The sequence below is a fragment of the Pedobacter sp. genome, assembly GCF_031119335.1.
GTDB lineage: Bacteria > Bacteroidota > Bacteroidia > Sphingobacteriales > Sphingobacteriaceae > Pedobacter.
Genome location: NZ_JAVHXT010000002.1, coordinates 173,015 through 230,685 on the forward strand (window position 1 = coordinate 173,015; position 57,671 = coordinate 230,685).

Sequence of the window (57,671 nt, forward strand, 5' to 3'; positions counted from 1 at the left end):
AGCTCCAGCAGTAGGAATGTTTGGCTTCGCTTTAGCTTTAGCGCTACCTTTTACCTTGTCGGCAATTTTCCCTGGCTTCTTAAACAGCATGCCAAAATCTGGCGGATGGCTAAACAGCGTAAAAGTATGTTTAGGTTTCCTAGAATTAGCTTTGGCGCTGAAATTTTTATCATCGGCAGATCTGGTTTGGCATTGGGAATGGTTCGATAGAGAAATTTTCTTAGTGCTATGGATCGTAATTTTTGCGATGATGGGTTTCTACTTGTTAGGCAAACTCAAATTTTCGCACGATAGCGACCTGGCTTACATCAGCGTGCCACGACTAATGTTGGCTATTCTCTCGCTGTCATTCGCGGTTTATATGGTACCGGGTTTATGGGGAGCCCCATTAAAGGTTTTAAGTGGTTTAGCTCCGCCTATGCACACCCAAGATTTCATTCTACGTGAGCACAAAGGTGCAGCGGCATCAACGGCATCACTTGATTTTCCTAAACAAGTAAAGCACGGCGATGTATTGCCAGCACCACATGGATTTAACGTATTTTTCGATTTAGATGAAGGTGTTGCCTACGCAAAATCTGTTGGCAAGCCTATTATGTTAGACTTCACCGGGTGGACCTGCGTAAATTGTAGAAAAATGGAAGATGATATTTGGATTGATGAAACAGTTGGGAAAATCATCAGAGATGAATATGTTTTAATCCAACTCTATGTTGATGAGAGAAAGGTTAAAATGCCTGCTGATAAGGTGCATTATTCAAAATATTTAAAAGGAGAAACAAACGACTTAGGCAGGTGGAACCAAGATTTTCAAGCTACTAAATATGGTGCAAATTCGCAACCATATTATGTATTGGTAGATCATCAATTAAATCCTTTAGTTCCCGCTCAAGGTGCTATCTTTGATGCGAAAAAATACACCGCATTTTTACAAAGTGGCGTAGATAAGTTTAAAACAATAAATGAGTAAGATACAAAATATAGGCGTGCTTACATCTGGGGGCGATTCTCCGGGAATGAACGCAGCTATTAGAGCCGTTGTTAGAGGTAGTTTATACTACAAATTGAAAGTTACTGGTATTTTAAGAGGCTACGATGGCTTAATCAATGCCGATTTTATCCCAATGGATGGCAAATCTGTAGCGAATATTATTCAACGTGGTGGCACTATTTTAAAAACCGCCCGCTGTGATGATTTTAGGACGCCAGAAGGAAGAGCAAAAGCACATCAAAATTTATTGGATAGTGGAATTGATGCCTTAGTAGTGATTGGTGGTGACGGAACCTTTACTGGTGCTGATGTTTTCTCTCGCGAATACGATTTCCCAATTATTGGGCTTCCGGGTACGATAGACAACGATTTAGAAGGCACTGATTTAACCATTGGTTACGATACTGCCATTAATACTGTAGTTAGCGCCGTTGACAAGATTAGAGACACTGCAGAATCTCACGATAGGTTGTTTATTGTAGAAGTAATGGGCCGCGACTCTGGCTTAATTGCGCTGAGAAGCGGAATTGGTGTTGGTGCAGAAGCAATTTTGATACCCGAAGCAAAAATGACTACCGAAGATTTAGTTGAGAGAGTAGAACACGGTCGTAAAGACAAAGCGTCTAAAATTATTGTAGTTGCCGAAGGTGATGAAGCAGGCGGTGCCTATAATGTTGGCGAAGTACTAAAAGAGAGGTTCCCTCATCACGATATTAGGGTTTCTGTTTTAGGGCATATCCAGCGTGGCGGCAGCCCATCTTGCGCCGACCGCGTATTGGCTAGTCGTTTAGGTCTTGCAGCGGTAGAAGGTTTGTTAGAAGGAAAATCGAAAGTGATGGTGGGGCAAGTGAACAAAGAGATTGTATTCACTCCTTTTTCTAAAGCCATTAAGCATATTGATGCTACTCAAGTTACACCAGCTTGGTTAAAACTGGCAGAAATTTTATCACTATAATGTAACAGAAAATATAAAGCGAAGCCAGTGTTTAAGAACACTGGCTTTTTTTGTTTTTCGGAAAATTTCCTAAATTGAAACTGAAAAACATCTATCTACCTATGTTAGTAAAAACCTATGGCAGCGCTGTATACGGCGTAGACGCAATTACCATTACCATCGAAGTAAATATTGGCGCTGGCAGCAGCTATTACATGGTAGGCCTGCCAGACAATGCCGTTAAGGAAAGTCAGCACAGAGTGGAAAGCGCTGTACGCGTTGTTGGCTATCACATGCCCCGTCAAAAAATTTTAGTGAATTTGGCTCCCGCCGATATTAGAAAAGAAGGTTCTGCATACGATTTGACTATCGCCATTGGCATTTTAGCGGCCTCTGGGCAAATTGATGCAGATAAGCTGGCCGACTATGTGATTATGGGAGAGCTATCGCTCGATGGCGGCCTGCAAAGTATCAAAGGTGCACTCCCCATTGCCATACAAGCAAGAAAAGAGGGATTTAAAGGTCTCATCCTTCCCAAAGCAAATGCAAATGAAGCTGGCATTGTAAATGATTTAGACGTTTACGGAATGGATACACTGTTAGATGTCATCAACTTTTTTGCAGGGAAAGATGTTCCACAGCCTTTACAAATAGATACTAGAAAGGAGTTTTACAAGCAGATCAGCAGTTATGAGCAAGATTTTTCAGACGTAAAAGGTCAGGAAAATATTAAGCGGGCTTTAGAAATTGCCGCTGCCGGTGGGCACAACGTGATATTGATTGGGCCACCAGGTGCAGGAAAGACCATGCTGGCCAAAAGACTACCTACTATTTTACCCCCGTTAAATCTGCTTGAAGCCTTGGAGAGTACCAAGATTTATTCGGTAGCGGGACGTTTGCCAGCATCAAATGCATTGATGACAGAAAGACCATACCGTGACCCGCACCATACCATTAGCGATGTTGCTTTGGTTGGTGGCGGCATGCATCCACAACCGGGAGAAATATCATTGGCACATAATGGGGTATTGTTTTTGGACGAACTTCCCGAATTTAAACGTACAGTTCTAGAAGTAATGCGCCAGCCTTTGGAAGATCGAAAGGTGAGTATTTCTAGGGCTAAGTTTTCGGTAGAATATCCCGCCAGTTTTATGCTGGTGGCTTCGATGAACCCCTGCCCTTGTGGTTTTTTCAATCACCCAGAAAAGGATTGTGTTTGCGCACCCGGAGTAGTACAGAAATATCTCAGCAAAATATCGGGACCTTTGTTAGACCGTATAGACTTGCATGTAGAAGTTACGCCTGTTAATTTTTCAGAACTGTCATCATCTCGCCCTGCGGAAAAAAGCAGTTTGATTAGGGAACGGGTAATTAAGGCAAGAGAAATACAAGACAAACGCTTTACAGAAATGGAAGGCGTACACGCCAACGCACAGATGAGCGCCAACATGGTGCGGAAAATTTGTGTGATAGACGAGGTTGGCAGAGGTTTAATTAAACAAGCGATGGAGAAACTCGGCTTATCTGCCCGTGCCTATGATAGGATTTTGAAGGTAGCTCGTACCATTGCCGATTTAGCGGACAGTGATGACATTGATATGGAGCATTTGGCAGAGGCGATACACTACCGCAGTTTGGATAGAGAAAGCTGGACGGGTTAGCAGCTTTAAAGGCAATGTGAGTAATTAACACTTAAATATGTTCATCAAACCCGATTGAACGGAAAGCCCGCAAGCGAGTGTAACGAGTGCGGACTTGAAGTGAAAGCGGGACTGATGTAACCGAAGAACTTCTGTAATTTCTTTTCAAAAAAATTGAGTCGAATATGTTATCCACCGACTCTCTTCAAACCCTGTTTAGCCTCGTTTTCGATGCTATTTTTGTATTCGTGATCTTTCATGCCTGCCGCTAGGTTAAAGTAGGCTTTTGCCTTCGGGTAGTTCTTCTTCTTTTCGTAAATATTTCCCATTAATACTGCGGCTTTTGGCGCATAATAATACTTTGTGCCCTTGCCCAAGTTGATAGCCGTTTGATAATTGGAAAGCGCAGCATCGTCTCTGCCCAAATCGTCGTTTACACGCCCCAGCCGGTAAGCAAACTCTGCTTTGTCTTTGGCAGATTTAAAATCATCAATTTTGTGGTTATTTAGCGCTTCCAAGGCACGGCTGAGGTAACCGCCATCGTACAACAACCTTGCTTTTAACAAAACGAGATGAGGCGTGGGTGCGTTTGCTTCGTTTAGTGCCTGCTTGTCTTTATCTGCAAAAGTAGCGCCTGCATTTTTTGTTTTACTAATGAAGGAATTGTAACCAGAACTATCGCCACTTAGCAAAGAAGCCCAAGCCAAGTGCAGATAAGTATCTTTGATGTAGTTTACGCCCTTATTCACTTGCAAAAAATGCTCGAAATTTGCAGTAGCTTTTAGATCGAGCTTATTTAAACGCACTACGCCCAAAAGGTAATCGAGATAAGCAAAAGGCTGATAAACATTTCCTTTAGGGCGACTTTCTAATATTTCTATAGCTTGATCGTTTTTCCCATTACGGGCACAAACGTAAGCTTGCATATAACTTTTCAGCAAGCTGCTGTCTGCTATGCGGGCAGTATATTTCATGGTTTTAGCATAAGCCTGCGGATGTTTGGCCACATCAGAAAGGATATAAGCGTAGTAAAAAATCACTTCTTCGTAAAAAGGTTCGTAGGTTGATTTTGGCAAGTTCTCTGCCAATTTATCTAGTTGACTTAAGCCTGTTTGTACATCGCCTTTCACCCCAAAGGTAGAAAGTGCGGATTTCATGAAACCATCGGGCAGTGCGCCAATTACCACATTGATTAAACCTAAACCTTTAGTATTTAAATGAAAACTTGGAAATTTCTTCTGGTTGTCTTTTAACAAACTATTGGCCCTATTTATTTCTCTCGAAGCAGCAAAATAAGCTCCGTAACGAGATCGGATCAAAGCCCATTGCAGATTGATTTCGGCCTGGGCATATAAATAGTAGGGCGAACTTTTATCGTCTTTACTAATTTGGTCTAGCCTTGCAGATTTATTGGCTTCCAGTCTGTCGAATTCCGTTTTACTTTCGTTGGTAAGCAAATAAAAATAATCTACATAATTTTCTAGCAAGGGCACGATAGAATTTTGCGGACGTGCTTTTTTCTCTGCTGCTATTAATGCTTTGGCAGTATTTAATTTTAACTCAAAGATATTTTGATAAGCTTTTAGACAATTGGCGTTAAAATCGAAATTGGCTGATGCTGCAAAGGGCAGTAAGGTAACGAGAATTATGAATGGTAGGCGAAGTATTTTCAATGGCATTCTGACAATTTAGCAAAGGCAAAGCTATATAACGTAATTATTTCCGACTTGTTTTAGAGTTGGCTACATTTCTGGCGCTATCCAATTCCACTTAACCAACACCTTGGTTGCCAAAGCAATAAATCACCTGCAAAATTCGTCTTATTAAAACAAAAGTAGTGTTTTACACTTTACTATTAAATTGGATGCTTTTAATTAAACCTTTAATCGGAAGAATATGCAGATACAACAGTTTAAGAAACCTTTGTTAATGTTATTGGTCGCAGCAATTACCTCACTAGTTTTCACTGGTTGCAGTAAAGATAATGACGACAACAATAACGAAAGTGGTGTACACTTGAAAGCTAAAATTGGTTCAAAGGATCATAGTTTTAACAATGTTAGAGCCAGATGGATGGAAGGTGGTGCCTTCTTAGAAATTACTGGCATAACGGCAAGTGGTGAAGCACTTAGCATTACCGTAATGAATGAAGAAGGTAATAGAGTGCCTGTTGGCAAATATACGTTAGACGACAATACCCGCTTCTCTATTTTAAGTATTTACCACTTTATGGAAGGCAACGTTCAAAAAAATTTCTCGGCGTCTGAACAAACCGTTTGGAACGATGCTTTTGAATTAGAAATTACCAAGCAGAACAACACTCATGTAGAAGGTAAATTCTCTGGAGTTTTGGTGATTGGCTCGGGATTAACCACACTGCAAACAATAACCGTAGAAAACGGTTCATTTAGTGCTCCAATAGGTAACGAGTAAATTTTGCCATAAAAAAACCCCGAAATGCTTCGGGGTTTTTCAATTTTATATTTGGTTGGTTGTAATCTAAGCTTCTGCCAATTCTTGTGTTAGAGCCTCATCAACCAAGATACGTCCGCAGTGCTCGCAAACAATTACTTTTTTACGCTGACGGATATCTAACTGACGTTGAGGTGGGATTTTGTTGAAGCAACCTGAACAAGAATCTCTCTCGATAGTTACAACAGCTAAACCATTTACCGCATTTTTTCTCAATCTGTTGTAAGCAAATAACAAACGCTCTTCGATATTCTCTTGTGCTTTTTCTGCTTTTTTAACCAATTCTTGCTCTTCTTTTTCAGTCTCAGCAGTAATGGTTTCTAATTCAGTTTTCTTAGCTTCTAAATCGCCTTTTCTTAAGTCGATATTAGTTTGTGCTTTTTCGAAGATTTCAGTTTTGTTATTGATTTCAAACCCAAATTCTTTGATTTTTTTCTCGCTTACCTGAATATCTAAGTTTTGAATTTCAATTTCTTTATTCAACGCATCGTACTCACGGTTGTTCTTTACATCTTTAAGTTGCGTATCATATTTTTTAATCAAAGTTTGAGCCTCTTTGATCATGTTTTTACGGTTTACAATTGCATCTTCCGTATCATCCAACTCTGCTTTTATCTTTTGTATACGGGTCTCCAAACCAGCTACCTCATCTTCTAAATCGGCAACCTCAATTGGCAACTCACCTCTAATTTGGCGTATTTTATCAATTTTGGTATGTAAGTTTTGTAATTCGTATAAAGCCTTTAGCTTTTGCTCTACTGTTTGTTCCATTAAATGAAATAATTTATGGGGTTTGTGTTATGCTCCGTTAAACGGATTGCAAAGTTAGGAAATTTTTCTTGAATATTATCTATCAACAAATTAGATGTAAATTGTTCACTTTCAAAATGTCCGATGTCTACAATCATAATTTTATCCTCGGCGTCGAAAAATTCGTGGTACTTAAAATCAGCGGTTACAAAGGCATCGGTCCCTGCCGCAATAGCATTTTTTAATAAAAAGCTTCCAGAGCCACCACAAACGGCTACTTTTTTTATTTTTTTAGGGAGGATGTTTGTATGTCTCAACACTTTCGCCTGCATATTATCCTTTACTAAACGAAGAAAATCTTCACCTGCTAAACCTTCCGCAAGTTCACCAACCATTCCAGAGCCTACACTTTGCAATTTATTTTCTAAAGCATAAATATCATAAGCCACTTCTTCGTATGGGTGGTTTTGGAACAAAGCTGTTAAAATGCTACGCTCATCTTGTGCTTTAAAAATTACTTCTATGCGGGTTTCGTGTGCGTGTTCCCTCACACCCGCCTTGCCCAAAGTTGGGTTAGATTGCTCGTTACCTTTAAATGTACCTACGCCTTCTAGGTTAAAACTGCAATCGCTGTAGTTACTGATATTCCCTGCGCCTGCATTAAATAAAGCTTGACGTAGATTCTCTGCATCTTTATGTTCGCAAAAGGTAACCAGTTTCTTCAGAATGCCAGATTTTGGAACTAAGGTTCTTGTATTTATTACCCCTAGTCGTTTACAGATTTCGGCGTTTACTCCATTGTGCACACTATCTAAATTGGTATGAATAGCATATAATGCGATGTTATTTTTGATAGCTTTTAAAACCGTTCTCTCCACATAATTTTTCCCGTTCAGTTTTTTCAAGCCCTTAAACACGATGGGATGGTGGGAGATAATCAGATTGCAATTCTTCTCGATGGCTTCGTCAACAATTTGTTCCGTACAATCTAGAGACACTAGAGCAGCATGAATTTCATCGTTCGGATGACCTACAATTAAACCTGCATTGTCATAGTCTTCCTGATAATTGAGCGGAGCCAAGACTTCGAGGAAGTTGGTAATTTCGGATAGCTTCATGAGGTAAAAATAAGGTTAATTGTTGAAATTGGTTAACTGGTTAATTGATCTGCAATTATAAACCATTAAGGAATTAAGAAATTTTAAGTTTTCTCGCTTTTTAAAGAACTAAAATGAACTTAGATGTCTAAGGTGGTTTAATTGTTTTGAATTTATTTTTCACCACCTAAGACATCTTAGAAAACCTTAGTTACTAATACATAATTATAAAAACATTAAGGAATTAAGTTCTAATTGTCCCTAACTTCTTAATATTTACCAAATCAAACAACTAAAATGAACTTAGGTGCCTAAGGTGGTTTAAATGTTTTGAATTTATTTTTTAACCACCTAAGACATCTTAGAAAACCTTAGCTACTAATACATAATTATAAAAACATTAAGGAATTAAGCTTAATTAAGTTCTTATTACAGAATAACAACTAAAATGAACTTAGATGTCTAAGATGGTTTAAAAAATTGTCGATTTAATTTCACCACCTAAGACACCTTAGAAAACCTTAGTTATGGTTTCCTTAATGTTTGAAAACAAAAAAATCCCTACAGGTTTTTAACCGATAGGGATTTGATCTTTGTGTGTTACAATATATTCTCCCCTTTAGGGATTGGGGTTAAAAGTTGCTCATTCTCACCATTTGCATACTTTCAAAAACCATTTTCTGGTTATACTCAAAAGCCAATTGTTTGTGGTTCACGATATCGACAATTGAACCGATGAAACATAAACCTATGGTGAAGAAATATAAGATACCCATTCCTATTTGGCCAACAATGAAACGTTGCAAGCCTGGCACCAAGAACAAACCTATGATACAGAACAACAGCATATCGCTTGGGTTTTTACGCTTTCCAGAGTAAATCATTAAGAAAGTGCGCAACTGTTGCTCATTTAATCCTTGAGTTGCAGATTGTAAGTAAGAATATTCTTGAGGGGTAATCCCTGGCAATGACATAAAATTTTGATCGAACATGACTAAATCTCCTTATATTTTAAATAATTTCTTTGTTTAATAGTTAATTGTTTACCTAACTGATAAATACGATAAAGGATAATTAACAAGGCTGGAATGCCAAACCAATGTTGCTTAAAACTTCCATAAAAATCAGCATTAAAGATGGCCGTTATTGATCTACCTAAACCACATCCCGGACACCAATCGAAACCCAGATTTGCTAGTGGACATAAGGTGAAATGATGCTCGTGAGGATTAGCGGTGGCCAATAACGTTAGCGCCAAAACCCAAAAAACAATTTCTACATATTTTCCAACTTTGCTTATCACCGTTTCTTTGTTGTTTATTAATTAGAAACAATGATAAGGCTATTGTTACTTGTTTTAAAGCGTATTCGACCAACGGGAAATAAAAACCGACGAAAAGGAGATTATCGTATAGAATTTTGAATGATTAGATGAGAGAATGATTGAATTTGAGCATAATGCCCAATTTTGGAACATCTCAAAATCTGGCAGAAACAAAAGAGCGAGTATTTCTCTCGCCCTTTCATTGTTATTTTAGTGTTTTTAAAGTTTCACAATCTAAATCATCTACCTTTTTGCCTTTATACAATAAGAAAAATTCTGTACGTCTGTTTAACTGCTGTTCTTCTTCGGTACAGTTTACGCCATCGGCACAGTGGTTTACCAAGTTTTCTTCTCCATAAAAGCTGATACTAATTCTGCCTGCTGCTATACCCTTGTTAATGAGGTAATTTTTAACCGAATTAGAGCGCCTTTGCGATAACCTGATATTGTACTCTTTAGATGCCCTGCTATCGCAATAACTTGCTGCAGCTATTTCAAACTGCGGATTTGCCTTTAAGAAAACTGCTAATTTATCCGCAACTTCGGCAGCATCTTTCCTGATATTAGATTTATCCAAATCATAGTACAGCACAAATTGGCTTATTAGCTTCTTTAGTGTATCACAAGGGTTGCCTGCAATATCATTTTGCTGTTGGTTAGGCACACCAAGTTTTTTTAGGGCGATATTTTTGTTGATGACAGTATCTGTTAATAGCTCTTCGGTACTTAAACTAAACTGCTTAGGCTCGTATTGTGGAACCACAAAACCAAGTTTGGTAACTGCATTTTTTGGCAATTCGTATTCATAATTGCCCTGCGCATCTGTATTGATATTTAGTTTTTCGCCATTATGTTCTACCGCAATATTGATGCTAGCCAAAGCATTGCCAGTACTTTGCTCAGTCAATTTTCCTTTTAAGATGATTTTATAGTCGTTGTAATCGAACATATAAATATCATCGTTACCTCTTCTATTCGAGCTAAAGAAACCATGACTTCCACTACCATCTCTTACTAATGAAAAATCATCTACCGAAGAATTTACTGGAGCTCCTAAGTTTTTCGGTTTACCTTGTGGTGTAAATCCATCTATGTTTAACTCGAAAATATCTAAACCTCCTAAGCCAGCGTGACCTGTAGAAGAAAAGAAAAGCTGCTTGTCTTGATACAAAGTTGGGAACATTTCATCGCCTTCGGTATTAACCGTTTTGCCCATATTTATAGGCTTGCTCCATTCTTCATTTACGGAAGTTCTGGTGCTGTAATACAAATCGGTGCCGCCAAAACCACCCGGCATATCCGAAGTAAATATCAACAAGGTACCTGCTTGGTTCAACGCTGGATGGCCAACCGAATATTCGTCGCTATTATATGCAAAAGGCTTCAGGTTATCCATCGAAGCACTGTTGGCGGTAAACATCTTCAACTTAATTACGCCATCGGTACTTTTCCCAGTTTTGCCATTGTAGTAGTTGTTTCGGGTAAACATTATGGCGCCATCAGGTAATAAAGCCACCGGACCTTCGTGATACTTAGAATTAATGGATTTACTTAAACGCATCGCCAGTTCTTCGCTGCCCGTCGCCCTTGCCAAGGTATCATTGATGGTTGCGTAACCATCTGCAAATGTTTTACTGTCGTTACTAGTTTTGCGGGTATCATCATTGTTCACCACATAAAATTTCTTCCGTAAATTCTTATCAGTTTTTGCAGCTAGCATTACGCTGTCAATATTTATCGGTTTTACCTTTTCTAATTTATCTACCAAATACAAATCTGAAAAAGGTGATTGGTCCCAAGCAAAAACATTTTTGCTAAAGCCACTCGTTTTTCTGTTACTTACGAAAAGTAAACCATTGCCATAGTAAATAGGTGCATATTCAGATTGGTTGGTATTGATGTTTGCAAAACCGACTTTCCATCTGGCTTTATTTGCCATAAAACTAGAAACGTTGGGGTAGATATTTAAGAAATCGGCTGCCCTGGCATCTCCATTTTTTAATGTTACATATTTATTATACCAAACTTTGGATGTTTGATAATCTTCGAGATTGGCCAATACCTCCGCATAGCTTAAAGCCCATTCTGCCTTCACAGGATTTTGTTGCGCCAATTTTGCGTACCAAGCCGCAGCATTTTGATAGTCTTTAGTTTTGAGATAAGACTGCGCCAACAAAGCCATGGCATCTACGTTGGTAGGCTGTTGCTTTAAGGCACGCTCTAACAAAGGGATGGCATAAGCGTATTTCAATGCGTTATATTCTTTGGTTGCGGCTTTTAAAACAGCATCCGATTGATTTTTTTGGGCAAAAGATTGGGTTATAAACAATGAAACCCCTACAAATACCACAATTTTTTTGATGTATTTTCTCATTTTGCTCATAGGTTAAAAGTATCTAGGGGAGATGGTTTTGCCCTTCTCAAATCCGAATTCGTAGCGTAGCATAATTTCGTGGCTGCCCGAGTTAAACTGCACCAAGTTTGTGGTACTTCTATCATAAGAATACCCCAAACGGAATTGTGGTGATGCCTGAACTTCTACCATAGCGGCTATATCGGCACTGGTGCGGTACTGAAACCCGATTGAAAACACTTGCTTAATCCATAAATTGGCGTTTAAATCTGCCTGGATTGGCGAGCCCTGCACTCCTTTTACCAAAACAGAAGGCTTAAGGTCGAAATCTGGCGAAAGCGGAATAACATAACCAGTTGCTAAGAATAAGTGTAGCGCCTGACCGCTAAAAGTGTTATTTCCGGCAACCTTAAATTCGCTTAATTGGTTGTTAAGTAATTGAGGAGCCGATAAGCCCACATAAAACCTATCTGAATTATAATAAACTCCTGTGCCTAAATTTAGCAGGCCTTTGTTCACATTGTCTTGATATGCAGCATCATTGTTAATGCCACTAGAATTTAATGGCACGTTACTAAAATTACCGCGGTACTGACTGTAGCCAGCCTGCAAACCAAATGACAAAGTACCTGTAGCCATGCGGATGCGATAAGCATAACTAGCAAGCGCACCAGTGTTTTGGGTTACACCAATTTTATCACTAAAAATCTGTAAGCCCAAGCCTACTTTTTTGTTGCTTACCGGTGCATCTATGGTAAAAGTTAATGTTTCTGGTGCACCATCAATACCTATCCATTGGCTACGATACAGTGCCGTTGCCGAAGTAACGTTACGGCTTCCCGCATAGGCGGGATTAATGGCCAAGGTATTGAACATATATTGTGAGTACATAGCTTCTTGCTGCGCCATAGTTTGCCCAGCAAGAAGTGAAAAGAAAAGTATTGCGATATATTTCTTCATGTCTATCGTTTTAAGGTTAGATGTCCAACGTGTTTTTCATTTCCATCGAGGATGACAATATAGAAGTACGTACCTTCTGGTAAATCTTCTCCAATTCTCAAACCGGTGTTGCTGCGTCCATCCCAATCGTTTTGGTAATTATTGCTGATGTACACTCTATTTCCCCATCGGTTAAATACCTCTAGCGAAAGTCGTTTATAACCATTATTTTCAATCACAAACTTATCGTTGGCACCATCGCCGTTAGGAGAAAAACCTCCTGGAATAAACTCCTTAGGCTTTTGGATATCGATATTTGTTGGGTCTGATGGGCTAACATCGCCAGCATTGTTAGGGTCTGGTTTTAAACCGTTGGTAGAAATATCGGTTACGGCAATTCCCGTAGCAGATTGCGCTAATGCTGTTGCACTGTTCGAGTACGTTTTAGAGGTACTTGTTGGCATTACATTAACTTCCATTTCTATGGTTTGTGTAGCACCAACTGTCAGGGTATTTCCAGCTTGTAACAACTGTACATCTGTGTTACCGTTATAGGCTGTATTTACAGTTAGGGTACCCAAGGTTCTAACAGCTCGTACTGTAAAATTATCACCGCCAAAGGTAGTACGTAAATTATCGGTGATGTTTACATTATTAAGTACTGATACGCCGTAGTTTCCAACCGTTAACCTATAAGTGATGTTATACGAACCGTTAACCTGTTTAACTGAAGAAATGATTGCCTTGGCCAAACCAATTTTCGGTGCATCTTTTACATCGATAGTTACTGTTGCTACGTTAGAAACAACCCCAGATTTATCTTTCACTGTATAACGGAACGTATCTGTACCGTAGTAACCCGCATTTGGTGTGTAAGTTACCCTACCCGTTGTAGGATTAACAGTTAGCGTTCCGTTAGCTGGTTGCTGCGTAATTACCACAGAAGTTAAATCTAAACCGTCATCGATATCGCTATCGTTTGCCAATATATCTATAACTACTGGAGTAAATGGCGTAGTGGTAGCATTGTCGTTTACTGCTACTGGAACATCGTTTACCGAAGTTACCGTAATGTTCAGTTTAGCCGTTGCCGCACCTCCTTTTCCATCGCTTACCGTGTAGGTAATTTCTGGAACCGTACCATTGTAATTTGCTGCAGGTGTGAAGCTGTAACTACCATCTGCATGGATGGTAATGCTGCCCACATTCGGAATGGTAAAGGCGATACCTATTGTTGGCGTGCCGATTACTCCAGCAATGCTGAAACCTGTAACAGTTAACACATCGCCATCAGCATCGGTAGCATTTTTCAACAGACCGTTGGCAGCTGTTAACGTTAGTGGTGTGTCTTCATTTGTTATTGCTGTGTTGTCTCCAACTACTGGCACATCGTTAACCGAAGTTACCGTGATGTTCAGTTTAGCAGTTGCCGTACCTCCCTTGCCATCGCTTACCGTGTAGGTAATTTCTGGAACTGCACCATTGTAATTTGCCGCAGGTGTAAAGCTGTAGCTACCATCGGCATTGATAGTAATGCTGCCCACATTTGGAATGGTAAAAGCTGTACCAATTGTTGGTGTGCCCGTTACTCCAGCAATGCTGAAACCTGTGATGCTCAACACATCCCCGTCGGCATCAGTGTCATTGCTTAACAGTCCGTTGGCTGCTGTTACCGTTAGTGGCGTATCCTCGTTAGTGGTTGCCGTGTCGTTTGCGGTTACCGGAACATCGTTAACTGAAGTTACTGTGATGTTCAGTTTCGCTGATGCCGTACCACCGTTACCATCGCTTACCGTGTAGGTAATTTCTGGAACTGCGCCATGGTAGTTTGCTATTGGTGTAAAGCTGTAGCTACCATCCGAATTGATACGAATTGTACCAACATTTGGAATTACAAACGGTGTATTTACCGCTGGTGCAGCTGTTACGCCGGCAATGGTATAACCTGTTAAAGTTAAAGCGTCGCCGTCTACATCGCTATCGTTTTTAAATAAGCCATTAGCCGCTGTTACTGTAAGCGGTGTGTCTTCGTTAGTTGTTGCGGTATCATTGTTAGTTACCGGAACATCGTTTACTGGTGTAATTACAATTTTAAGAATTGCCGTTGCAGTTGCTCCATTTCCATCACTTATAGTGTAATTGATATCTGGTATGGTGCCATGGTAATTTGGCAGTGGAACAAAGGTGTAAGTTCCGTTAGCATTTAAGGTAATACTACCTGCGTTTGGAATTACAAATGGAGTACCTACAACCGGAGTTCCAGCTACACCTGTGATGGTGAAACCTGAAACCGTGAGCACGTCACCATCAGCATCGGTATCGTTAGCAATAACGTTACCGGTTGCATTAGTGTCTTCTGCTGCCGTTCTGTTATCATGTACTGCTACTGGAACATCATTTATAGAGGTTACGGCAATTTTTAAACTTGCGGTAGCACTACCACCTTTACCATCACTTACAGTATAAGTAATTGCTGGTACATTACCGTTGTAATTTGGCAATGGCACAAAAGTGTATGTTCCGTTGGCGTTAACCGTAATTGTACCCACATTTGGAATGGTAAACGGCGTACCTACTACTGGTGTACCTGTTAATCCAGCTACTGTGAAGCCTGTAATTGTTAAAGCATCGCCATCGGCATCGGTATCATTTGTTAAAACGTTACCTATTACGTTGCCGCTGTCTTCGTTAACCATTCTTAAATCATCGGTTGCTACCGGAATATCATTCACCGAAGTTACGGTTACAGGGATGCTCACTGTTGTAGTAGCACCATCAAAATCCTTCACTGTTATTTCAAACACATCGGCACCGTGATAATTTGGCGATGGCGTGTAAGTATAAGTTCCATCTGCATTAATAGTAACGCTACCGTGTGCAGGAGGTGTTGTTAGGGTATAAGTTAATGGCTTGTTAGCTAAATCGTCTTCTACATCTGTAGCCGTTACTTTACCGTTGGCTGGGGTATCTTCTGAGGTAACAATTACCGGCGAAGTTGCCACTGGTACATCATTTACCGAAGCTACATTTACTGGCACTACTACCGTAGCAAAACCGCCATTACCGTCACTTACGTTAATTGTAAAGCTATCTGTACCATGATAGTTTGGCGCCGGCGTGTAAGTGTAAGTTCCATCTGGACGTATTACCAATGTGCCATGTGCTGGCGGAGTAGCCACCGTATAAGTTAGCACATCGCCATCTGCGTCTGTAGCGGTAATTGTGCCATTTTGTGGCGTGTCTTCTAAGGTATTAATAGGATTAGAAGAAGCTACCGGCACATCGTTTACAGAGTTTACAGTTAAACTTAATGTTGATGTAGCTGTAGCACCATTGGTATCTCTTACCGTATAAGAAATTACTGGTACCGCACCGTAATAATTCGGAGCTGGCGTAAATACATAACTTCCATCAGCTTTGATGTTGATGGTACCTACGGTTATGCCACCAACTCCAACCACTGGTACGTCGGTATTTAATAGTTGCGTGCCTGTTGTTCCAGTAATGCTATATCCTATTATCGTTAGCGCATCGCCGTCTACATCAGTATCATTGGCCAATAAACCGTTGGCAGCATCTACATTAAGAGGCACATCTTCATTAACGGTACCCGCATCAGTAACTGCTACTGGCGCATCATTTACAGCAGTAACGGTGATATTAAGTTTCGCTGTGTTGTTGCCGCCATTTCCATCGGTTACCGTATAGGTAATTTCTGGAACTGCTCCGTTATAGTTAGGTAGCGGTGTGAAACTGTAACTTCCATTTTCGTTGATGGTTACTGTACCCACGTTTGGTATTTCAAAAGGAGTACCTAATACTGGTATATCCGTTACTCCCGCTACAACAAAACCTGTAATTGTTATAGGGTCTTTATCTGCATCGGTATCATTTGCCAATAAGCCATTTGAAGCTGAGCGATTAAGTGAGCCGTCTTCTAAAATAGTAGCGTTATCGTTTACTGCTAATGGCGCATCGTTTACTGCTATAACACTTAACGATAAACTTGCGCTTGCAGTTAAAGCACCATCGGTAATGGTGTAAATAATGGCAGGAACTGTACCGTTATAATCTGGGTTAGGCGTAAAAGTATAGTTACCGTTGGTATTGATAAGTATGCTACCTACATTAGGGATGCTTACTGTACTGCCGGCAGTATGTGTGCCTGTAACACCCGCAATGGTAAATGTAGTTACCGTTAATGCCGACTGAGGGTTGTCGATATCGGTATCGCCAGTTACTGGGTCTGTAACAACATTGCCAGATATTGCTGTGTCTTCATTACCAGAGTTGGTATCGTTATTAGCTATTGGAGCATCATTTACTGCGGTTACTGTGATGTTAAGTTTCGCTGTATTTGTACCGCCGTTTCCGTCGCTAACCGTATAAGTAATTTCTGGAATTGTACCATTGTAATTTGGCAGCGGTGTAAAGCTGTAGCTACCATCTACATTAATGGTGATATTACCCACTAAAGGAATAGTAAAGGCCGTACCAATTATAGGCATACCAGTTACTCCAGCAATGCTGAAACCCGTAATGGTTAGTGGGTCGCCATCTGCATCGGTATCATTTGTTAACAAACCATTTAAGGCCGAACGATTAAGCGAACCATCTTCTAAGATAGTAGCACTGTCATCTGCTGTTATTGGAATGTCATTTACAGCAGCAATCGTGATGTTAACATCTGCATCTACGTCAGCGTATTCAGTGGCATCTTTTCCGTTCCATTTAAATGAAGTTGTACCGTTCCAATTGGCATTTGGCACAAAAGTGATGTTAGCCAAATCGGCTGCCAAAATCATTTGTCCAACATTAATATCAACCGGAGGGTTAACACCATCATTTAGTTGAAGCTTACCATTTGCTGGCAACGAAACTATTTTAATTTCGGTTAAGGCATCTGCATCTACATCGCTAAACTTAGTTGTAAAATCTGCAGCAGCAAATGTTATTGCAACATCTTCTGTTCCTGCTTTTGTTACATCGTCTACAACTGGTTTATCGTTTACATTAGTTACCGTAATATTTAGTGTCGAATTAAGGGCGACAGTACCATCTGTAACTGTATATGTAATTGTTGGAACTGTTCCATTAAAATTCTCAGACGGTGTAAACACATAGTCACCATTTGATTTCACATTGATAGTTGCCGTATTACCTTGCGCATCAGTAATTACAATATCAGTATTTAACTGAGGGCTTGTTACCCCTGGAATGGCAATTTGTGTAATTGTTAAATTGTCCCCATCTACATCAATATCATTAACCAACAGATTTTTGCTAATTGCCGAAGCTCCTTCTAGGATAGTTTCAGTTTCTGGCAGCAACACTGGGTTATCGTTAACTGGGGTAATTGTGATGACTAGCGTAGCACTAGACTGTGCTGCCGTTGCCGCAGGGTTTCTAGTAGTTGGATTATCTTCAACGGTATAAGTAATGGTTGGTACCGTTCCGTGATAGTTTAAAAGTGGCACAAAAGTATAGCTTCCATCAGCGTTAATGGTGATATCACCCACGTTCGGAATAGTTGCCGTTGTACCTGCAGCATGGTTGGTTAAATCGCCATCAATACTGAAATACTTAACCAGAAATGGGTCATTGTTAGGGTCGCTGTCAGGTGTTCCATCAGTGATAACGTTACCCAAAACACTAGCATCTTCTGCACCTGTAGCTGTGTTGTTTGTAGCTATTGGTGCTTCGTTGTCTACTGTTACAGTCAATGAGAAAGTTCCTGTTTCAGAAAGCGAACCATCTGTTGCTGTATAGGTAATTAATGGCACTTGCCCGCTATAACCTGGTTCGGCAGTAAATACTACACTTCCATCAGTATTTATGGTAATTGTACCTACGGTAGTTGGCCCCGAAGTAACAACTACAGGTACGCCTATTGCTTGAGTTCCCGGCATGCCTGCGATGGTATATCCAGAAACCGTTAATGATGGGCCATCAACATCGGTATCGTTTGATAATAGACCTGGCGTGCCAATATTAAGTGTTTCGCCTTGTTTAATACTAGCTACATCGTTACCTACAACTGGTTTATCATTTACGGCATCGATAGTGATATTTACCAATGCGTTTACATTGGCATAAGTTGTACCATCGAAACCGTTCCATCTAAAGCTGGTACTGCCATTCCAATTTGCATTTGGCACAAAAGTGATGTTACCTAAATCGGCTGCATTAATTTCGTCGCCAGCAATAATATCTGTGCCATTCAATTTCAGTTTACCATTATTTGGCAAACTAACTATCCTTACTTTAGTTAAAGGGCTATTTTCTACATCAGTATATTTCGAAATAAAATCTGTATCGGCAAAAGTAACCGTGTTATCTTCTAAAGCATTTTTAGCAATGTCAGAAACTACCGGCGGGTCGTTTACTGCAGTTACACTAATGGCTAAATCAGCTGTTGCCGTACCGCCGTTACCATCGCTAACAGTATAGGTAATTACTGGTACTGCGCCATTATAATTAGCCAATGGAGCAAAACTGTACGAACCATTTGCATTAATGGTAATATTACCAACTCCTGCAATAAGATGAGCCACACCAACTGTAGGTGTACCTGTTACTCCTGGATAGGTAAAGTCGGTGATGGTTAAAGTTGTACCCGCATCAATATCGCTATCGTTTGACAACAATCCGTTTGCGGCAGTTCTGGTTAAGGTACCGTCTTCTAAAATAGTTGCGCTATCATTTACGGCAATTGGTAAATCGTTAACCGAATTTACCGTTAAGTTAAGCGTTGCCGTTGCTGTAGCAGCGCCATCGGTAATGGTGTAGTTAATAGCTGGCACATTACCGTTGTAATTTGCAACTGGCACAAATGTATAACCGCCATCATCGTAAATGGTAATGGTACCTACCGATGGAATTAGTACTGGTGTATTAGTTGCCTTTACTCCCGAGATACCTGCTATGGTAAAGCCGGTAACCGTTAAGTCATCTCCCTCTAAATCGGTATCGTTTACTAACAAGCCGTTAGCAGCGATAACGGTTAAAGTTACATCTTCATTTACATTATTTACATCATTTACGGCTATTGGCGCATCATTAACTGCCGTGATACTAAGGGTTAAAGTTGCTGTGTTTGTGCCGCCATTGCCATCGCTAACAGTGTAAGTAATTACTGGTACTGTACCGTTGTAATTAGGCTCTGGTATAAAGCTATACGAACCGTTTGAATTTATGGTAATTGTACCTATACCCGTAATAAGATGTGGCGTACCAACGGTTGGCGTACCTGTTACACCCGGATAGGTAAAATCGGTAATGGTTAAGGTTGTACCTGCGTCTACATCGCTATCGTTTGAAAGTAGACCCGTTGCCGCTGGAACATTTAAAGTAACATCTTCTGTTACTACAGCAACATCATTCACAGCTACCGGAATATCGTTAACAGCAGCAATAGTGATTTCTACATCTTCAGGTACATTAGCGTAAGCCGTACCGTCAAATGCGTTCCATTTAAAGCTTGTAGTACCGTTCCAATTGGCATTAGGCACAAAAGTGATATTCGCCAATTGGGCAGCAGCTATTTCATCACCTACTAAAATATCTACCCCGTTTAACTGTAATTTACCGTTAGCAGGTAGGCTTACAATTTGGATTTTAGTTAGGTTATCTCCGTCAGCATCGGTAAAGCTATCGGTAAAATCTGCCGAAGTAAATGGCAAGGTAGTGTCTTCTGTTCCCGATTTGGCAATGTCAGTTAACACAGGTTTATCTGCCACTGCGGTTACCGAAATATTTACAGTCGATGGTGTTGAATAAGCGGTACCATCACTACCGCTCCATCCGAAACTTGTGCTGCCGTTATAATCAGCGCCAGGTACAAAAACCAAGTTTGGTATTTCTGCCACAGGGATTTCTTGACCTGGGCTTACCGGCGAACCATTTAATAAGAGTACACCTTGTGATGAAGGCGGCAAGCTAGAAATCTGAATTTTAACCAGTGCATCGCCATCAGCATCTGTAAAGTTGTTTGTAAAATCTGTTAATCCAAAAGTTACTGGAGCATCTTCGGCAGTTGTTTTATTAATTGCAGTAAGTTGCGGCGCATCGTTAACCGGACTGATTAAGATACTTACATTGTTATCTGTAGTAGCGTATTCCGTACCATCGTGTCCGTTCCACTTAAACGTAACTGGGCCGTTAAAGTTAGGCACTGGCACAAAAGTGATGTTTGCCAACTGCGAAGCAAGGATTTCTTGTCCTAAAGTAATATCAACCCCGTTAAGTTTTAATACACCTTGGCTAGCTGGCGGTAAGGTAACCACCTGAATTTTGCTCAAGGCATCGCCATCTACATCAGTAAATTTCGAAGTAAAATCTGTAGCTGTAAATGGTAGGGTGGCATCTTCTGAACCAGCTTTGGTAACTAGTGCCACTATTGGTTTATCATTTACAGGAGCAATATTAATATTTATGCTTGCTGTAGTTGCGGCATAAGCTACCCCATCACTTCCGTTGTAGCTAAAGCTTACCGGACCATTAAAGTTAGGTGCTGGTACGAATGTGATTTTACTTAAATCGGCAGTAGAAATTTCTTGACCTACAAGGATATCAACTCCATTTAATTTTAGCACGCCTTGGTTTGCAGCAGGTAATGTTACCACCTGAATTTTAGCCAAAGTTCCGTCTACATCTGTAAACTGTGCAGTAAAATCTGTAGGTGCAAAAGTTACAGGAGTATCTTCTGTACCAGCTTTGTTAATATCGGCAACTGCCGGAATATCATTTACCGATTGTATAACTAAAGGTAATGTTTTGCTGTCTGTTAATGCTGGCCCCCCGGTGTTGCCCAAATCGTTGATGCTGGTTGTTAAGTTAACCGTACCATTATCATTTGCCGCTGGACTGTAGGTTACTTTTGCGGCATCGATAAAAGCATTAATTGCTGCCACTGTACCTGTAATGGTAACGGTGTTTGTTCCACTTCCAGTAATTACAATACCTGTTTCGTTAGTGGCTGCAATGCTACCTTTTCCTGCTGGTACGCTTAAAGTAACAGTTACCGGATTATTTCCAGCGTCTTTATCTTCGAAAGATATTCCTTCTAAAGCTTTAGGCGTATCCTCTGTAAAAATATTATTTGTTGGCACAGTTACAACTGGCGCAATGTTATAGTCTTCTCTCCAATCTCGCTCTGGTGTGCCAGGCGTATCTAGGTTAGGGAATGTTGTTGGCGTTTGTCCATTGCTTGGATTAAATGCACCAACATTATTATCAAAAGCATCGTCAATACCATCCTTATCTGCATCAACTCCAGATTTTACTTTGTCTGCAACACCATCATTATTGGTATCGTAAGCTTCTAAAGTATCTGGTTCGCCATCGTTATCACTATCTAAATCTAAATAATCTGGCAGGTCTGTTCCATCAGTATTTACTGGCGTGATACCGTTAGTACTTACATAAGCATTGTCTAGGCCTTTGCTCGAATATGTTCCGCTTGGAGCAATGTAACCTGCTGTACTTTGTGCTTCGATATTATCCGGGATACCATCGCCATCACTATCTAAATCTAGGAAGTTAGGAATGCCATCACCATCGGTATCAATTGCTTTTTCTACCGAATCTAATATCCCATCATTATCCGAATCTATATCTCTGTAGTTCGGTATGCCATCGCCATCGGTATCTAAAACTACCATTGGTACGCCCGAAGGATCTCCGGTAAGCGAGCCTGTTAAGTTGTTATAATTATCTACGATGTCTGAGATACCGTCACGGTCGAAATCATTCACCAAACCTACGCCCACTTTTCCGTCGTTGTCTGGATCTGGACCTCCGTTTTCGATCACATCAAAAATACCATCGCCGTCGGAGTCTAAATCTAAGAAATCTGGTTTGCCATCGCCATCAGTATCTACCGGGGTATAACCGCCATTGGCTATTTTTGGAACTCCGTTGGCATCAACATCAACTGCCCGAATTAAACCAATTCCTGGCAAGCCGTTGTTATCTGGGTCTGAGCCACCAGCTTCAATTACGTCTGGAATACCATCGCCGTCAGAGTCTAAATCAAGGTAGTTAGGGATACCATCGCCATCATCGTCGCCGTAACCTTCTACAGAATCTAAAATACCGTCGTTGTCGTTGTCAAGGTCAAAAGCATCTGGTACACCATCACCATCGGTATCTAAAGAGCTTCTCCAATCGCGTTCGTTGCCCGGATTACCATTGCCAGGCATTGAGGCTGGTGTTTGTCCGCCGTTAGTTGCGTAACCAGACGGATGCGTATTACCGTTGTCATTATCAAAAATATCGGCCAAGCCGTCGCCGTCCGAATCTGGAAGTACGTCCATCAAACCGTCTGGACCTGGTGCGCCTGTCTGGTTATTTACCAAATCGACCTCTAGCGGACTAACCACTGCGTTTTCTAGCCAATCTCTAATACCATCATTTTCAGAGTCAGTATCAACATAATCTGGCGCACTACCACCATCGGCATTGGCATAGCCAGAAGCTACGCCTCCATTGTTTACATCGTAGGCGTCGTCAATTCCATCACCATCGGTATCTCTACCTGTTGGTGGCACATACCTATTGGTTGCTAAACCTTCTAAATTGTCAATGATACCGTCGTTATCAGAATCGATATCTAAGTAGTTTGATAAGCCGTCAAAATCTCTATCTTGGTTAAATAGCGGACTTATTACCACGAAATCTGGGTCGTTTAAGTCTGATAAACCATCGCCGTCGGCATCTACAATTGGCCCAGTACCAATGATACCATCATTCTCACCATCTACAATATAAAATGCTGCTTCGAAAGTGTCCGGAATACCATCGCCATCAGAATCTAAATCTAAATAGTTTGGCAAGCCATCTCTATCTTTATCCTGAATAACTAAAGGTGTACCCCCCATTGCCGGATCTAAATCGTCGTGTAATCCATTTCCGTTGGCATCTTTGAAAGGTCCAATTCCATAGCGTCCATCTTTATCTGGGTCATTAGCCGGATTTCCGTTAGATTCTATTGCATCTACAATGCCATCGTTATCAGAATCTACATCTAAATAATCTGGAATGCCGTCTCCATCTTTATCGCCAGTACCTTCAATTGAATCTGGAATACCATCATTGTCGTCATCTAAATCGGTAATGTCTGGTACACCATCGCCATCCGTATCTATACTAAGGTTAGCATTGCCAGAAATTACCGCAGCGCAGGCATTATCGCTCTGTGTAACTAAGACACGGTACCTGTAGCCTTCCATCGTTTCTATAGCCTTTGGAATGCTTAAAGTATTTGTTGTTGCACCAGTATAGGTGGTTCCATCTGTTACGTTGTTCCAACTATTTCCATCGGTACTTACTTGCCATTGATATTGAGAAACTGCGCTTCCGCCTGTTGCTGTTACAGTAAAGGTAGCCGGTCTAAATCCTTTTACAGTTTGGTTAGCTGGCTGTGTACTAATGGTAGCGGCCGTTCCAACATTGATAACTATTGGAGCTGTAGCAACCGAGTTACAGCTAGTTGTTCCCGTGGTTGATACTGCAATACGGCGATATTGTGTAGTCTGGATTAACGTTCCAGGCGAATAGCTAGCCGCTGTTGCACCACCAATTACAGTCCAAGTAGTGCCGTTAATAGAGCTTTCCCATACGTAGGTAATTGTACCACCGCCAGTAGCATCAGTTGTTGAAGTAATGGTTGCAGGTACTGTGTTGGCACATATTGTCTGGTTTGCGCCAATTGTTCCAGGTGTAATATTTGGCTGAATGGTTACATCGAAAGTAAACGCAGTACCTGCACAACCATTTAACACTGGGGTAACAGTATATCTTACTACACCACTAGTAGCAGCAGTATTAGAAAGCGTTTGACTAATTGGCCCGCTTACCGGTGTACTTTGGTTGCTAAACCCTGTGATACCCGTACCACTTTGCACAGCGGCTGTCCAAGTATATTGTAAGCCTGCATTGCTAGTAGTTGGCATTACCACAAATGAACTACCGGTACAAATTGCCGCTGGACTAACCGCCGATGCAGAAATATTTGGCGTAACTAATACCGTGATGGTAAACGAAGTACCTGGACAAGAGCCATTACTTGGCGTTACAGTGTAAGTTACCGTAGCCGTTGTTGTGCCAGTATTGGTTAAATTTTGTGTTACAGCGGCAAGGTTGTTTCCGCTAGTTGCTCCCGTTACGGTGCCACCAGTAATTGTTGGCGTAGACCAAGTGTAGGTGGTTCCTGCTGGTACTTCAACGGGATCGAAAGTGAAACTTCCAGTACGACAGATAGTATAGTTTTGATTTACAACCGCAGGGCGTTGGGTAACGGTTATGGTTACCGGCGTTGAAGTAGCTTGGCTACAGCCTCCACCACTAACTATTGCTCTAAACATTGCAGAACCGCTAATGTTTAAGTAGTTTAAGGTTGTAGAAGCAGTGCTCTGAGGATGCGTATTCCAAGTAATACCATCATCGGTTGAATACTCCCATCTTACTACCGATGCCGAAGTACCGTTTAAAGTTAACGTTCCGTTGGTACCGCTACATACTGGCGAAGCACCAGAAACAGTTCCTGTCGATGTTACCGTAATGGTATGCTTAGCACTTCTTGGCGTACATCCGGCTGCCGTTGCTGTAACTTCTATCGTTCCATTAAAGTTGGCCGAAAAAGTAACTTCTCCAGTAGCTGCATCTATTACAGCTCTATCGGTAGCTACATTTAAACTGTAGGTAATACCAGTGCTGTTATTTGCAGTTGCCGAATAAATTTGGCTGCCCGGACCTTGACATCTCGAAGAAGTTGAACCCAAAGCAAACACTGGCGTACCTACCAGTCCATTTACCTGTATAGTTCCTTTTGCAGATACGTTTGGACTACCACCTGTAGTAGTTACCGTATAAGTTTGCGGACCAGAGGTAGCTTGTGTTGGTGTACCCGAAATTCGTAATACTTTTGAAGATGAAGTATAAGTTGCCGTAACTCCAGCAGGTAAACCTGTTACATTAGCTCCAGTAACAGAACCCGATAACTGATAGGTAATATTAACCAATGCCGTGTTAATACAAACCGACTGCGCATCTGAAGGAGGAGTAGAAGGCGATGTTAATGTAATATTTGGCAGAGGTGTTACGCTGGCAGAACTTTGGTCGTTGCTAGCATCGGGGTCTGTTTGTATACCTACAATGGTAGCGGTATTATTGTAATCTCCTGTGGCATTAACTCTAGCGGTAATGACCAATGTGGCTGTTGCCCCTCCATTTAATGTACCTATTGACCAAAGGCCTGTTGTATTGTTATAACTGGTTCCAGTAAAAGGCGTAGCAGATACAAAAGTATATCCCGATGGAAGCATATCTACCACAGAAACACCCAAGGCCTGTCCTATACCCAAATTTTGAGCAGTTATTGTAAATCTAACCGTTCCACCTACTACTGGATTAGCATTATCTACCGTTTTAGTTACCGCCTTGTCTACATTACAAAGCGCAACAATAATTGGTAGTGATTGTGATGCGATACCACAATCTATTTTAGAGGTTAAAGTATAAGTTCCAGATTGAGTTGCTACGTAACTACTTCCAGTGGCATTAGGAATAGCCACACCATTAAAATACCATTGATAAGGAGCAGAACTGCTAGGGTCGGCATTAAGTGTAGCCGTTGCACAATCTACCTGTGGCGCCAATATCGGCTTTAAAGCTCGTTCCGGAAATGGCGACAAGGCATTTGCCATAGAAAAACCACCTCCGTTTTGTATCATTGACGCACTAATCCTAGAGTTACTGGTAATGGTTATTACCGATGGGGTACCAATATTAGCACTGGTAAAATCAATTACATACAAACCTGTACTACCCAACTGCCTACGTTTACCTACACCCGAAATTAATTCGATATCGCTATTGGTGTAGTTCGTACTTCCGCCAGTTGTGGTTAAATAAACTTTATCTGTAGAATTTTTAGTAATGATATAACCGAAATACGGTAAATCTTGACTGGTTGTTAGTTTTCTAAACTTATACGTTTCTACCTGCTTAGAACCAGCACAGAAAGATAAAGGAGCTAGTGTAGACACATCTACCTCGCAACCAAAAGCTGCACCAGCATAGGCTGCAATATTTTTATTTGCCTTAATATGGCTTCCCGAATAAGTATCTCCAGAAATTCCATTTCTAAAAGTGATAAAGCTACCCGCCGCTACCAATGTATAAGTAGTGGATGTACCAGAAAGCACCCCAAGAGAGGTAAAGTTTGTTACCGTAACCTGTGTATTAGGCTCCGTTGCCACTACCGTGGTTTGCTCTGCGGTGTTATTTCCAGCGGCTCTAATTACTGCATATTCATTACCCAATAAATTAATTGGCGGAATTGGGTTAGACGTACCATCAGCACATCCTTCCGGAGCATCAAATGTAGCGTTGGTAGTCATTACCGCAGGTCCTGAGGTTTCTACCAAAGAACCCATTGCCGCTTGTAATAAATAACTTTGCCCTTCATTTAATGTGGTTATAGCAATACCATTAAGTTTTACGATGGTGTTGTCTTCAACAGCCATTAAACCATAAACAGGCCGCTTGTCTCTTGCCAAACTCCTAGAGGCCAAATCGCCATCCCTATAGTAGCCCACCCTGAAAGCCGTACCTACCGCGGCGTCACCAAAACTAAATAAAGACGAATTTCCTTTAATATAATCATCATTTCCACCTTCATCTGAAGTTACATTTCTGATATTTACCGAGATGGGTTGCGTACCTTCTACAATTATACCCGCCGCATTTAGCACTGTATTTAATGCCAAGTATGGAAAGCTTTTGATGTTTCCAGTAAAACGATATACTGCCGGATTACCTGTTGTACAACTTAATGTAGTTACCAAGGTACCATCACTTTTATTAACAGTAACTGAAACAGGCGTAGTGCTAGTAGTAGAAACCACTAACTCGTTCGCTTGTGTCCAATACTGCCAGGGAGCGGGAGCAATGTAATGCTTTTTATAGGTTTGTCCCCACGAAACTAAAACGATAGAAAACAGGAGAAAAAAAACAGAAAGTAGCTTTTTAATCATAGTAGCGTATTTAATAAAGGATGGCATGTATTATTTAGAGAGAAGAGAATTATAAGACACTATTAACAAGCGCCTTACAACATAATCACCTTAACTCTTCAACAATTGGGAAAAGAGGTAGACTGTCAATCATAGATTATTTAATTTTTAGCGGTTAAATTCATCAATTGCATCACATTTAACACAAATTGGTTGTAATTATAGAAAAGAGCCAAACTTTTAATCGTGTTTAAACGTTTAAAGCGTTTATAATAACATTATTGTTACAAAACACACACAATACAGCTATAACTCGCAATTATCAATCTTTTTTATTCCTTGCATCATTATGTATTTACACCACGGCAGCTAAATATTTTTTTTCATAATTAGACTTACAACTACCGTTTATCATTCCGTATCTTTGACTAGTGAACGTTAGAGATTTAATTAACAGATTTAAGACAGACCAAAGAGTTCTTGCCATTGCGCAATCACTCAATAACAGCAAGAGCAAAACTCAAATCAAGGGATTGGTGGGTTCTTCCGATGCCGTAATTGCGCTTACAACCTATTTTTTACAGCATAAGCCCCAACTTTTTGTACTGCCCAACCGAGAGGAAGCCGCCTATTTTTCTTCCGATTTGGAAAGCATTTTGGGTAAGGAAATTTTGCTGTTTCCCTCGTCGTTCCGCAAACCGTTCGAATTTACGCAAGTAGATACCTCTAACGTATTGGCTCGTGCAGAGGTATTGAACGAACTGAACCACCAAAGCGAATATGGGCAGATTGTAGTTACTTATCCCGAAGCGCTAGCAGAAAAAGTGATTGATCGAAGCGTACTAGAAAAAAACACTTTAGAGATTAATGTTGGTGCTAGTTTGGGCATCGATTTTATCAATGAATTTTTATTCGAATACGATTTTGAACGTTCGGAGTTTGTTTACGAACCCGGGCAATTTTCTATTCGTGGTGGTATTGTAGATATTTTCTCGTTCTCACATGATTTACCTTATCGTATCGAGTTTTTTGGAGACGAAGTTGAAAGCATCCGTACCTTCGAAATTGAAAGTCAGCTTTCGGTAGATGATGTAAAAACCTTAACCATTGTACCCAACGTACAGGCTAAGTTTCTTACAGAAAATAATATCAGCCTACTAGATTATATTGAGAAAGACACTCAACTTTGGTTTAAAGATGTTGCTTTTACTTTAGACATTGTTAAATCTGGTTACAAAAAAGCCAACGAACTTTGGAAAGCTTTATCAGCTGCAGAAAAGCAAGCCAACCCGAATTGGTTAGATCCTAAATTTGCATTTACTGATGATAAAATGTTAGCGGATTTATTCCACGATTTTACATTGGTAGAGTTTGGGAAACAGTTTTTTTATGAAACAGACCACGTTTTTCAGTTCGACACCAAACCGCAGCCATCGTTCAATAAAGATTTTAACCTGTTGATACATAATTTTAAGGAAAACGAAAAGCAGGGCGTTAACAATTTTATTTTTAGCAATTCGGCCAAGCAGATTGAACGTTTGTATGCAATTTTAGATGATATCGACAAAACCGTAAAGTTTATTCCAATTCATGTTCCTTTACGTGAAGGTTTTGTAGATTTTACACAAAAAGTAGCTTTTTACACCGATCATCAGATATTTGACCGTTTCTATAAATATCAACTCAAAAAAGGTTATCAGCGCAGCCAAGCCATCACTTTAAAAGAGCTGAGAGATTTAAAACCAGGTGATTTTGTAACCCACATTGACCACGGAATTGGCAAATACGCAGGGCTGGAGAAGGTAGAAACCAACGGAAAAATGCAGGAAATGATCCGTTTGGTTTATGCCGATAATGACTTGCTGTACGTGAACATCAACTCCCTAAATCGCATTGCGAAATATAGTGGTAAAGATGGCACACCTCCAAAAATGAACAAGCTAGGTACCGAGGCTTGGGACAAACTAAAAAAAAACACTAAAAAAAAAGTTAAGGACATTGCTCGCGACCTGATTAAGCTTTATGCCATGCGTAAGGCACAAGTGGGTACGGCTTTCGCTCCCGATAGCTATTTAGATACCGAACTGGAAGCTTCGTTTATTTACGAAGATACCCCAGATCAAATGAAAGCTACCACCGATGTAAAACGCGACATGGAAGCACCACACCCAATGGATCGTTTAGTTTGCGGCGATGTGGGCTTTGGCAAAACCGAGGTAGCTTTACGTGCAGCTTTTAAAGCTGTTGCTAACGGAAAACAAGTGGCTGTTTTAGTACCAACTACTATTTTAGCTTTGCAACACTTCAAAACTTTTTCTTCGAGATTAAAAGATTTCCCTTGTACAGTAGATTATATCAATCGTTTTAAAACCTCTAAACAGGTTAAGGAAAGTCTGGAGAAATTGGCACAAGGCAAAGTTGACATTATTATTGGAACTCACCGTCTATTAAGTAAAGATGTGAAGTTTAAAGATTTAGGCTTAATGGTGATTGACGAAGAGCAGAAGTTTGGGGTAGCAGCTAAGGAAAAATTACGTGCGCTGCGTGTAAGTGTAGATACGCTAACCTTAACCGCAACGCCAATTCCTCGTACTTTGCACTTTTCTTTAATGGGTGCCCGAGATTTATCTATCATTAATACACCGCCACCGAACAGACAGCCTGTAACTACCGAATTGCATGTGTTTAACGATAAGCTATTGCAAGAAGCTGTACAGTTCGAGTTAGACCGTGGCGGACAGGTTTTCTTTGTACACAACCGTGTGCAAGATTTAAAACAACTAGCAGGGCTGATACAAACTTTAGTGCCTACCGCTCGAATTGGTATTGCACACGGTCAGTTAGAAGGCGATGCTTTGGAAGATGTAATGCTGGATTTTATTAATGGTGAGAAAGATGTTTTGGTAGCTACTACGATTATTGAAACTGGTTTGGATGTACCTAATGCCAATACGATTATCATTAATCATGCGCACATGTTTGGTTTGAGCGATTTGCACCAAATGCGTGGTCGTGTAGGGCGTTCTAATAAAAAGGCTTTCTGTTATTTATTGAGTTTGCCTTTATCTACCCTAACGGATGAAGCCCGTAAACGTTTAAGTGCCATCGAAGAATTTTCTGACTTAGGTAGTGGCTTCAACATCGCTATGCGTGATTTGGATATTCGTGGCAGTGGTAACCTTTTAGGTGGCGAACAAAGTGGATTTATTGCCGAGATTGGTTTCGAGATGTACAACAAAATCTTAGATGAAGCCATCCAGGAATTGAAGGACGATGAGTTTAAGGATTTGTTCAAAGACCAACCCGAAAGACCTTATGTAAGTTTCACTCAGGTTGATACTGATGTAGAAATGCACATTCCGGATAGCTACGTAACCAATATTACAGAGCGATACAACCTTTACACCGAAATTTCTAAACTAGAAACCGAACAGCAAATATCCGCTTTTGAACTAAGGATGAAAGACAGATTTGGTCCTGTGCCTTCGCAAATTTTAGCTATGCTTAAAGTAGTGCGTTTGCAATGGATTGCCAAGAAATTGGGCTTCGAAAAAGTGAGCTATAAAAAGAATATATTGAGAGGTTATTTTGTGAGCGATAAGCAATCTAAATTCTTCGACTCGGAAACATTTAATAGAGTTTTAGCCTTTGCTCAATTGCATCCACGTTTGTGTAATTTAAAAGAGGTGAAAGACAGCCTTCGCATTTCTTTTGACAATATTGGAAATATTGACGAGGCGGTAGAAATGTTGGAATTGATATAACACCCCCTACCCCCCTAAAGGGGGAATTTCTAGCATGATGCAGGTAAACAATCTGCTATTAAAAAGTTCCCTTTAGAGCTTGCTCCGATACATCGGAGGGATTTAGGGGTTATATCTGTTGCCTTGCTTTGATAGCTAAATACCTATTTACCACATTAACTGTTAGATTTTGTGGAGCCGTAAGCAAACTTAAAATGCCGTGCTTGGTCAGTTCCTTTACCATCAAACGTTTCTCGTAAGCAAATTTCTCGGCAATGGTTTTAATATAGATACCTTCTACATCTTTTGCATCATCGTCACTTAATGTTCTCAAAGTAGTATTCTCAAAAAACACCACTAACAATAAGTGATATTTCGCTATGCGCTTAAGGTATGGCAATTGCCTTTCTAATGCCGACATGCTCTCGAAGTTAGTGAAGAAAACCACCAAACTACGTTGCTTTAATGCCGAACGCAAGCTCACAAAAAGTGCTTCCATATCTGTTTCGAGATAACGGGTTTTCTCTTTGTACAGCACTTCCATTATTTTATTGAGTTGCGTCGGCCTGCGATCTGCCAAAACTACATTTTTTGTCTTCTCGGCAATGGTAATTAGCCCTGCTTTATCTTGTTTAATTAAAGCTACACTTGATAAAATAAGACTAGCGTTAATCGCATAATCCAGCAAACTCATACCTTCAAAAGGCATTTTCATAGCCCTCGATTTATCGATTACGCAGTAAATATGCTGTGAACGCTCTTCGGTGTAAGTGTTTACCATCAAATCAGAGCGGCGAGCAGTAGCTTTCCAGTTGATGGTTCTAAAATCATCTCCAGCTACGTAGTTCTTCACTTGGTCGAATTCCATACTATGGCCTACCCTTCTAATTTTCTTTATACCTACATCAGTTAGACGGTTGGAAATTGCCATCAACTCGTACTCCCTTAATTTCAGAAAAGATGGATAAACAGGCACCATTCCAGCACCAGCAATGTTAAATCTTCTACTTACCAAACCCAGAGGAGATTTCACGAACAATCTGGTAAAACCGAAATCGTACTCACCACGTTTGGTGGGGCGCAAAAAGTAATTGATGATTTTTTGTTCTTTCGTTTTAAGCGTAGTGTTAAACCACAAATCTCGCTTTTGGAATTGGAACGGAATTTCGTCAATAATACCTATCGATACTTGAAATGGGTAAAAGTTTTCGAGATAGATTTTGAGTTCGTTATCATCACCATTGCTTAGTCTTTCTGGCACATCTCTTCGTAAGAAAACTGCTTTTTTTGACGAATGAAGCAAGTAGATATCAATCAAAAACAAGAGTAACAATACACCAAAGGTAATGTATGGAATATCGCCCAAGATGGGTAAAAAAAAGGCAAAAAGAAACAAGGCCGAGCAAGCGCCCAGTGCTATGAAAAGCCTGTTTTCGAGAAAGAGATTGGTATAGAATTTTCTAAATAGTTTTTCCATTATTTCATTTTGCCGTCATTGCGAGGCACGAAGCAATCCTAAAGTGAAGGTTAATCCTTACTAGCGTTGTAAGATTGCTTCGCACCTCGCAATGACGAGAGTAATTTACTTCGAGCATTTAAATTTATCATTTTTTAATTCCTGCCCCTTCAAAGAGGCTATCGTTTGGACACATCTCAATCCCCCTTGAATCCCCCGTGACACATCATGCTTAAGCAATTTGCCTATCCCCCTCTCCGAGGGGGCAGGGGGAGGAAATCTGCTATTTTCAATAAATGTGTCCACACGATGCTCTTTGAGGGGGGACGACAATGTTGTCTATAGCGCTTTGCTTAAACAAGATGTTAGGTCTGCATCCAGTATCCCCCGCTGGCGGGGGAATTAAAGGGGGTGGTTTGTCTTATACTCCTCTATATAATTTTCAATTGTTCTAATCACATTTTCAATATTAGTCAGGACTTCTTCATCGGAAAACCTCAAGACTGAAAAGCCAACCTCCTTTAATTGCCCTTCTCTAATTATATCATTTTCCGCAACTTCTTCCCAATCATGTGTCAATCCGTCAACTTCGATAATCAACATCAATTCTTTACAAAGAAAATCGGCTATATAATTCAAAACTGGCCGCTGTCTTCTAAATTGGTATCCTTGCATTTGCCTTGCGCTTAGAACATGTTTCCAAATGCAAGCTTCCGCTTTAGTAATGCCCTTTCTATTCTCGTTTGCATATCTCTGGAGGCGCTTATTATAATGCCAAAGGTTAGATTTATCGGCGTCTTCCATTTTTTGAGCAATATTTAATCTTGTTTAAATAATTCCACCCCCTTCAATTCCCCCGCCAGCGGGGGATACGTGAGGCAAAAATGACAATGAGCATATAGCGAAACGTTAAAATCTCTCTGCCTTATTTTTACCTCGGCACCTCTATTTTCTTAATAATCTGCGCAATAATATCCGACGTTGTCAAACCTTCCATCTCTTTCTCTGGACTAAGCATTACACGATGCGCCAACACCGGCGTAGCTACTTTCACAATATCATCTGGTGTTACAAAATCTCTACCAGCCATTGCTGCAATTGCTTTTGCACTGTTAATTAATGCTAAAGAAGCCCTTGGCGAAGCGCCCAAATACAGGGCTTTATTTTGGCGAGTTTCGTGAACAATTTGTGCTGCATAAGCCAGCAACTTAGGCTCTACAAACAAAGCTTTTATCGTTGCTCTTAACGAAGTAATCTGAGCAATATCCAACACTGGTTTAATTTCTTCTAGCTGATGTTGTGTATTTTGCTGATGTTGCTGTGTTAAAATCTCAATTTCCTCTTCTAAGGTTGGATATTTAATTTCAACCTTGAACAGAAAACGGTCTAACTGTGCTTCTGGCAAACGGTAAGTTCCCTCCTGCTCTACTGGATTTTGTGTGGCCAATACCATAAAAGGCTCTTCTAATTTATAAGTTGTTCCATCAACGGTAACCTGGCGCTCTTCCATGGCCTCAAACAATGCCGACTGCGTTTTTGCTGGTGCACGATTAATTTCATCTACCAAGATGATGTTACCAAATATCGGCCCTTGCCTAAATTGAAACTCTGCAGTTTTAGGACTGAATACAGCAGTACCCAATACATCAGAAGGCATTAAATCGGGCGTAAATTGAATGCGAGAAAACGTTGCGGCAATGCTTTTGGCTACCAATTTTGCACTTAAAGTTTTTGCTACTCCTGGCACGCCTTCCAAAAGCAAATGTCCGTTGGCCAGTAAACCAGCGATTAACAGATCAATTGTTTCTGTTTGCCCTACAATTATTTTGCCCAATTGTTGTCTAATTTGATCTACCGCTTGGTTAAGCTGACTTAAATCGGTGCGGTGGTTAAACATTTCTTGTTCCATGCTTATATCTTGTTTTATTTGAACCACATAGACACATAAGTTCTATTGTTCAGGTAATCTTTTAAAATATTCGTTTACTAAAGTTTTTTGCCCTTCTTTGAAAATATTAGCACAATTAAAATTAATTAGTACACCTTTGGGGCATTTCAACAACTTCATATAAGTCAGAAGTTGTGCATCAAAAATATTTGGCATTTCCTGCACCGACTTCAATTCAACTACTAAACAATTCTGTACAATTAAATCACACCGTAAATTAACGTCGAGTACTTTACTCCTATACAAAACTGGCACTTTAACCTCTGATTGATAATCAATACCTCTATACAATAATTCTTCTTTCAAACATTCGTGATAGACGCTTTCTAGTAAACCGCTACCTAAAGTTTTATGAACTTCAATTGCACTTCCTAGCACCTCATAAGTTAACTCATTTAAGTATCTCTTTGTTAACATCGTCTATGTGTCTATGTGTTAAAACCTATCTAGTTTATAAAATTGCTCTATTAACTTATTAAATTCAATTAAATACTGATCTGTTATTTTTGTGTTCCGATCCATTTTTTCAATGGTATTAACGTAACCAATTAATTGCTCAATAAGTGCCGTATCAATGCTTGTAATCTTCACCAAAGTATCTACAAAATCTTGATCTAGTTCGGTTGTTTTTAGACGGTACTTGTTCCTCAAATATTCTAAGAAATAATTAACTTTTTTGTCAAGAATATCGTGGTTGTTACGCTGTTGATAGTAAACTCGTCCGATAGTCTGTACAAATTCTACAGCGCTGTTTTTCAAAGGATCTAAAACTGGGATAATTCTTTGTCGGCGCTTCATCTCATAAAGAACGAATATAACTAAACCGATAATTGCTAAATAATAGGCCCAGCGCAATTCGTCGTAACTAAATAATACCCGTAAAACAGATTGGCTGTTCACTACTGGTCGGCTATAATATTCATCCCAAATAATAGTCTTCGCCTGCGGCAAATAAGAAAACACCTTTGCGGCATAATCTGAACCATTTTCGTTAAGTAGGCTATAATTGGTAAACAATTGCGGGTTTGGACATAACAATAAACTCCCTTTACCAAATCGATACTGAATTAAGTTGGGGTGCTGATCGTATTTACGACCAAGAACAATTGCTTTTTTTCGATCTAATCCGCTAAAATACTGTGCAGCAATTCCTTTTTCGAAATAGTAATCCATATCTCGCTTTAAATGCGGCGACGTAAAGTTAATTGGATACTTGGTTTTATTTTGAAAATCGAAATCGGAACCCAATTGTATATTAAGTGAATCTGCCAGCGCTCCATTCATTTGAAAAGCCGCAATCAGCACATGATTTCCAGCCTCCATGTATTTTTTCATCGCTGCAAAATCAAGTGCCGATGTCTTTAAGTTTGATGCAATAATGAAATAATTTGAGCTGCTCTTTGGTGCATTTTTTAAGGAATTATAAATATCAGTTTTGTAAACCTTCTGCTCAGATTTCGGGAATAACTCTTTTGCATGATTCCTCAAAATGTAGGTACCAAAAGGAATTTTATCTTCTGGCAAGTATGTTGTAGCCCAATTTACCTCTATAGGTTTGGTGTATTGCGCAACGAGGTAAAGTACCAATAACAAGCTGCCAAAAATCATATATCTTTTCAATCCGCTCATTTTACTGCTGCATTAAATTGTTGAAAAGACTGTTGTATTTCACCGAAAGTAACTTTATCGATATTAAAGTCGCCGTACCAAATGTACTCAAATTGGTTGGTGAGGTTCGCAAAGTCATCGAAACCCGCTTCCTTTTGTACTTCCTTTACGTAAGCCAAATTCGTTTTGTTTGGCAACCAATCAATCACCCCTTTATCGCTCAAATGCTTTAAAGTTTGCAAGTAAAGCAGTCGAACTGCCAAACGGTAATTTCCATTTCGAAGGGTGTTTTCAATTTCGTCATCAAAACTAATTTCATGGATGTTTTCTAAACTCTCATCGTATGGCACATCTACAGCTTTAGATTTTCCGGTTAAGAATTTTAGATCTACGCCTGTCAACTTAAAAATAGCAAACACAATTAAGCCTATGCAAATTACAATGGTGGTGTATTTTAAAACTAATGGCCAAATGGTGGGTTTGGTATTGGTGGGGTTTCTCTCTCCGAAAAGTCTATCTAACCAACTCCAAAAATTTCGCCAAAAGCGTTGCCACCAGTTTAAGCCTTTGGGTTCCTCATCACCATACTGAAACTCCTTGTCTGCTTTATACTCTTGGATGGTCTGGTTATCAAACTCACGAACTTGGGTTTTGCTGCTATCTAACTTTAGGGCAATGGTATCTTTTATAGGCTTGCGTACAATGAGTTGGGGCTGTTGTTGGGCCAACAAATTCGTCGAAAAAAACAATAAAACAGCTAAAAGCAGTATACGCATATTAATAATCTTCGTCGGGGTGTGATACGGGAGCCTGTGTATTTCCAAATTCTTCAATTCTGCCCATTAAACCTTGGCTTTCCTTTCGCTCTGCCAAATTATAGTAGATAAATGCTATTGAAATTAACGGAATGATCATGAACACTTGCGAAAGCGATTGCGAAATTGCCGTAAATATTTGATAGCTCTTTAAAAGCTTTGCATCACCTTGTGTAAAAGTGCTAACCATTGTTAAAATTAAGGTTGGCGCATATATCACCATCATAAAAACAACAGTGATAATACTTACCACAACAATTGTAGCAAAGGTAATCCACCAGTTTTGTTTCACTAAAGCAAAAGCCCTACTGAAACTGGAGCTAAAATCTGCATTTTCCAAAATCATTACCGCAAGTAAAATAGAAAAAGCAGGCGTAACGTAAACCCCTGGAATTAGGCATAGTACGGTACAGATTACCCACATGATATAAACCAAAATTACGCTTAACATTACCCTGAAGAAGTAATATTTAAAGTAGCTCCACACTTCTTCTACGGTTGGCGCCACATTGCCCTTAGCAATGTACAAAGCAACAAAACTAAGTATGGATGTGCTCATTGCAGTATAGTTGAGCACTGAAAACACAATCACTAAAAGATATCGCCACCCCAACATGTAAGCCCAAACACTTGAATTATAGCGGGAGCCATAACCTCGGCTTGCATCAATAAGATGAAGTTCCATAAACACATTGGAGATCATTCCGGCAAGGATAAAGAACCCACAAAGCAAAAAGAAGGTTTTTAAAAGGGCTTTGATATTTTGTTTGATGAATAAAAGTGTGCCCGAAATTATTCCTTCGAAATCCCTTACTTGTCTAAATTCTATTTTTTCCTTCATTATAAATTATTTGAGCTAGTTTGAGGTTGTATGGCAATTCTTCTAGCTAACTGATATGGATAAATGATGATGTACCAAACCATGAACATTAGTGACGATGCCAATATTGATATACTTAACCAAATGGGCATTTCTGTATATCGGGTAACAAATCCTTCTACAAAAGCAGCCAACAAAATAATTGGAATAATACCCAATGCAATTTTAGTGGCATCTTTACCACTTCTTTTGAAAGCCTCTAAACGGGTATAAGTTTTCGGAAAAAGCAGCCCATGCCCCAGCACCAAACCTGCACCACCAACAACTACAATTGACAAAATCTCCAGTGTTCCGTGTATCCAAATAACCAAAATAGATTGTGCGCCCAAGCCCTTGCTGAAAAAATAGTATTCGAAAGCGCCAACCATTATGCCGTTACGTAGCAAATAAAAAACTGGGCCAATAGAAAACAAGGTGCCGCTTACAAACATTACAAAAGAAACCCAAGTATTATTTGCTGCAATGTAGAAGAACATTGCAAACTCATTTTCTTTTTTATAAACTCCAAACGGATCTCCTTTAGCTATGTTTTCGTTGGTCATGTTTACGTACTGGTCTCCCAAAATTAAGCGCACAAAACGATCGTCATACTTGGCAGAAAGCGCCCCTATGCTCATTGCCAGAACAAAAAAGATAAATGAATAAAGAATTTGTTTACGATAGGTATAAAAAAGCAAGGGCAACTCCAATTTCCAATACCTAAAAAACCTACCTTTTTCTTCTTTCTTATTTTTATAGATAGCTTGATGCAGCACCGAAGCCAAGCCATTTAGATAGGCTGTAGTTTTAGACTTAGGATAAAAAGTCTTGGCATAAGCCAAATCGTTAGTGATGTCTACAAAACGCTGTGCAAGTTCATCGGGACTATCTGTTTTTAGCGCCTCGTAATTCTTCCACTTTTCAGCATTTTGCTTTACAAAGAGCGCTTCTTTCATAGCTATTTCTGTTTCCGGAGATATTTTCCGTTAAAATAAAACAAAAAACAATCATAACCATATAGACACATAGTTTTTTTCAAACTTTAGTATTCCTAAATCTGCTGAACGAACACGATAAGGCCTCAGAATAATCGACTAGCTCAAAAAACATCATATCCTATACATCTGTGTGGTTAAAAAAATTATATTTGAAGTAATGGAAACCATCAAAATTAATACTAGCCAACACGTAGAAATAGATTATCCGGTAGCCGGCTTGGGCGAAAGAGTGGCAGCATATCTTCTGGATTTTGCCATGTTTATGATTATCTATTTTATCGCAATGATTGCTTTGGCCATTATTGGAATAGAAAGCACACTCAAAAACAGTTCAATTGTAATTATGGTAATCATATTTGCGGTAGGCTATGTGTTTTACGATTTACTTTGCGAAGTGATTTTTAACGGGCAGAGCCTGGGCAAGAAACTGCTAAAAATTAAGGTGGTAAGCTTAGATGGCGGACAGGCAAGCATTGGTCAGTATTTTATTCGCTGGGTATTTAGGATTGTTGATTTTACCCTAACTGCAAATATGCTGGGCTTTATTTGTGTTGCTGTGTCAGAGAAAAAACAGCGTATAGGCGACTTGGTTGCCGGAACAACTCTGATTAGAACCGTTCCAGCTACTAAGATGGAACACATTGCTTTTCATCCGTTTGAAAGCGAGGAATATATACCCGTTTTTGAAAATGTAACCATATTAAGCGATAGAGATGTAGAGCTTATACATGAAGTGGTGCGCACTTATTATACTACCCACAATGCACAATTGATTTACCAAATGGCAGCAAAAGTATCAGGACATTTGGCAGTTGCTATCCCAGAGGGGATGAATGAAATGCAGTTCTTAAAAACTGTTTCTTCAGATTATATTTACCTGACTTCGAGAGCGGTTTAAATGAAAAAAGCGAAGTTTTTAGGCCTCGCTTTTTTAGAGTATTAAATAATAGGATTTTATTTAACTAAAACCTTTAGGCTTTCTGTTTTTTGCTCGCCCTTTATTTTGATGATATAAGTTCCGGCAGGCAATTGTGTGTTGTTCAGTTTATGGTTTGCCAAGCCTTGCAACAAGGTTAGTTTTTCTGCATGCAATGTTTTACCAGTGATATCTAGAATGCTAACATCGGCAGTTTTTCCAAATTCTGATGGGATAGACACATTGATTTCACGAGCAGTTGGGTTAGGGAAAATTTTAACAGATGAAGATGACAGCTTAAAATTAACCACTTCATTTCCAACAATGTTTAATTGACCATCGGTATCCAACTGTGCTAGTTGATAGTAGTTAGTTCCATTTAATGGGTTACGATCTGTATAAAAATAATCTTTGTTTTCATTGGAGTTTCCCGCACCTTTTATTCTCGTCAACTCGTTAAAAGTTACGCCATCTGCAGAGCGACTTAAGATAAATTCTTTGTTGTTTCGCTCTGAGGCTGTTTGCCAAATAAGCCTAATATCACTTACTGCTAGGCTAGCATTAAAGCTTGCAATACTAACTGGAAGCACTCCGCTGTCGTCAATAGTCCAATTCTTGTTGTTGGTTAACACATTGCGATGTTGGATTGAATTGGCAGGATAGGTTAAACCTACCGCACCTAAAATTATATTATTAGGTGTATTGGCACCTTCTGCCCAACCTTTTAAAGTAAGGCCGTAGTTAGTACTACTTAATTTAGATCCATTTAACATGTTTTGCATAGTTACAACCGAGCTTAAATTCCAGCTACCTAAATTTTGGTTGAAAGCCGAGGCTGAAACAAACATGTTAGACATATCGGTTACCTTGCTCACATCCCAATGGTTAATTGATTGGTTAAATGAACTTGCACCAGCGAACATCCACGACATGTCAGTCACTGCTGCTAAATTAGGAGCATCGGCTGGCAGGCTATTGATATTTTCGGCTCCTACAAATGCGTATTTCATATTAGTCCAAACTGTGTTACCCCAACTTTGCACAGCAGTTAATCCCTTTGCCTCATTTGCAAAACCGTAGGTATTAAATGCGCTAAATGTACCGTTACCAGGCTTGATATAAAGTTTATAAGCGCCCGTACCATGTGCAAATTGCGGAAGTACAAGACTTTGAGCATTAGTATTCACCATGTACGTACCCGAATTGGTGTTTTCCTCATCGCCTATTTTCTCCCAATAATATTCGTAATTACTACCAGTAGTATTAAAAGAAACGTGTGCAGTCGACAATTTATCAGTATCCCAAGTGGTTATAAAAGCATTGGTATGGTCTATAGCTGGTGCCGGGATTTCGATATCATACAAGTACGCAGAACCAGCTATAGCTTTTGAATTTAGGCCATTTGCATCGGTATCATCTCTGTAACAGCCTACAATAACATTAGTACCATCCATTGCTAAATCGGCTCCAAACATTTGCAATTCCGTTCTTGTAGTGGCAACTATTTTTTGTTTTTGTATATATTTACCTTCAGCATTTTTTGCGAAAAAATAAGCTGCCCCATAGCTTTTAGCTGCACCAGGAAAAGGGAAACCTCCCATCGATCCAGCGTCGCCCTCGCTGCGAGCGCCTACCACTAAATGTGTACCATCAAAAGCGAGTGCCTCTCCAAAATATTCTTGTGCCTCTCTATCGTCAGCAAATATTCGGCTATGATAATTCCATACGCCATTGGCATCTCTTTGGTAGATATAACAAATGCCCGCATAATGTAGATATGGAGCCCCGTCATCTGATTTTCCACCAATTGCTGTAATCACTAGCGTATTGTCTTTAAGGGCTAATTTTCTCCCAAAATACAATTGAGTTGTTCTATCAGCCGCAGGCCCAATCAGCTTTACCTTTTGTGTCCATTTTGCGTCGTTACCTCTCTCAAAAACATATACGGCTCCCGCATTAACAAATTCGTTAGCACCTTGCAAATCTTTAGTTTCCTTTTCTTTTCCCACTACCAAACGATCTCCATCAACATCGAAAACCTCTCCAAAATAGGCATTAACTGATCTATCTCCCGCTACAATTTTTTGTTGTTGTGTCCAACTACCGTTAGGCTGCCTTTCAAATACAAAAATTGCTCCGGCGCCATCAACAGCAGCACCGCCAGTAGCATTCGTTTTATTGTTACGATCGGCAATAAATAGTCTATTCTCTTTTAGCTTTATTTTCTCACCAAAAGAGTAACCACCAGCAACCAGACCTACAATCTTATGTTTTTGCGACCAAACACCATTATCTCCTCTTTCAAAGATATAAACGGCCCCCAGGCCACTTGAGGATCCTGTGGCACTGATTGCCACCACATTTCCACTCATACTTGTAGAATGGCCAAATCTGTTGTTTACAGCCCGATCATTTGCCACCAGCTTTTGTTTTTGGCTCCAAACACCATTCTCTTTTTCAAAGATGTATGCCGATCCTGCCCCGGTAAGTTCTGCACCTCCAGCTGCATTGTGTTTTTCTACGTAGGCTCCTGAAATTGCATAATTGCCACTAATATCTACACTATTGTAACTAAACCAGTCGTCTTTATCTCTATCGCTAGCGACTATCTTAGTGGAAAGCTTTAAGTTCTGCCCTTGCGATTGCATACTGAAACCAAGTGCCAATAAAAGGGTTAGTAAAAGGTAGGTTTTGTTGAGTAATCTTATCTTCATATCTATTTGATTGTTTAACTTGCATCTTTTGAGATGCCTTATTTATTTGGGGTAATATTTTTGCTGCAGATGCGTTAACATTTTGTGGAAGAAAACGATAAGGATGTATGCTTTTTAATCATAAAAAATAATTTTGAGGAAATAAGTACATAAAAAGCCCAAAAATACCCACACCTAACACCCCATGAAATAGACCCCAGGGTTCTATTTACAAATCATTTTACCCTTCATTTTAGGATGTTGGCGAATAAAAAATGTACCTTTAAGCACTCTATACTGCGAAAAACAAGGAATTATTTGACAGAATCCCTTCGTTAATGCGCAATAACCTTTTTATCTTCAAGCTGTTACTTTCGTTTAGCCTTTGTTTATACGCAACATTAGGAAAGGCACAACACGAATTCGAATTTCAGCATCACGACCAAATTCGGCTAAAACCACATTTTAGGATATTAGAAGACAAGGACAATTTATACCATCCCGAAGCGTTGTTTGCAAATCCTCATCAGTTTCAAAAGATTGATCAGTTTAAGCCGAGTGAAAATGACCATGCTTTTTGGCTTTTAACGACTTTCAAGGCTGGCGCTAACACAGAAGCAATTGTATCTTTTAGGCATTTAACCTTTGCCGAGCTTTATTTTCGTGCCGACACTCCAAATGCGCCACTAAGCCATCGTAAGGCAGGCGCTTTTAGACCTTTAAATAAAATCCATTCAACAGATAGCCGTTTTCATTTTTCGATAGATTTAGCAAAAGATGTGACGTATCAACTACTTATAAAGAGTACACATGTAAAAAAATACGAGCCTATTTTCGACTTTCAATTGAACAATAAAAACGATTTTTTAGCAGCAAAGACGAAAAGCGAATTCATAGATTTTTGGCTACAAGGAGCTTCTGTTTTACTCATTTTATACGTATTACTCTCTTGGCTCTCTACAAAATATCGACCTTATTTATGGTTGGCACTCTTTGCGTCAGGCTTTTACTTGTATGACATCGCCTTAAACAGGTACCTTATCGATTGGTTTTTCCCAAACCATCCGCAAAGTAGTTGGCTTAGTATCCAAACTTTCTTACACATAGGCTTGCTTGGTCTTTTTCTTCTTATCATCGATTCTTGGAACCTCAAAGCTAAAAACCAGCAGCTTTACAAATATGGAAAGGTCTTAATCGTAGCCATTATTTTGCTTTCAATTACATCTTTCATCATCAATTATCTCACTCTAAATTATAACCTCACTACAAAAATCAACATCTTATTCTCTTTTATTCCAATCACTTATGCAACTTACACAGTTTGCAAGCTTTGGAAACAACTCGACAAGCAAGAACGTTATTTGGCCTATGGTTTAGCACTGTACTTTTCAGCCACGCTTTTCTTTAATATTACCATTAGCATTTGGGGCGAAAAACTGTATCTATTAACACCAATAGCGTCTAAAGTTATCTCCATTAGCGTGGTTTTACTTTTCCTAACGGGATTAAATGCCCGACTACGGCAAAATGAAAAAGATAAGCTGCATTACCTAAATGAGCTTAATCTTCTTCAGAAACATCAGAATGAAATTTTAGAAAGAAATGTTACCGTAAGAACTGAAGAACTAAACCAACGAAATGAGCGTATAGAAACGCTAATGAATGAGTTGAACCATCGCGTAAAAAACAACCTACAACTGCTTTACAGCCTCAACAGCCTACAGTTAAGCTCGGTTATCGAACCATCAACATTACACGTACTGAAAGACAATATAGCTAGAATTAAAGCCATGATGTTAGTTAACGACAGCCTAAATCCATTGATTGATGCGACACCTCACAGCAAATCCTTAAAAGAGTTTATTTCAGAAATTGCCGCACACTCTAAGCGTATGTTTCTCGATAAACAGAATGTAGAAATTGACTTAGCAATAGATGAAGACTTGATTTTGGACTCTAAAACTGGATTATCGCTTGGACTTATTGTTTCTGAACTGATAACCAATTCATTTAAACATGCCTTCGCTGCACATCAATCACCTAAAATTCATATCAGCATTTCCTCAAAAATCGAAAACTGGGTTTTGAGTTACAGTGACAATGGTGTAGGAATTACGAATGCTACAAATAATGGATTTGGTATTTCTTTAATTAACGACCTCACTCGCCAATTAAAAGGCAACGTAAAGTTAACCGATCATAACGGCTTGAATTACACTTTCAATTTCCCTAAATAGGAATAAATGAGGATACTGATAATAGAAGATGAGATTATTATTGCCCGATTTATTGAGCAACAACTGAAAGCTAATTTTAACTGCAGCACGGCTCTTGCTATTAATTTAAATGAGGTAAAGGGAGTGATGAAAGACTTTTTGCCACATTTAGTGCTTTGTGACATCAACTTAAACGAAGATGAAGATGGCATTCAAATCATTAGCGAATTACAGCAAACCTATGGATTTGGCACCATTTACATCACCTCTTATCAATCTAAAGCAACCATAGAAAGAGCGCTAGCCACCAAGCCACTTAATTATATTGTAAAACCTGTAGATGAAACTAAGATTTACACCGCAATTAAATTAGTGGAAAACACCGTGGCCTTACAGACCAAATACGGCGAACGAACCAGCAACTCGTTACCGATTAACCACATTGAGTTGGCCATTGTAAGGTTGATTTTAAAAGGGCAAACCACTAAACAAATTGCAGATACACTTTACTTAAGTCCGTATACTGTTAAAAATTACCGCCACAAAATTTGCCGCAAACTAAATTTAGCTGATGAAAACAATGCTTTACTGAAATGGGCTTTACAGAACGAAGATCTGATTATTTAGTAACCTCTTCTGCTAGCAACTTTGCCCATTCACTATACATCTTCCCAGAGGGATGAAGTCCGTCGCTGGCAATGAGGTTTTGCTTTTTTATAGCCTGTCTTGATCCAGGAGTGATATCTACATAAGTTACATTTCTTGCTTCCGTTTCTTGCCTATTGATCCCGTTAAAACTGTCGATCTCATCGCTGATGGCTTGCAAATCACGCCCACTATTTTTGGCAAACTCGGTTACGCCCCAATCTGGTATAGAAACTACGTAAACATTTTCCTTTTTACCCGCAGCAAAGCTGATGGCAGTTTCTAGTAGCTCAGCAAATTCAGTTCTGTAGGTTTCTTGCGAATAACCGCGATACTGATTATTTACGCCGATGAGCAGAGTAACCAAATCGAAAGTTTCGGTAATTTGTTCTTGCTGTATGGCGTGTCGAAGTTCATCGGTAGTCCAACCTGTTTTGGCAATTACTTTCGGTTGCTCAAATGCGTCGCCACCATCACTTAATAATTTTGTTAGCTGAAATGGAAAGGATTCTTCCTGTTCTACAGCTTCACCAATAGTGTAAGAATCGCCTAATGCCAGATAAGTTTTTTTGTTCGCCATAATTAGTGCACATGCTGAAACAGCATTTTGTAAATATAACTGATGACGATTACAAAACCCGTAAAAAAATACATTGCTTTAAGCCACTTCGCCTCCTGATTAAATTTAAACAACCAAGCACCAAGACCTGCCATTAAACTTACCAAAAATGGAATTGTTGCTGGATAAAGTTCTAAACTTGTTGTGAGATCACCGCTTAACAAGGCAACAACAGATCGCTGAAAACCGCAGCCCGGACAATCTAAACCAAAAAGATATTTGAACGGGCAGGGCAGCAAAAAAATATCCGCCCTGCGCAAAATGAGCAAAGCGGATATTTTGTAAATATTTAAAGCAATCAGCAATTAAAACTGATTTGGGTTTTGTTGATTAAACGGATCGTTAGGGTTGCCAAAACCATTTCCGAAACGACCTTGTTGTGCCTCAGCCGCAGATGGACCAATGTATTTTGCGCTACCGAAACCTAAAATTGGCCAAAAGATAAATGGCAACAAAATTAAGCCAACGGTAAACCCTTCTTCTTTCCCGAAGCTTTTGCTCATCAGGTTAATTAGCCAAATACCAAACACAATATTAACACATGGAATTAGGCACCATAACAACCAAATACTTGGCTTTCCAACAATTTCTATCATAACATAAGTACTATAAATTGGAATGAGGCTAGCCCAACCTGGCTTACCAGCTTTTTCAAAAGCTTTCCACGCTCCAATAATACTGATAATTGAAATGCCTAAGCCTATGATAAAAAAGATGAAAAAAACACCCGCAAAGATACCGGCGCCAGCAGAAGAGTAATCAGATGAATAATCCATAATTTAGTGGTTTTTAGTTTTTGATTTAGTTAAGATAAAGTTAGCACTTACCTCTAAATATCAAAATGTTAGACGAATATTTTTCTTAGCACTTTTAAGATTAATTATTCAATGATTTCTATGGTTGCTTTTGTTAATATATCGGCGAAACCTGTTTTGCTGCGATCACCATCTTTGGGTACGACACCTGCCCTATGTAAAAACCAATCAGTTCCTAGAAATTTCCGATAGGTTAAGCCATAAGACGAATCTATTCTATGGGCAATTTCAGGTCCGTAATAGGTGAAGGGTCTGGGTATTTTCTTTTTCTTGCCATTTACGTCAACTACTTCACGAAAAGTATTGCTTACAGACGCATACTTTTCATTAGCGAGCCACTCTATTGCGACGTAAAAACCTTTTTCAGGAATTTTAATCTGATATTCAGAAATATCAAACTCGTTCCAAGCATTTTTCTTTGTAGCAACAAGTTCTAGGCTTTTACCTAACAGATCTGAACCTGGCAAACCTTTTTCGTTATCGTACAACCTTACTCTAAAAGGCGCATCGTACTTGTGTCTGCCTACAAAAAAATGAACGCTCTTTACTACACCTGTAGTCTTTTCTTCATTCTTCATCAAAACAGCAGTTTGAACTCCAGACCTACGAAGCCTTTCATTAAAAGGATTGAAATTACTGCCCGTTTTTTCTAGAACACCAACTTCCTTTAAAACTACTTTACCTTTTTTAATTACCACTTCACTTAAAGTAATTGATGCCGGAAGAAGTTCGTAAATAGCTCCTACACCCGTACTTAAATTCGTGATATACTTTGCTTTGTAGCCTACACATGAAATCTTTAACGTGTCTGAAATTTTTCCTTGAGGTAGCTCGAAAACAAAAACACCATCTTGGTTACTTTGTGTACCAGTTTTGTACTTAAAACTTTCCAAATTCACATAAGGAATAGGCTGCTTGGTAGTAGCATCAATTATTTTGCCTTCAATTTTAATTTGCGCAAAACCAAAACATGGTAGCAATAAAAAGGAGAAGAGTATCGATTTCATATTGCGTTAAATAGATTAAAAACGCAAGATAATAATTTTAAGAAAAGTTGATGTGCTTGACAACCGCAGGCGCTAAACCAGCTCCATTTTAAAAAGTGCTGCTATGTGGTTTTTCAGTTTCGATCTCACCTCTTCCATATCTAACGCTCTACCCAATTCACGCTGCATAGAAGTTACATCTTTATCGTCAATACCACATGGCACAATGTTTTTGAAGTAATCTAAATCAGCATTTACATTAAAAGCAAAACCATGCATAGTTACCCAACGACTACAACGTACGCCCATCGCACAAATTTTACGGGCTTTTTCATTATCTGCATCTAACCAAACACCGGTGTATCCTTCATATCTTCCGGCGGCAATGCCATAATCTGCCAAGGTGAGAATTACCGCTTCTTCCAAAGTACGCAAATAAAGGTGTATATCAGTAAAAAAATTGTCTAAATCTAATATAGGGTAACCAACAATTTGCCCCGGCCCATGATAGGTAATGTCGCCACCTCTATTGATCTTGTAGTAAGTTGCTTCTTTGTCTTTCAGTCCCTCCTCATCTAACAACAAATTTTCGGGCTTACCACTTTTCCCTAAAGTATAAACGTGTGGGTGTTCGTTAAAAATAAGATAGTTAGGTGTTTCTAAAGCTGTGTTTTCTGTACGGTTTTTACCTTTAAGCGCAACAGTTTCATTGAATATTGCCTCTTGCCTATCCCACGCTTCCTGATAATCAGTTAAACCCCAATCTATATATTTTACTTTTTTGTTCATACCCCTAGCCCCTAAAGGGGAATTTATTGTTGTATTGTTACCCCTAAATCCCCTAAAGGGGACTTTCAGGTTGTGCTGTTAAATCTCTTTGTAGTTAAATCCCCCTTTAGGGGTTAGGGGCTTACCCTATCACATAACCCAACATATAGCCGTCATCGGTTTTAAAATAATTTACTTCGAGTTCTTTTGTCCCCTCTGGCAAATTAACCAAAGCAGTTAAATCGCCTTCATCCCTTAGTTTAAATGGCTTGATGTGGATATCCCGTTTAAATTCCAATTCTTTTCTGCCATGCCATTTATAAATTGCCTCTTTTGCACACCAGCACACATACAAACCATTGATGTTATCGCCAATCTGTTTTTGCGCCAACTCCACATCCGACAGGAATTTATGTCTAACCAACTTAATCTTATGCTTAATCATTTCCATATCCAGCCCTACTTTTTTATCGGCATCTCTGCTAATCATTACGGCAGCATAATCATAAGAATGGCTCAATGAAATATGATAATCGTAATTTACCAAGTACGGTTTACCATGATCATCCATTTGGCAATCGATATATTCTTTGGTGTTGAGCATGGTGCGCAGCAACAAACGAGTGCTGAGCCATTGCAGGGCCCTTTTTTCGCTCTTAAAAGAATCGATTTTATCGAGTTCGTGCTGCTTAAGCTGAAGACCAGACATCAATTGATCATGGTTCTCTTCAATTTTCCATACCGCAAGTTCGGTATGTTCATCAATTTTTAAATCAAAAACTACGGGCATCCTCTAATTAGAAAATCAATGCAAAAGTACGAAATTTTAACATAGCATGGCAATCAATGCAAAAACGGCCTACAATTTATTTGTCTCAACAAACCAAAGTCGCAAATTGCTGGCATTATGTCCTTTGCCCTTTGGTGATTTTCTCCTAATTTAGTCCAAAAAACTGCGAAAATGATATTATCGGACAAACGGATACTTGAAGAGATAGACAAAGGCACCATTATTATTGAACCATTTAAACCAGAGTGTTTAGGCACCAACTCTTACGATGTACACTTAGGCAAATATTTAGCAACCTACAAAGACCGCATATTGGACGCCAAAGCACATAACAAAATAGAACATTTCGAAATTCCGAAAGATGGTTTTGTGTTGCAACCAGGCACTTTATACTTGGGCGTAACCGTAGAATATACCGAAACACATGAACATATTCCGTTTTTAGAAGGAAAAAGCAGTACTGGTAGGCTAGGAATAGATATCCACGCTACTGCGGGTAAAGGCGACGTTGGTTTTTGTAATACTTGGACATTGGAGATTTCTTGTGCACAACCGGTACGTATCTACGCAGGCATGCCTATTGGCCAATTAATTTACTTTATGGTAGAGGGTGAAATTGCCAACCTTTACAACACTAAAACCAATGCAAAATACAACCATAAAACCACACGCCCAGTAGAAAGCATGATGTGGAAAAACATTTTTTAAGTCTTTTTGAACCTTGTAACTAAAATAATAGTCTATAGTTTATCAATTTAGAAATTGCTTTTTGTAACTTGAGGTGTTAATTGTCAATATATCAGCAAAAAGAACATTTAAAGAAGGGCGTAATAAGAGCATTTCAAATTGGCAAACTAAAAGCACAGACAAATGAAAATTAAAAATATTACGTTCTCGATAACGCTCTCTAGAACGCTCTCAAAACGCTTCATATTATCGGTTTTTGGCGTAGCTATACTTAGCTTAATTGGCTCTTCGTCGGTAAATGCACAAGATGCTAACATTAGTAATTTCACTACAAAAATTGATGAGCTAACCAGCAAAAGCGCTCAAGAAAAAGTTTATCTGCACATGGATAAACCTTATTACGCCATAGGCGATGATATCTGGTTTAAAGCTTATACCATCAATGCCAAAACAGGTCTACCATCAACCATTAGCGGTTTGCTTTATGTAGAACTGATTAACGAAAAAGATTCGGTAACCAAGCAATTAAAACTGCCAATGAGAAGTGGTATTACTTGGGGAGATTTTAAACTGACCGATTCACTTAGCGAAGGCAACTACCGTGTTAGGGCCTATACCCAATGGATGCGCAATGCTGGAGAAAATTTCTTTTTCGACAAAACCATTAAAATTGGAAATTCGTGGGCAAACAAGGTTTTTACAAAATCTAGCAATGTGGTTAGCTCCGAAAACAATCAGCAGAAAGTTACTACCACCATTCAATTTACTGATAAGCAGAATATTCCTTATACCAACGCTCAGATAAACTACGAAGTTAAATTAAACAATAAAACAGTAGAAAGGGGCAAAGGCACCACCAACGCTGAGGGAGAAATTACTATTGAAACCGTAAATAAACAACCGGAAGCTTTAAAAAGTGGTCAAATCATTGCCAACATCACTTTGCCAAATAAACAGGTAGTAAATAAGGAAATTCCGTTAAAAACCACTTCAAAAGATGTGGATGTTCAGTTTTTCCCTGAAGGTGGCAAATTGGTAGAGGGCTTGCCGAACAAGGTGGCCATCAAATCGGTGAATAGTAACGGACTAGGCGAATTAACCACTTGTATAATTATTAATAACGAGGGCACTGAAATTTCTAAATTGGAGACTAACAAGCTCGGAATGGGGTCTTTCTTTTTAAACCCAGCTGCCGGACAAACCTACAAAGCCAATTTAACATTCTCAGATGGCACAAAAAAAACTGTAAACTTGCCCATAGCAGAAAAGAGCGGACGTGTACTTTCTGTAAGTAATTTAGACAGCACCAAAATGTCTATCAAAGTTTACTTTACCGAAGACCTATTGAACAAAGAAGACAACTACTTAATTGCACAACACAATGGTATCGTCTATTTTTCTACCAAGGTGGCTTCTAGCAAGCAGGTGGTTTCTCTAACTGTTCCTAAAGACAGTTTGCCATCGGGAATTTTACAGATTTCGTTGCTATCTTCAACGTTTATGCCTTTAAATGAGCGCATAGCCTTTATTAACAATTTGTATGACAAGATTGATGTACAACCGGAAAATTTAAACACTAGCTATGGCAAGCGAGAAAAAGTAGATTTATCTTTAGCGACGAGCAACAATGGCAAACCAGTGCAAGGAAGTTTTTCGGTTGCAGTTACCAATACAACAGCAGTAAAACCAGATCCAGAAAATGAAACCAATATCCTTACCAAGCTATTGCTAACCTCTGATTTGGTGGGCTACGTTGAAAAACCAAACTATTATTTTCTTAATAACGACAGAAATACGAGGTTCGATTTGGATAATCTTTTACTTACACAAGGCTGGCGGAAAATTGATTGGCAGCAGATTAACAGCGGAGTGGAAACACCACCAAAATTTCTGGTAGAGAAGAAAATGCAGATTAGCGGAACCGTAACCAGAAGTGGCAAACCTGTAGTAAAAGGCAAAGTTTCACTTGTTTCGTTTACTGGCGGATTTTTTATGACCGATACCTTAACGGACGATAAAGGACGCTTTAATTTCGACATTGAGTTTTTAGATAGCACTAAATTTGTGGTGCAAGCCCGTACTGATAAGGACAGGAAGTTTGTAGATATCGTGATGGACAAAGTTCCCGGAATGCTAACCAGTAAAAATCCAAATACTGGCGATATTGAAGTTAATGTAAACCAAGCTTTGGCTTCCTATCTACAAGAAAGTAGTAGGTATTTTGATGACCAAACTAAGCGAGGTTTATTAAACAGAACTATTTTATTAGATGCAGTAAACATTGTTGAGAAAAGGAAACCTACTCACAATTCGTCTAACTTGGGTGGGGCTGGCAACGCCGATGCCGTTTTTACTGCCAAAGATTTAGAAACCGCATTTTCACTTTCGCAGTATTTACAAGGACGTATTGCTGGTGTGCAGATTAGAAACGGGCAAGCTTTTGCCAGAGGCAGCCAAAGTCCAATGGTAATAATGCTTGATGGAATGAATATGGGTGAAGAGTTTAATTTAGACGATTTGGTAGTACAAGATATAGAAACCGTAGAGATCTTGAAAAGTATTGGCACCACCGCTATTTATGGCATGCAAGGCGGTGCTGGTGTTATAGTAATTAACACCAAACGTGGTGACGGAGTTAGATCAGTTAACACCTATACCCCAGGCTTAATTAACTTCAACCCTAAAGGCCTAAGCGTTGTTAGAGAATTTTACTCGCCAAAATATGATGTAAAACCGGATAGCAGACCAGACCTAAGAACTACTGTTTTTTGGGAACCGCAAATGGTTAGCGACGCAAATGGAAAAGCAAAAATTAGTTATTTTAATACTGATGTACCAGGGGTTTACCGCATAGTAGTAGAGGGTATTGATGTAAACGGGAATTTGGCAAGGAAGGTGTTGAATTACGAAGTAAAATAAAAAGAACATTGAAGAGCATTAATTTTATGCTTGCATAATAAAATCAAACCTCTTAGCTTTATAAACTGTTCATGATTAAGATAATCACGAACAGCAAATGTTTTAATCTTAAAAGCTAAGAGGTATGAGTACAATTTCCACATCCGTAAAAGATAAACTTGCCATTATCACTTTAAATCGGGGCAAATCAAATTCGTTAAACCGAGAAATGGTTACCGAGTTGCAAGATATGCTTCATAACATCGAAAACGATGATAATATTGGCGGAGTAATCATTACTGGAAAAGAAAACTTCTTTTCTGCAGGCTTAGATCTCATTGAACTTTATCATTACAACGAAGAAGAAGCCAAAAGCTTTTGGAATTTGTTTCTCAATTTCAGCGCAAAAATTACTGCATTTAAAAAACCATTGGTAGCGGCTATTAATGGTCATAGTCCAGCAGGAGGTTGCGTAATTGCCTTAGCTTGCGATGCCCGTATAATGGCTGAAGGCAAGTACATCATTGGCTTAAATGAGGTTCCGGTTGGCATTATTGTTCCTAACAGTATATTCTCGTTATACTCTTTTTGGTTAGGACAAGCCAATGCTTATCGTAATTTATTAGAAGGCAAACTTTTTTCTCCAGAAGAAGCTTTAAGTGTAGGTTTAGTAGATGAAGTAGTGAAACCAGAAAGCATTATGACGGCTGCAGAAAGAAAAGTGCGGAAATACATGGCTTTTGAAGCAAATACTTGGCAGCACAGTAAAGTGAACTTACGTAAAGATATTATTGCAGCAACTAGTGCAGATCAAACCAAAGACCTAGAAATAATGTTAAAACAGTGGTGGTCTCCGGCTACTAGAGCTATTTTAAAATCGTTGATAGATAACCTGCAGAAGCCTAAATCTTAATTGTTAAATTGTTTTATTGCTGAATTGTTGACCTTGATATCTCTGAAGCAAGGTTCTCATATCTCACATCTCAATACTCAAATCTTATGTACAATCAACCAATGTTAAAAGACGACGCTTTAAAAGGAAAAACTATTGTAGTAACTGGCGGCGGAACAGGCTTAGGCAAAGCAATGGGTACTTACTTCCTAAAGCTGGGAGCCAATTTGGTCATTACCAGCAGGAAATTGGAAGTATTGCAAAAAACAGCCCAAGAAATGGAAGCCGACACAGGCGGTAAAGTTTTAGCTGTACAATGTGATGTGAGAGATAATGCCCAGGTTGAAAATGTACTTGCAACTGCTTTAGCAAAATTTGGTAGCGTGGATGTTTTAGTAAACAATGCTGCTGGCAACTTCATCTCTCCTACCGAACGCTTATCTGCCAATGCTTTTTCTAGTATTATTGATATTGTATTAAAAGGCACGGTAAATTGTACTTTGGCTTTCGGGAAGCATTGGATTAAGGAAAAACAACCCGCTAGTGTATTGAATATCGTAACCACTTATGCTTTTACCGGCTCTGCTTATGTCGTTCCATCTGCCTGTGCAAAGGGTGGCGTATTGGCATTAACTCGCTCTCTAGCGGTAGAATGGGGCAAATACGGAATTAGAACCAATGCCATTGCTCCAGGGCCATTCCCAACCAAAGGTGCTTGGGATAGATTATTACCTGGAGATTTAGCAGAGAAGTTCGACTTTAAAAATCGTGTGCCGCTAAAACGTGTAGGCGACCATCAGGAATTGGCCAATTTATCTGCTTTTTTAGTGAGTGATTTTTCCAACTACATCAACGGAGAGGTAATTACCATTGATGGTGGCGAGTGGCTACAAGGTGCTGGTCAAATGAACGGATTAGAAGCAATTCCCTCAGAAATGTGGGATATGTTGGAGCAAATGACTAGAGGAGCTAAGGGAAGTTAAGAGATAAACCGATTTTTTAAAGAAGGCGATGGCACAACATACAACTCTCTTGTTTGCCCCCAATATTGTAGCGGTTTTTAGCTACCAAATCATACAACCAATCCCTTATAAATTTGGGGATAATAATGAAAAAATATAGTGCCCAAAAGAATTTTAATTGTTTAGCAATACGTAGCACAGCCGATGATTTATTATACACCTTACCATTATCCAATAAAATAATACTGGTAAGCTTATAGGTGTTAAAACCATAAGGATTTAACATTTGTTCCGCGACCTCACTTTGTAAAGAAGCAAACTTAAAAACACCTAGTTTATCGTATTTAATGATAAATTGTACTGCACCATTACATAGGTTGCAAGCTCCATCAAAAAATATAATAGACTGTGCTTTTATTATTTGAAGTCATGCTTGTCAAATATCTCATTATTATACTTTTCTACAGCATCATAAAACTCTTTATCTTTCGCATATTTTTTTTCTTGTTTTGTTATCTGCCCAACAATCTGCTTACTAGTTAGCACCGCTATGAAAGACAATACATACACAATGATTCCACTTTTCATATCGATAAAAAATAAAATAACCGATAATGGGAACAAAGTAAGAAAAACATAATTCCGTTTAATATTTTCCATAATCATTCGTTTTATTACTTATTTTTTTTGCCACGGCAATGGAAATTGGATAGGCAATTACTCCAGCTATTAACATCCCCATTATAAAAGTAAACATATTTTGCACTAAAAAAGGCCATTTGGAAAAAGAATCATAATCTTTGTTGCTAAGTTCGCTTTGTGTATGGCTTAATACCAATTTTAAAGCCTTTGCGAATTTTTTGGAAAATTCATTTCTTGTAATAAATTGATATGCAAAGTCGAACATCATAACCAATAATGTACATAAGAATATATATAAGGAAACCTCATAAACACCTTTTAATGCAGGTTTATTTTGTATGAAATTATGCTTTTTAATTGGGATTACAACCATAGGAACCGTTACCAGTGTAATTATAAAAAACACAACAAATGGAATGATGGTTAGCAAACCTATCATTGTATCTGGCATGGTTAAAGGGTCTTTAGGATAAACGAATATACTAAAGACTATAAAACCAACAAGACTTGTCACTGTTGCGGCATAAAATGCTATATATGTACTATTCTTAAATTTTTCCATTTAAACAATAATTTGTCTTTTAGTTTTTCAATTATCTCTTTTATCATTCTATACTCATCGTCATCTATAAACAGTGCATAAGAACCTATCATAATCCACGAAAAATTATCTATCCTCATAAAAATAAATATGCCAACGTGAAAGAAAAATCCCAATCCGATTATCCAGAATTTAGTTTTTTTAAACCAGATGAGAAAAGCAAAAGCAAGTTCCCAAAGTAGAGTAAAATAAGTAGCGAGAACTACAAAAAAATAGTTTCTAGTTAAAGGAATATTCCAATCAGTAGCCCTAAACTCGGCAACACGCATGGTATAAAAAACAGCAGTTCCGTTTAGCCAAAGGCTACCCTGTAGCTTTGCCAAGGCTGTAAAAAAGTATACAAATGTAATTTGAATTATTATGGCACAAGTTGCAACAGGGTTAACAATAGTGGTTATAGGTTTAACCAAGCTTACAATTACATTAAAAATTTTTATCTTCTTATAATAATTGGTGGCAAAATATCGGTAGGAATCTGCCATTATTAAGAATGGAAAGGTTACTTGTATTACATTATCGGACCCATCTAATATGAAAGGATTTCTCATTCTGAGTATGGTAAACATGATGTATAATACAATGCCGCTAAACCAGCCAAACTCTCCAAACAAGAATAACACCCCAAACACTATCATTACCAACAAAAATAACGTTGGTCTATGGTCTAAAGAAAAATCATAGGCAATAAAGTCGTAATATAAAAAACTCATTGCTTGTTTATACTCCCCAATTGGATAAACGGCATTAGCCCCAAAAAGTATGTTTGCCATTGGCAAATAAAATAGGCAGCTTTTTAAAAGCAAAAAAGTTAATATAATTCTATATAGCGATAAGCCTATTTTTTTGTCCTGCATCATTATATTAGTTTCGTAGGCTTAATCCAAAGAGAATTATACCGATAATTTTTTGCTGAAAAATAATCTTGTTCCCTCTTAGAAAACCTAGGGAAAAAAGCATCTATTATCTTATATTCTATAAATACAGAATCGGGCTTGCTATTTCTATACAACTTGTTGTAAACCGTTTTACTGTAATTAACCACACCAAAATGCCCCTGCGATTTAATAATATATTTTTCCATTTTATTGGTTATGTCCAAGGTGTCTATCTCTGTTCTCGTTTTTTTTGTTTCGCTCTCCCAAATTTTAATCCTCAAATCAATAATGTTCGAAGCGCAGGAGTTCAAAAATTTTAAAGGTCTTTGCGTTGGTGTCCAAAAATTATTGTTTTTCTCTTTTAACAAGGGGGTCACAATATCTATCCAACTAGAATTAGTCGCTCTGCTATTTTTATAGGATATAAACCTTATCTGTATGGTTTGATTTGAATTTGCAGGATTTGGAGAGAACAACGACCACTTTTGGGAGAAATGTGGGCTAATATAATTCTCCAACTCTACCTTAAACCTATGGTTGATAGGGTTTGCTGGGAGTTGATACAGAAACAATGCTAAAAAATGAACAATCAATAGCAGATATAAAATACCTGCTATTGATTTTCTAATTATCAAATCTACTAAAGTCTTCTTTGTCATAGCCAATATTCAATGCTAGTACCTCACCATCCTTTCCATAGTCTGTCTTGGTATCCATATAGC

Annotated in this window: 41 protein-coding genes (2 of these 41 running past the window's edge); 12 read left to right on the forward strand and 29 right to left on the reverse strand. The window is 39.1% G+C overall.

Translation table 11 applies throughout. The features are described 5' to 3' along the window. From REI64_RS02955 to REI64_RS02965, 3 genes are all read left to right on the forward strand, one after another. Positions 1–970, forward strand: partial view of a cytochrome c biogenesis protein CcdA gene (locus REI64_RS02955; RefSeq protein WP_308848601.1) — the 3' portion only. The gene continues 737 nt to the left of window position 1, outside the view; only the last 970 of its 1,707 coding nucleotides appear in the window; its start codon lies off the left edge, out of view; its stop codon occupies positions 968–970. Next, a complete protein-coding gene (pfkA, locus tag REI64_RS02960; RefSeq protein WP_308848602.1) occupies positions 963–1,946 on the forward strand; it encodes a 6-phosphofructokinase in 984 nt (327 codons plus the stop codon). The genes REI64_RS02955 and pfkA overlap by 8 nt, the downstream gene beginning before the upstream one ends. A gap of 101 nt (positions 1,947–2,047) precedes the next feature. Next, positions 2,048–3,586, forward strand: a complete 1,539-nt coding sequence (locus REI64_RS02965) for a YifB family Mg chelatase-like AAA ATPase (protein WP_308848603.1) — start codon at positions 2,048–2,050, stop codon at positions 3,584–3,586. Between the two features lie 167 nt (positions 3,587–3,753). Here the strand turns inward: REI64_RS02965 and REI64_RS02970 are convergent, their stop codons facing one another. After that, the gene (locus tag REI64_RS02970; RefSeq protein WP_308848604.1) at positions 3,754–5,244 is read right to left on the reverse strand and encodes a tetratricopeptide repeat protein; all 1,491 of its coding nucleotides are present in this window, start codon (positions 5,242–5,244) and stop codon (positions 3,754–3,756) included. Positions 5,245–5,461: 217 nt separating this feature from the next. Between REI64_RS02970 and REI64_RS02975 the strand changes: the two genes are divergently transcribed. Continuing rightward, the gene (locus tag REI64_RS02975) at positions 5,462–5,998 is read left to right on the forward strand and encodes a hypothetical protein (RefSeq protein WP_308848605.1); all 537 of its coding nucleotides are present in this window, start codon (positions 5,462–5,464) and stop codon (positions 5,996–5,998) included. Positions 5,999–6,064: 66 nt separating this feature from the next. On the opposite strand, the gene REI64_RS02980 is transcribed toward REI64_RS02975, so the two are convergent. The 7 genes from REI64_RS02980 to REI64_RS03010 all read right to left on the reverse strand — a co-directional run bounded on the left by REI64_RS02980 (position 6,065) and on the right by REI64_RS03010 (position 27,538). Beyond that, positions 6,065–6,808, reverse strand: coding sequence for a C4-type zinc ribbon domain-containing protein (locus REI64_RS02980; RefSeq protein WP_308848606.1), 744 nt, complete (start codon positions 6,806–6,808; stop codon positions 6,065–6,067). Then, entirely contained in the window at positions 6,808–7,905 is a 1,098-nt protein-coding gene (locus tag REI64_RS02985) for a Nif3-like dinuclear metal center hexameric protein (protein WP_308848607.1), read from the reverse strand. Before REI64_RS02985 ends, REI64_RS02980 begins: the two co-directional genes overlap by 1 nt. A gap of 611 nt (positions 7,906–8,516) precedes the next feature. Then, a complete protein-coding gene (locus REI64_RS02990) occupies positions 8,517–8,858 on the reverse strand; it encodes an NINE protein (RefSeq protein ID WP_308848608.1) in 342 nt (113 codons plus the stop codon). A 20-nt stretch (positions 8,859–8,878) separates the two neighbouring features. Beyond that, positions 8,879–9,187: a DUF2752 domain-containing protein gene (locus REI64_RS02995; protein ID WP_308848609.1), complete on the reverse strand. Its 309-nt coding sequence runs from the start codon at positions 9,185–9,187 to the stop codon at positions 8,879–8,881. Positions 9,188–9,413: 226 nt separating this feature from the next. Further along, positions 9,414–11,582: an OmpA family protein gene (locus REI64_RS03000; protein WP_308848610.1), complete on the reverse strand. Its 2,169-nt coding sequence runs from the start codon at positions 11,580–11,582 to the stop codon at positions 9,414–9,416. Positions 11,583–11,594: 12 nt separating this feature from the next. Further along, entirely contained in the window at positions 11,595–12,521 is a 927-nt protein-coding gene (locus REI64_RS03005; protein ID WP_308848611.1) for a type IX secretion system membrane protein PorP/SprF, read from the reverse strand. A gap of 2 nt (positions 12,522–12,523) precedes the next feature. Next, positions 12,524–27,538 carry a tandem-95 repeat protein gene (locus tag REI64_RS03010; protein WP_308848612.1) on the reverse strand — a complete coding sequence of 5,005 codons (15,015 nt, stop codon included), beginning with the start codon at positions 27,536–27,538 and terminating at the stop codon, positions 12,524–12,526. A gap of 410 nt (positions 27,539–27,948) precedes the next feature. On the opposite strand from REI64_RS03010, the gene mfd reads away from it, so the two are divergent. Further along, on the forward strand, positions 27,949–31,281 hold the full coding sequence (gene mfd / locus REI64_RS03015) for a transcription-repair coupling factor (RefSeq protein ID WP_308848613.1): 3,333 nt from the start codon (positions 27,949–27,951) through the stop codon (positions 31,279–31,281). A 109-nt stretch (positions 31,282–31,390) separates the two neighbouring features. Here the strand turns inward: mfd and REI64_RS03020 are convergent, their stop codons facing one another. The 8 genes from REI64_RS03020 to REI64_RS03055 form a co-directional block, all read right to left on the reverse strand. Beyond that, entirely contained in the window at positions 31,391–32,737 is a 1,347-nt protein-coding gene (locus tag REI64_RS03020; RefSeq protein WP_308848614.1) for a DUF58 domain-containing protein, read from the reverse strand. 381 nt (positions 32,738–33,118) lie between these two features. Continuing rightward, positions 33,119–33,520, reverse strand: a complete 402-nt coding sequence (locus REI64_RS03025; protein WP_308848615.1) for an endonuclease domain-containing protein — start codon at positions 33,518–33,520, stop codon at positions 33,119–33,121. Positions 33,521–33,647: 127 nt separating this feature from the next. Further along, a complete protein-coding gene (locus tag REI64_RS03030) occupies positions 33,648–34,625 on the reverse strand; it encodes a MoxR family ATPase (RefSeq protein ID WP_308848616.1) in 978 nt (325 codons plus the stop codon). A 42-nt stretch (positions 34,626–34,667) separates the two neighbouring features. After that, positions 34,668–35,081 carry a GxxExxY protein gene (locus tag REI64_RS03035; RefSeq protein ID WP_308848617.1) on the reverse strand — a complete coding sequence of 138 codons (414 nt, stop codon included), beginning with the start codon at positions 35,079–35,081 and terminating at the stop codon, positions 34,668–34,670. A gap of 18 nt (positions 35,082–35,099) precedes the next feature. After that, positions 35,100–36,293, reverse strand: a complete 1,194-nt coding sequence (locus tag REI64_RS03040) for a DUF4350 domain-containing protein (protein WP_308848618.1) — start codon at positions 36,291–36,293, stop codon at positions 35,100–35,102. Further along, positions 36,290–37,048, reverse strand: a complete 759-nt coding sequence (locus REI64_RS03045; protein WP_308848619.1) for a DUF4129 domain-containing protein — start codon at positions 37,046–37,048, stop codon at positions 36,290–36,292. The genes REI64_RS03040 and REI64_RS03045 overlap by 4 nt, the downstream gene beginning before the upstream one ends. A gap of 1 nt (position 37,049) precedes the next feature. After that, positions 37,050–37,928: a hypothetical protein gene (locus tag REI64_RS03050; RefSeq protein WP_308848620.1), complete on the reverse strand. Its 879-nt coding sequence runs from the start codon at positions 37,926–37,928 to the stop codon at positions 37,050–37,052. After that, entirely contained in the window at positions 37,928–38,902 is a 975-nt protein-coding gene (locus tag REI64_RS03055) for a stage II sporulation protein M (protein WP_308848621.1), read from the reverse strand. Before REI64_RS03055 ends, REI64_RS03050 begins: the two co-directional genes overlap by 1 nt. 199 nt (positions 38,903–39,101) lie before the next feature. Between REI64_RS03055 and REI64_RS03060 the strand changes: the two genes are divergently transcribed. Beyond that, positions 39,102–39,842: an RDD family protein gene (locus REI64_RS03060; RefSeq protein WP_308848622.1), complete on the forward strand. Its 741-nt coding sequence runs from the start codon at positions 39,102–39,104 to the stop codon at positions 39,840–39,842. A 56-nt stretch (positions 39,843–39,898) separates the two neighbouring features. Here REI64_RS03060 and REI64_RS03065 read toward each other — a convergent pair whose 3' ends face one another. Next, complete coding sequence (locus REI64_RS03065) at positions 39,899–42,574, reverse strand: BspA family leucine-rich repeat surface protein (RefSeq protein ID WP_308848623.1); 2,676 nt, start codon at positions 42,572–42,574, stop codon at positions 39,899–39,901. A gap of 317 nt (positions 42,575–42,891) precedes the next feature. Between REI64_RS03065 and REI64_RS03070 the strand changes: the two genes are divergently transcribed. Then, positions 42,892–44,790, forward strand: a complete 1,899-nt coding sequence (locus REI64_RS03070) for a 7TM diverse intracellular signaling domain-containing protein (protein WP_308848624.1) — start codon at positions 42,892–42,894, stop codon at positions 44,788–44,790. 6 nt (positions 44,791–44,796) lie between these two features. Continuing rightward, positions 44,797–45,396, forward strand: coding sequence for a response regulator transcription factor (locus REI64_RS03075; RefSeq protein ID WP_308848625.1), 600 nt, complete (start codon positions 44,797–44,799; stop codon positions 45,394–45,396). Here the strand turns inward: REI64_RS03075 and REI64_RS03080 are convergent. From REI64_RS03080 to REI64_RS03105, 6 genes are all read right to left on the reverse strand, one after another. Then, the gene (locus REI64_RS03080) at positions 45,389–45,994 is read right to left on the reverse strand and encodes an SGNH/GDSL hydrolase family protein (RefSeq protein WP_308848626.1); all 606 of its coding nucleotides are present in this window, start codon (positions 45,992–45,994) and stop codon (positions 45,389–45,391) included. The two genes, REI64_RS03075 and REI64_RS03080, sit on opposite strands and share 8 nt — an antisense overlap. Before the next feature lie 2 nt (positions 45,995–45,996). Continuing rightward, positions 45,997–46,338 carry a DUF2752 domain-containing protein gene (locus REI64_RS03085; protein WP_308848627.1) on the reverse strand — a complete coding sequence of 114 codons (342 nt, stop codon included), beginning with the start codon at positions 46,336–46,338 and terminating at the stop codon, positions 45,997–45,999. Next, the gene (locus REI64_RS03090) at positions 46,339–46,809 is read right to left on the reverse strand and encodes a DUF5684 domain-containing protein (RefSeq protein ID WP_308848628.1); all 471 of its coding nucleotides are present in this window, start codon (positions 46,807–46,809) and stop codon (positions 46,339–46,341) included. A 104-nt stretch (positions 46,810–46,913) separates the two neighbouring features. After that, positions 46,914–47,855 (reverse strand): carboxypeptidase-like regulatory domain-containing protein, encoded by a 942-nt coding sequence (locus tag REI64_RS03095; RefSeq protein WP_308848629.1) that lies wholly within the window; start codon positions 47,853–47,855, stop codon positions 46,914–46,916. Positions 47,856–47,927: 72 nt separating this feature from the next. Then, positions 47,928–48,623: a lipoyl(octanoyl) transferase LipB gene (gene lipB, locus REI64_RS03100; RefSeq protein WP_308848630.1), complete on the reverse strand. Its 696-nt coding sequence runs from the start codon at positions 48,621–48,623 to the stop codon at positions 47,928–47,930. 121 nt (positions 48,624–48,744) lie between these two features. Beyond that, entirely contained in the window at positions 48,745–49,392 is a 648-nt protein-coding gene (locus REI64_RS03105) for a 4'-phosphopantetheinyl transferase superfamily protein (protein ID WP_308848631.1), read from the reverse strand. Positions 49,393–49,563: 171 nt separating this feature from the next. On the opposite strand from REI64_RS03105, the gene dcd reads away from it, so the two are divergent. The 4 genes from dcd (at position 49,564) to REI64_RS03125 (ending at position 54,852) form a co-directional block, all read left to right on the forward strand. Continuing rightward, entirely contained in the window at positions 49,564–50,100 is a 537-nt protein-coding gene (gene dcd, locus REI64_RS03110; protein ID WP_308848632.1) for a dCTP deaminase, read from the forward strand. Positions 50,101–50,262: 162 nt separating this feature from the next. Further along, on the forward strand, positions 50,263–52,998 hold the full coding sequence (locus REI64_RS03115; RefSeq protein WP_308848633.1) for a TonB-dependent receptor plug domain-containing protein: 2,736 nt from the start codon (positions 50,263–50,265) through the stop codon (positions 52,996–52,998). Between the two features lie 124 nt (positions 52,999–53,122). Next, positions 53,123–53,890 (forward strand): enoyl-CoA hydratase/isomerase family protein, encoded by a 768-nt coding sequence (locus REI64_RS03120; protein WP_308848634.1) that lies wholly within the window; start codon positions 53,123–53,125, stop codon positions 53,888–53,890. 86 nt (positions 53,891–53,976) lie between these two features. Continuing rightward, positions 53,977–54,852 (forward strand): SDR family oxidoreductase, encoded by an 876-nt coding sequence (locus tag REI64_RS03125; protein ID WP_308848635.1) that lies wholly within the window; start codon positions 53,977–53,979, stop codon positions 54,850–54,852. Positions 54,853–54,868: 16 nt separating this feature from the next. Here REI64_RS03125 and REI64_RS03130 read toward each other — a convergent pair whose 3' ends face one another. The 6 genes from REI64_RS03130 to REI64_RS03155 all read right to left on the reverse strand — a co-directional run. Beyond that, the gene (locus REI64_RS03130) at positions 54,869–55,252 is read right to left on the reverse strand and encodes a DUF393 domain-containing protein (protein WP_308848786.1); all 384 of its coding nucleotides are present in this window, start codon (positions 55,250–55,252) and stop codon (positions 54,869–54,871) included. Further along, positions 55,249–55,491 carry a hypothetical protein gene (locus REI64_RS03135; protein ID WP_308848636.1) on the reverse strand — a complete coding sequence of 81 codons (243 nt, stop codon included), beginning with the start codon at positions 55,489–55,491 and terminating at the stop codon, positions 55,249–55,251. The genes REI64_RS03130 and REI64_RS03135 overlap by 4 nt, the downstream gene beginning before the upstream one ends. Further along, complete coding sequence (locus tag REI64_RS03140; RefSeq protein WP_308848637.1) at positions 55,478–56,035, reverse strand: hypothetical protein; 558 nt, start codon at positions 56,033–56,035, stop codon at positions 55,478–55,480. The genes REI64_RS03135 and REI64_RS03140 overlap by 14 nt, the downstream gene beginning before the upstream one ends. Continuing rightward, entirely contained in the window at positions 56,005–56,844 is an 840-nt protein-coding gene (locus tag REI64_RS03145; protein WP_308848638.1) for an HTTM domain-containing protein, read from the reverse strand. Before REI64_RS03145 ends, REI64_RS03140 begins: the two co-directional genes overlap by 31 nt. An 86-nt stretch (positions 56,845–56,930) precedes the next feature. Then, a complete protein-coding gene (locus REI64_RS03150) occupies positions 56,931–57,608 on the reverse strand; it encodes a DUF5819 family protein (RefSeq protein WP_308848639.1) in 678 nt (225 codons plus the stop codon). Beyond that, positions 57,574–57,671: the 3' portion of a hypothetical protein gene (locus REI64_RS03155; protein WP_308848640.1), read on the reverse strand. 187 nt of this gene lie beyond the right edge of the window; 98 of the gene's 285 nt are visible here — the last part of the coding sequence; its start codon lies off the right edge, out of view; its stop codon occupies positions 57,574–57,576. Before REI64_RS03155 ends, REI64_RS03150 begins: the two co-directional genes overlap by 35 nt.

What these genes read in the sequence shown, in the direction of transcription:
- pfkA (WP_308848602.1), top strand. Translation starts at nt 963, where the DNA reads ATGAGTAAGATACAAAATATAGGCGTGCTTACATCTGGGGGCGATTCT.
- REI64_RS02965 (WP_308848603.1), top strand. Translation starts at nt 2,048, where the DNA reads ATGTTAGTAAAAACCTATGGCAGCGCTGTATACGGCGTAGACGCAATT.
- REI64_RS02970 (WP_308848604.1), bottom strand. Translation starts at nt 5,244, where the DNA reads ATGCCATTGAAAATACTTCGCCTACCATTCATAATTCTCGTTACCTTA.
- REI64_RS02975 (WP_308848605.1), top strand. Translation starts at nt 5,462, where the DNA reads ATGCAGATACAACAGTTTAAGAAACCTTTGTTAATGTTATTGGTCGCA.
- REI64_RS02980 (WP_308848606.1), bottom strand. Translation starts at nt 6,808, where the DNA reads ATGGAACAAACAGTAGAGCAAAAGCTAAAGGCTTTATACGAATTACAA.
- REI64_RS02985 (WP_308848607.1), bottom strand. Translation starts at nt 7,905, where the DNA reads ATGAAGCTATCCGAAATTACCAACTTCCTCGAAGTCTTGGCTCCGCTC.
- REI64_RS02990 (WP_308848608.1), bottom strand. Translation starts at nt 8,858, where the DNA reads ATGTCATTGCCAGGGATTACCCCTCAAGAATATTCTTACTTACAATCT.
- REI64_RS03000 (WP_308848610.1), bottom strand. Translation starts at nt 11,582, where the DNA reads ATGAGAAAATACATCAAAAAAATTGTGGTATTTGTAGGGGTTTCATTG.
- REI64_RS03005 (WP_308848611.1), bottom strand. Translation starts at nt 12,521, where the DNA reads ATGAAGAAATATATCGCAATACTTTTCTTTTCACTTCTTGCTGGGCAA.
- REI64_RS03010 (WP_308848612.1), bottom strand. Translation starts at nt 27,538, where the DNA reads ATGATTAAAAAGCTACTTTCTGTTTTTTTTCTCCTGTTTTCTATCGTT.
- REI64_RS03020 (WP_308848614.1), bottom strand. Translation starts at nt 32,737, where the DNA reads ATGGAAAAACTATTTAGAAAATTCTATACCAATCTCTTTCTCGAAAAC.
- REI64_RS03025 (WP_308848615.1), bottom strand. Translation starts at nt 33,520, where the DNA reads ATGGAAGACGCCGATAAATCTAACCTTTGGCATTATAATAAGCGCCTC.
- REI64_RS03030 (WP_308848616.1), bottom strand. Translation starts at nt 34,625, where the DNA reads ATGGAACAAGAAATGTTTAACCACCGCACCGATTTAAGTCAGCTTAAC.
- REI64_RS03035 (WP_308848617.1), bottom strand. Translation starts at nt 35,081, where the DNA reads ATGTTAACAAAGAGATACTTAAATGAGTTAACTTATGAGGTGCTAGGA.
- REI64_RS03040 (WP_308848618.1), bottom strand. Translation starts at nt 36,293, where the DNA reads ATGAGCGGATTGAAAAGATATATGATTTTTGGCAGCTTGTTATTGGTA.
- REI64_RS03045 (WP_308848619.1), bottom strand. Translation starts at nt 37,048, where the DNA reads ATGCGTATACTGCTTTTAGCTGTTTTATTGTTTTTTTCGACGAATTTG.
- REI64_RS03050 (WP_308848620.1), bottom strand. Translation starts at nt 37,928, where the DNA reads ATGAAGGAAAAAATAGAATTTAGACAAGTAAGGGATTTCGAAGGAATA.
- REI64_RS03055 (WP_308848621.1), bottom strand. Translation starts at nt 38,902, where the DNA reads ATGAAAGAAGCGCTCTTTGTAAAGCAAAATGCTGAAAAGTGGAAGAAT.
- REI64_RS03060 (WP_308848622.1), top strand. Translation starts at nt 39,102, where the DNA reads ATGGAAACCATCAAAATTAATACTAGCCAACACGTAGAAATAGATTAT.
- REI64_RS03065 (WP_308848623.1), bottom strand. Translation starts at nt 42,574, where the DNA reads ATGAAGATAAGATTACTCAACAAAACCTACCTTTTACTAACCCTTTTA.
- REI64_RS03070 (WP_308848624.1), top strand. Translation starts at nt 42,892, where the DNA reads ATGCGCAATAACCTTTTTATCTTCAAGCTGTTACTTTCGTTTAGCCTT.
- REI64_RS03075 (WP_308848625.1), top strand. Translation starts at nt 44,797, where the DNA reads ATGAGGATACTGATAATAGAAGATGAGATTATTATTGCCCGATTTATT.
- REI64_RS03080 (WP_308848626.1), bottom strand. Translation starts at nt 45,994, where the DNA reads ATGGCGAACAAAAAAACTTATCTGGCATTAGGCGATTCTTACACTATT.
- REI64_RS03090 (WP_308848628.1), bottom strand. Translation starts at nt 46,809, where the DNA reads ATGGATTATTCATCTGATTACTCTTCTGCTGGCGCCGGTATCTTTGCG.
- REI64_RS03095 (WP_308848629.1), bottom strand. Translation starts at nt 47,855, where the DNA reads ATGAAATCGATACTCTTCTCCTTTTTATTGCTACCATGTTTTGGTTTT.
- lipB (WP_308848630.1), bottom strand. Translation starts at nt 48,623, where the DNA reads ATGAACAAAAAAGTAAAATATATAGATTGGGGTTTAACTGATTATCAG.
- REI64_RS03105 (WP_308848631.1), bottom strand. Translation starts at nt 49,392, where the DNA reads ATGCCCGTAGTTTTTGATTTAAAAATTGATGAACATACCGAACTTGCG.
- dcd (WP_308848632.1), top strand. Translation starts at nt 49,564, where the DNA reads ATGATATTATCGGACAAACGGATACTTGAAGAGATAGACAAAGGCACC.
- REI64_RS03115 (WP_308848633.1), top strand. Translation starts at nt 50,263, where the DNA reads ATGAAAATTAAAAATATTACGTTCTCGATAACGCTCTCTAGAACGCTC.
- REI64_RS03120 (WP_308848634.1), top strand. Translation starts at nt 53,123, where the DNA reads ATGAGTACAATTTCCACATCCGTAAAAGATAAACTTGCCATTATCACT.
- REI64_RS03125 (WP_308848635.1), top strand. Translation starts at nt 53,977, where the DNA reads ATGTACAATCAACCAATGTTAAAAGACGACGCTTTAAAAGGAAAAACT.
- REI64_RS03135 (WP_308848636.1), bottom strand. Translation starts at nt 55,491, where the DNA reads ATGGAAAATATTAAACGGAATTATGTTTTTCTTACTTTGTTCCCATTA.
- REI64_RS03140 (WP_308848637.1), bottom strand. Translation starts at nt 56,035, where the DNA reads ATGGAAAAATTTAAGAATAGTACATATATAGCATTTTATGCCGCAACA.
- REI64_RS03145 (WP_308848638.1), bottom strand. Translation starts at nt 56,844, where the DNA reads ATGGCAAACATACTTTTTGGGGCTAATGCCGTTTATCCAATTGGGGAG.
- REI64_RS03150 (WP_308848639.1), bottom strand. Translation starts at nt 57,608, where the DNA reads ATGACAAAGAAGACTTTAGTAGATTTGATAATTAGAAAATCAATAGCA.